We start from the raw sequence: 57,671 nt of genomic DNA, 5'->3' as shown, positions 1-57,671 counted from the left end.
CAGGGCGGTCACCTGGTGTTCGTCGAGGATCTGGCGCGGCTGCGCGAGCAGGCGCGCCAGATCAAGCTGGCCGCACTCGGCCGGCTGACCGCCAGCATGGCGCACGAAATCCGCAATCCGCTGTCGGCCATCACGCAGGCGGCCGAACTGCTGCAGGAAGAGCGTCGCGCCGAAACGCAGGCCCGGCTCACCCGCATCATCTGCGACAACAGCCAGCGGCTCGACCGGCTGGTCAGTGACGTGCTCGAACTCGGCCGTCGCGACCGGGCCGAACCCGAGTTGCTCGATGTCGCCGTCTATGCGCGCAGCTTCGTCGACGAACTGGCGATGCGCGATGCCTCGGTACGCAGCCGCGTGCGCATCGATGCGCCGACATCGGGCGCGATCTGGTTCGACCGCGGCCACCTGCATCAGGTGTTGTGGAATCTGGTGGTCAATGCGCTGCGCTACGCCAGTCCGGGCCAGGAATCGGTCCGCATCATCGTGCGCGGCGAAGACGACGCTACGCTGATCGAAGTGCTCGACGACGGCCCGGGCATCGACATCGCGGTGCGCACCCATCTGTTCGAGCCCTTCTTCACTACGCACAGCAAGGGCACCGGCCTCGGGCTCTACATCGCGCGCGAACTGTGCGAAGCCAACGGGGCGCGGCTGGAGTTCGTGGATAATTCGCCGGGTGCGCACTTCCGCGTACGCGGCATGAACAGAAGCTGGGACGGTGCATGGAACGTCGGCGATCACAACTTGAGCTGAAAGTGCTGGTGGTCGACGACGAAGACGATCTGCGCGAGCTGATCGACATGTCGCTGGCCCGCATGGGCCTGCATGCGTCGCTCGCCGGCACCGTCGCACAGGCGCGCGACTTCCTCGCGCGCGAGCAGTTCGCGCTGTGCCTGACCGACATGCGCCTTCCGGACGGCGAAGGCATGGATCTGGTGCGCCACATCGCCGAACACCACCGCGACCTGCCGGTCGCCGTCATCACCGCCTACGGCAGCATGGACAACGCGGTCGCTGCGCTGAAGGCGGGTGCCTTCGATTATCTGGCCAAGCCGGTGTCGATCGAACAGCTGCGCGCGCTGGTGCGTTCCGCGCTCGACCTGCCGGGTCGCAACGCCGCGTCGCCGGCACAGGGCGCCGATGCGCTGGTCGGTGACGCGCCGGCGCTGGTGCATGTGCGCGACATGATCACCAAGCTGGCGCGCAGCAGTGCGCCGGTCAACATCCAGGGCGAATCGGGCAGCGGCAAGGAGCGCGCCGCAAGGCTCATCCACGAACTGGGCGCGCGCCGCGCCGGGCCGTTCATCGCCGTCAATTGCGGCGCCATTCCCGAAACCCTCGTCGAGTCGGAGTTCTTCGGCTACACCAAGGGCGCCTTCACCGGCGCGGACGCCGACCGCGAAGGCCATTTCCAGGCGGCGAAGGGCGGCACGCTGTTTCTCGACGAAGTGGGCGATCTGCCGCTGTCGATGCAGGTGAAGCTGCTGCGCGCCATCCAGGAAAAGTCGGTGCGCCGCGTTGGCGCGCGCAGCGAAGAGTCGACCGACATCCGGCTGATCAGCGCCACCCACCGCAATCTGAAGCAGATGGTCGATGACGGCCGCTTCCGGCAGGACCTGTTCTACCGCCTCAACGTGCTCGAACTGCGCATGCCCAGCCTGCGCGAATGCCGCGAATCCATTCCGCAGCTCGCGCAGACCCTGCTCGATCGCATCGCTGCGCCGGACCATGCGCATCCGGTGCTCACTCGCGCGGCGATCGACGCACTGTGCGCCTACCCCTTCCCGGGCAACGTGCGCGAGCTCGAAAACGTGCTCGAACGCGCCTACGCGCTGAGCGCCGAGGCACAGATCGACGCCGCCGACCTCGGCCTGATGCCGGCCGACGACGACGCACCCGCCGATCCGGCCGGCGAATTGCCGCTGCAGGACTACCTCGACCGCATGGAACGCGCAGCCATCGAAGACGCGCTGCGCAAGACCCGCTACAACCGGACCGCCGCCGCCCGTCTGCTCGGCGTCACCTTCCGTTCGCTGCGCTACCGCCTGCAGCGTCTGGGCATCAATGAGTGAAGGTCGGGCAGCGGATGCGGGAGCGGCACCACCTGTGGGCGCTGTGATCGGCACCGGCCCTTGTGGGAGCGACCTGTGTTTGAGCGACCTGTGGGAGCGGCGGCCCCGCCGCGATCGGTGCAGCGACCATCGTTGTGCAGAGTGCGTATCGCGGCGGCCCCGCCGCTCCCACAGGGCCGGCGCCCATCGCGGCGAGGCCGCCGCTCCCACAGGGGCAGCTGCGGAAGCCGCGCGTGATTGCGGTTTGGCATGATTGAGCACGCCATCGACGCCGACGGCTGGTGCGCGGCGGCGCGGCGCGTCGATTCGCCCAATCGCGATGCGCGGCCGGACGACACCGCGGTGTCGCTGATCGTGCTGCACAGCATCAGCCTGCCGCCAGGCGATTTCGGCGGGCCTTGGATCGAACACCTGTTCACCAACCGGCTCGACCCATCGGCTCATCCCTACTTCTTTGATATCTCGGTACTTCGGGTGTCGTCGCACTTCGTGGTGCGGCGCGACGGCGAACTGCTGCAGTTCGTGTCCACCCTTGAGCGCGCCTGGCATTCGGGCGTATCGAGCTGGCAGGGGCGCAGCCGCTGCAACGATTTTTCGGTCGGCATCGAGTTCGAAGGCTGCAACGTGCTGCCCTTCGAAGCCGCCCAGTACGCGCGCGCCCGCGCGCTGATCGGGGCGCTGCGCCAGCGCCATCCGATTGCCGATGTCGTAGGCCATTCGGATGTGGCACCCGGTCGAAAGACCGATCCGGGCGCCTGTTTCGACTGGTCGGCGGTCGGTATCCCGCGCCCCTGAAGCGTTTCCGGCGGATTCGCTGCGAGCGGAAAAAAGCGCTTGCGGTGTCCGGGTCGCATCACTACACTTAGTAGCTCAAACCGCTTGAACCACTATAGGTAGTGGTCGAAGAGCACACTTCCCCACCTCCAGACTCATTCCGCCGCAGCGTGGCTGCGGTTCTCCAGGGAGATGTACGCATGCAAATCACCGCCGAACACGGCAGCAACCGTTCACTGTCCGGCACGCCGGACCAGATCAGCCTCGAGTCTTCGGCGGCCGCGCACAGTGCGCACTCCGATTACAAGATCATCCGCAGGAACGGTGCCGTGGTGGCGTTCGAGCCGGCCAAGATTTCCATCGCCATGACCAAGGCCTTCCTGGCGGTCAATGGCGGGCAGGGCGCGGCGTCGGCGCGTGTGCGCGAACAGGTTGCGGCGCTGACCGACGCGGTTGTCGGTGCGCTGCTGCGCCGCCTGCCGCACGGCGGCACCTTCCATATCGAAGACATCCAGGACCAGGTCGAACTGGCGCTGATGCGTTCGGCCGAGCACGACGTGGCCCGCGCCTACGTGCTGTATCGCGAGAAGCGTTCGGCCGAACGTGCGCAGAAGCAGCAGGCCGTTGAAGCGTCGATCGAGCAGCCGGTGCTGCACGTGGTCGATGGCGACCGCCGCATGCCGCTTGACCGCGAAGCGCTGCGCACGCTGATCCAGGACAGTTGCGAAAACCTGGGCGACGTCGTGTCGGTCGCCACCATATTCGACGCCACGCTGACCAATCTGTACGACGGTGTGCCGGTGGATGAAGTGCGCAAGTCGGCCATCCTGGCCGCCCGCTCGCTGATCGAGAACGACCCGGCCTACGGCTACGTCACCGCCCGCCTGCTGCTGCACACCATCCGCGCCGAAGTGCTGGGCGAAGAAACATCGCAGGGCGCGATGGCCACCGCCTACGCCGACTATTTCCCGCGCTACATCAAGCTGGGCATCGAAGCCGAACTGCTCGACCCGAAGCTGGCGCAGTTCGACCTCGCCAAGCTCGGTGCTGCGCTCGACCACCGCAACGACCTGCGCTTCAACTACCTCGGTCTGCAGACGCTGTACGACCGTTACTTCCTGCACATCCGCGACCGCCGCATCGAACTGCCGCAGGTGTTCTTCATGCGCGTCGCCATGGGCCTCGCGATGAACGAAATCAACCGCGAAGCGCGCGCCATCGAGTTCTATCAGCTGCTGGCCAGCTTCGACTTCATGAGCTCGACGCCGACGCTGTTCAACAGCGCCACGCTGCGCCCGCAACTGTCGTCGTGCTACCTCACGACGGTGGCCGACGACCTCGACGGCATTTTCGAGGCGATCAAGGAAAACGCGCTGCTGGCCAAGTTCGCCGGCGGTCTGGGCAACGACTGGACGCCGGTGCGCGCGCTGGGCTCGCACATCAAGGGCACCAACGGCAAGAGCCAGGGCGTCGTGCCCTTCCTGAAGGTGGTCAACGACACCGCCGTCGCGGTCAATCAGGGCGGCAAGCGCAAGGGCGCGGTGTGCGCCTATCTGGAAAGCTGGCACCTCGACATCGAGGAATTCCTCGAACTGCGCAAGAACACCGGCGACGACCGCCGCCGCACGCACGACATGAACACCGCGAACTGGATTCCGGATCTGTTCATGCGCCGCGTGATGGAAAACGCTGAATGGACGCTGTTCTCGCCGTCCGACTGCCCCGACCTGCACGACCTGTTCGGCCGCGCCTTCGAAGCCGCCTATACCCGCTATGAAGAGAAGGCCGCGCGCGGCGAAATCCGCGTGTTCAAGAAAATGCCGGCGGTTGCGCTGTGGCGGAAGATGCTGTCGATGCTGTTCGAAACCGGCCACCCCTGGATCACCTTCAAGGACCCGTGCAACCTGCGCTCGCCGCAGCAGCATGTCGGCGTGGTGCACTCCAGCAATCTGTGTACCGAAATCACGCTGAACACGTCCGACACTGAAATCGCCGTGTGCAACCTCGGTTCGGTCAATCTGGTCGCCCACCTGAAGGACGACGGCCAGGGCAACAAGGTGCTCGACCACGACAAGCTGCGCAAGACCATCCGCACCGCGATGCGCATGCTCGACAACGTCATCGACATCAATTACTACTCGGTCGGCAAGGCGCGCAATTCCAACCTGAAGCACCGCCCGGTCGGCATGGGCCTGATGGGCTTCCAGGAAGCGCTGCACGAGCTGCGCACGCCGTACGCCTCCGACGACGCGGTCGAATTCGCCGACCGCTCGATGGAAGCCGTCGCCTACTACGCCTACTGGGCCTCGACCGAACTGGCCGAAGAGCGCGGCCGCTACGCCAGCTACAAGGGCAGCCTGTGGGACCGCGGCATCCTGCCGCACGACTCGCTCGACATCCTGGCCGAAGAGCGCGGCGGCTACCTCGAAGTCGACCGCTCGGTCACGATGGACTGGAGCGCACTGCGCAGCCGCATCGCCAATTACGGCATGCGCAATTCCAACTGCCTCGCCATCGCGCCGACCGCGACCATTTCGAACATCATCGGCGTCGATGCCAGCATCGAGCCGACCTACCAGAACCTGTTCGTCAAATCGAACCTGTCGGGCGAATTCACCGTGGTGAACGAGCACCTGGTGCGTGATCTGAAGAAGATGGGCCTGTGGGACGAAGTCATGGTCGCCGACCTGAAGTACTTCGACGGTTCGCTGTCGCGCATCGACCGCATTCCGGCCGAACTGCGCAGCCTGTACGCCACCGCCTTCGAAGTCGAGCCGAAGTGGCTGGTCGAAGCCGCGTCGCGCCGCCAGAAATGGATCGACCAGGCGCAGAGCCTGAACATCTACATGGCCGGCGCATCGGGCAAGAAGCTCGACGAAACCTACAAGCTGGCCTGGCTGCGCGGCCTCAAGACCACGTATTACCTGCGCGCCATGGGCGCCACGCACGCCGAGAAGTCGACCGGCCGCGGCGGTGAGCTCAACGCCGTGCCGAGCGAAGCCGAACCCAAGTTCTGCGCCATCGACGACCCGACCTGCGAAGCCTGCCAGTAAGCCGGCTGCACCGCCGCCCGGAACCCTGCATGCGCAGCAGGGCAGGGCGGCGTCAGGTCCGCACGCACGCCGACTGAACGCGAACCGAATACAACCGAATCAACCAGAACCCGGTCGCTCCACGCACCGCCCACGGAGAGAACACCCATGCTGAGTTTTGAAGACGACCTGCCCGTGAACACCCCGCAACCCGGCCTCGGCCTGCGCACCGCCACCGCCGAACCGGCGGCTACCGGGTTCGCCCCGCGCGCTGGCGCAGCCCCTGTGGGAGCGGCGGCCCGCCGCGATATGTACGCGGATCCCTTGCCGATCCACGCCCCCATCGCCGAACTGCCGATCGCGCCGCGCGCTCCCGCGCCGGCCGCGACCGAATCGACCCGCATGCGCCGCATCCGCGCCGAAGACAAGCGCGTCATCAACGGCGGCACCGACGTGAACCAGCTCGTGCCGTTCAAGTACAAGTGGGCGTGGGACAAATACCTGTCCGGCTGCGCCAACCACTGGATGCCGCAGGAAGTGAACATGCAGCGCGACATCGAGCTGTGGAAGACGCCCAACGGCCTGACCGACGACGAGCGCCGCCTCATCAAGCGCAACCTCGGCTTCTTCGTCACCGCTGATTCGCTGGCCGCCAACAACATCGTGCTCGGCACCTACCGCCACATCACGGCGCCCGAGTGCCGCCAGTACCTGCTGCGCCAGGCCTTCGAAGAGGCGATCCACACGCACGCCTACCAGTACATCGTCGAGTCGCTCGGTCTGGACGAAGGCGAAGTGTTCAACGCCTATCACGAAGTGCAGTCGATCCGCGACAAGGACGAATTCCTGATTCCGTTCATCGACGTGCTGACCAACCCGATGTTCAAGACCGGCACGCCCGAAACCGACCAGCAACTGCTGAAAAGCCTGATCGTGTTCGCCTGCCTGATGGAAGGCCTGTTCTTCTACGTCGGCTTCGTGCAGATCCTCGCCCTCGGCCGGCAGAACAAGATGACCGGTGCGGCCGAGCAGTACCAGTACATCCTGCGCGACGAGTCCATGCACTGCAATTTCGGCATCGACCTGATCAACCAGATCAAGCTCGAAAACCCGCACCTGTGGACCGTCGAATTCCGCGAAGAGCTCAAAACCCTGTTCCGCAAGGCCGTCGAGCTCGAATACCGCTACGCCGAAGACACCATGCCGCGCGGCGTGCTCGGCCTGAACTCAGCCATGTTCAAGGAATATCTGCGCTTCATCGCCAACCGCCGCGCCCAGCAGATCGGTCTCGATGTGCTTTACCCGGGTGCAGAGAACCCGTTCCCGTGGATGAGCGAAATGATCGATCTGAAGAAGGAAAGGAATTTCTTCGAGACCCGGGTGATCGAGTATCAGACGGGTGGGGCGTTGAGTTGGGATTGAGGTTTGAGATAAAAAAGCCGGCTGATGCCGGCTTTTTAACGTGCTCCGGTCGATGCCTCGAGTGCCCAAACTCCAAACGTTTTAAGTGGATATGGGCGCTGGTTGTCCACTCGTGCCGCTACATTACCTCGGCGCGAACTAAGGTGTTTGATTCTTCAAGGAAACAAATGTCGCCTGTTGATTTTTGCGTGCGTAATCATTATGTTCCAGAACACTATCTGAAAAGATGGGCTGCTGGTACCCCAAAAGTATGGACGTACAGATTGCTCGTGCCCCACGCTAATGTGCGCTCTTGGAAACAGCATTCAATTGAGACAATTGCAAAAAGAGAGCATCTATATACTCGGCTAAGAGATGGTAGAGATTCAGATGAGATGGAACGCTGGTTCTCCATCGATTTTGAGAGTCCCGCAAACGTCGTGATCGAAAAAATTTTAGTTGGAAGGGCTGTTTCGCCAACTGAATGGCGGCGATTGGCACGCTTCGTCGCGCTCCAGGACGTCCGTACGCCCGCGCGCATGACCGAAATAGTTAATCGCGCAGCCGAATACTTGCCTTCGATGCTCGAGGAGGTATTGGAAGGCGCAGTGAAGGACCTTGCGATGATGCCAGAGAATCGTCCGGCGTTGCGTATCGGCGAGGACTCAGAATCTGTTTCTATACCAATTTCAATGCGTACAGAATTTAAGCCTGGCGCACGAACAGGAAAGTTGATTCTCGAAACAATCGCTGGAAGAGCCTATTGGCTATATGCGATCGAGATGCTTCTAACCAAAACGGTTAAGTGTTTAGAGGAGCACCGTTGGACTGTTGTACGCCCCCCTGACGGAATGAAATGGCTAACCAGCGACAATCCGGTGGTTAAACTTAATTATTATGGAGACGAAACGTTTGATCTTGGAGGTGGTTGGGGTAGAGACGGGTCTGAAATCTTCTTGCCACTGTCGCCCGACTGCTTGCTATATACGCATGTTGGAAGAAAGCCAGCTTTTCGACGCGGTGAAAAACTGCCAAATAACATTGCAGTTAAGATTCAGTGTTTGATTATTAAAAATGCGCATCGGTATATCTTTTCGGAGGATATGGATCCTGATATGTGCATGCTTCGTCCTAGCGTCGTAGATCGCGAGATTGTTCGTTCGGAGCAAAAAAGTTGGGCCGAGTTTCATATCTCTCAGACTACAGCTGAGTTAGATCTATACGCCAAGGGGCTGAAAACTAAGAAAACAGGGGAAGTAGCGGGGTAGGCCACCATTTTGAACGTCAGCCATTGAAAACTTTTAGGCTCAAGCCGTTGCGCGGTTCGGCTTAACTTAGGTGTTATGCATAGCAAAGACCAATCAATGAGATTTATCGGGTTTCACGTACCCGAGGACCCGGAGTTGCTTGCCGCATTTGGCGAGGTTGCACTTCGGCATGAGCACATGATCCATATCCTAAAAATGACGATCAAGACTCTAACGGGTGTTACCCCTGCCGAAGCGCTTGTCGCTACGAAGTACGAAAGCGCTCGACAGCTTCGAGATCGTACCAAGACACTTGCCCGAAAGGCTCTCGGCGAAGGCACTGCCTTGATCAAACTGCAAGCGCTCGTGAACACATGCGAGAGCCTGACGGAAAAGAGAAATGACTTGGTACATGGACTGTGGGCAAAGGAATTGGACGGAGATGCTCACATAAGAGATGCCTATGGAAACGAACACCCAGTACCGACCATTGCCGAGCTTAAGGCACTAGCTAACGATATCGATGCTCACACTCAGCATCTGAATAGGGAGCGTCTCGAAGGCTTCCTGTTAGAAGCGCTTCGGAAGCGTAGCAACGCATGATCAATAAAAATTAAAGAAATAGCGAACAATAGCGTAATAGGAGACAGATCCCGATTATTCCAAGAGGATTGTTCCTCCGGCCCGATCACTCAGTGCGCTCCATTCGACGAGTCACGCCGAACCGCTCCGCCAGCATGTCCAGTTGCTTGTCCAGTGTCCACAATCTGGCGCCTTGCGTGATCAAGGTAGAGGCGAGCAGGTGCATGTCTACGATGCCGAAGCCGAGGCCGAACAGGTGTTCTCGGTTGATGAATGCCAGCACTTCGGCCGCACTGGCCTGACGGGCGGGCTGCAGGCTGGCGAGGTCGGTCAGTGTTTGCGCGCGGCTTGGTGGGGTGCCGCAGGCCAGTTCGCCGATGATCAGCGGGTGGATCAGTACGAGGTCGCTATCCAGAAGCTGGATGAGCGAGTCGTTACCGTGGCGGAAGTGATCCACCCACACCGAGGCATCGACAAGGATGCCGCTCACTGGGGGGCGTCAGCCCGCGCGCGCGGAATGTCCGGCATGTCGGGCTGGGTTGCGCCCAGCGCGGCGAGCCGTCTGGCCGACTGCACCCTGACATAGGTCTTGATTGCTTCGCGGAACAGGTCGGCCTTGTCCATGGACGGATCGGCCACTTCAAGCGCCCGCTCGTACAGGGCGTCATCTATCGTCACGGTCGTTCTCATGGGATGTCCTTGCGTGCATCGGATTTGATGTCATGGTGCGCCAATCCGGATGCGTTTCGCAAGGTGCATGAAGTCCGAAACAGGGGCGACGGCCGTTGTCCGGCGGTCTGTGGTGGAACACTGCCATGACTTAGCGGACGTGATCGAGGGGGCGCCGAAAGGCCCCTCGATCGCTGACGTCGTCGCGACGTCAGATCGGCATCCGCACCCGGCGCAACATGCCGGCAACGAGGGCCAGTCCGGCCACCATCAATGCCCAGGTTTCCGGCTCGGGCACCGGCAGAGCGAAGTTGCCCTGTACCGTCTTGCTGAGGACCTGGTCAAAGGGAGAGGGATAGGTTTCCCGGCCGATGAAGGTGCCGCCACCCGTGATGCCTTCGAACACGCCTGTTCCGCCGGTGTATTCGAACCAGCCGGCGTATTCGTACACGGTGTTGCTGCCGGCTATCTCCTTGAAATAGTCCACCCAGTACAGGCCGGTGTAGCTGCCGTGCGCGTTGCCGCCGGTCAGCGCGCAACCGCCTTCGTCATAACAGTAAGTTTGACCGGAAGCCGGCGCGTAGAAGGGCGTGAAGGTGTGTTGCGTCGCGCTCTGCAGCAGTGACGGCAGATCGCTGCCCTCCGGCGCGAGGACGAAGTCTTCGTAACGCTCCATGGGAAATGTGTTCCAGTCATAGGTCACATTGCCGACGAAGGACTCGGTGAATTCGTAGGCGACGGTCGGGGTCGCGGCTTGCGTCAGTCCGCAGCTGATAACCAACGCTGAGGTAAGGGCGAGCTTCTTGAAAAGGAGCATGACTGTTATCCGGATGTGGTGTGAGAAATGGTGATGCGCGTCGGCGCATGACGACGAATGCGCGGGACAGCGTCTAGCAAGTACTGCACCAAGGACGTTGTCCATACAAAAAAGTCGTTTATGCGAATCAGCTTTTCCAGGTGTAAGAAATTTCGACGCCTTTGCGTTTCCACAGGCAGTGATTTCGCATGGCCGGGCGGGTCACGGGGCCCTGCATGCGGGCCGCGACATGGCGATCGTGCTGGCGGTGAGACACCAGCGCGAGGGCGGTTACGCGGATTGAGCGCTGTGGCTTCGTCCCTGCGCGCGGGATGTGACCCCCACGACGGCAAGGCGGCGCAAGATCTGACAAGACTGCTTGCGCATCGCGGTAGGTTGGGGTGAGCGCAGCGATGCCCAACATCAGGCGCGTGGCGCGAGACACCGCTGGTGACCAGCGAAGCTGTTCCCTTCGAGCGCACCGGCAGGAGATGAGCGCGGCCCGTTGCGCGAAACATGTACCCTGCTTCGGAACCGCGCCGGCGCGCCCGCGTCGACCGTGTGTCTGCCTGCCCATCCGGAGAGTGCCGTGTCCCTGCTGCGTCTGAGTGTCCTGCTGTGTGCGGTGCTGCTGCCGCTCTGCCTTCCTGCGCGTGCGGCTGAAGACCGTGCGGCGGAAGACCTTTCGAAGCTGTCCTACGATGCCCGGCTGACCGGCTACGCATACGCGTTCGGGGTGAAGTTCTTCCCGATCGTGTCGCAGGGTCAGTCGCTGGAAATGGCTTACATCCATCTGCCGGGCGAGGCCGGCAAGCCGGTGGTCACGCTGTTGCACGGCAAGAACTTCAACGCCGATTACTGGGCGTCCACCGCCCGCCATCTGCAGAAGCAGGGCTATGGCGTGCTGATGCCCGACCAGATCGGGTTCGGCAAGTCGTCCAAGCCGATGCAGTACCAGTATTCGTTTCCCGCGCTGGCGAATCACACCCGCGCGCTGATGACGTCGCTCGGCATCGAAAAGGCTATCGTCGTCGGGCATTCGATGGGCGGCATGCTGGCCAGTCGCTTCGCGTTGATGTTTCCGCAGGCGGTGCAGCAACTGGTGCTGGTGAACCCGATCGGCCTGGAAAACTACCTGAAGTATGCCGAGTACAAGGACACCGATTTCTTCTACAAGGCGGAGCAGGCGCAGACCGCCGCGGGCATCGCCAAATATCAGCGCGAAAGTTACTACGCCGGCGAGTGGAACGACCGCTACGCGGCGCTGACCCATTTCCTCGTCGGTCAGCTCCAGGGACCGGACAAGGCGCAGGTGGCCTGGGTCAATGCGCTGACCTACGACATGATCTTCACCCAGCCGGTCGTGACCGAATTCGGCGACCTGTCGGTGCCGGTCAGCCTGATCATCGGAACGCGCGATCGCACCGGCCCCGGTCGCGGGTGGATGAGAGCCGGCGTCGATTACGAACCGGGGCGCTACGACCGGCTAGGCAAGACGGCCGCCGCGCTGATTCCCGGCGCCGTGCTGTACGAACTGCCGGATCTGGGCCACATGCCGCAGATCGAGAATTTCGACGTGTTCACCGGGGTGCTGGACAAGGCGCTGGCCGGCCGCAGGTAGTTCGCAGCGCAGAAGCCGGGGGCAGATCCCCGTGTCCTCGGGCCGGGCCGGTGCGTCGGGTAACCGTGATGGTCGCGCGTGACGGTGGCCGCTTGCAGTGGCGTCGGTCTTGCGATCCACTGTACGGCCGGGCTGATTGCAACGCCGGACCCGCTCAAAACATTGGAGGTACACGACAATGACCGAGAGCCATCTTCGCGTTTCCGCACTGGCCCTGCTTCTTGCGGCTTCATTCCCGGCGCATGCCGTCACGAGCACCTTCGACACGGATGCCGAGGGCTGGAGTGCCCAGGGCGACGTGGAACGACCCCTGACCTGGAGTGGCACCGACGGCAATCCGGGCGGCAATGTGTTCATCGACGATCTGACCACCGGGGGCGTGACCTATTTCGTGGCGCCCGCGCAGTTCCACGGCAATTTCGCTGGCGCCTTCGGAACGCAGCTGACGTTCGATCTCATGCAGCGCTACCCCGGTTCCCCCAACCAGTTCAATGCCGAAGATGTGATCCTGCAGGGCGGCGGGCTGACGGTCGTCTACAACACGGCAAGCAATCCGGCCAACAACGCATGGACCTCGTATTCGGTGCCCCTGTCGGCGACCGGATGGCGCTTGGGCAACCTGTCGGGCAGCGCGCCGACGGACGAGCAGTTCCTCGCCGTCCTGTCGAACCTGTCATCGTTGAAAATTCGTGCGGAATATCAGACGGGTTCCGACATCGGCCATCTGGACAACGTCTCCCTGGTGCCGGAACCGGGCACTGCCGTGATGCTGCTGTGCGGCCTCGGATTCATCGCATTCGCAGCAGGTCGGAAGGCGCGGCCGGCGGGCTGAGGCGGCGCGGCGTTGCCCCCTCGCCACACGCCCTGAAGGTGGCGCAGCCGGACAGCCGGCACCTGCCGGCTGTCTCCACGCGCCAGCCGTCAGAACTTGCCGTTTCCGTTCTTCCACTCGGCGCGCGGCGGAATGGTTTCCAGCGTATCCCAGTGTTCGGCAATCCTGCCGTTCTCCACCCGGAACAGGTCGTAGAACGCGGTCGGCTTGCCGGCAAACTCGCCTTCGCTGACCGTCAGCACGAAGTTGCCCTCGCCCAGCACCTTGTGCACCGTGTGGTACTTCATGGTGATGCCCGCCCTGGCCAGGCTTTCGAGCGCGGCACCCAGGCCGCTCAGGCCGTCGGCGATTTGCGGATTGTGCTGGCGGTAGTGGTCGCCGTCGAAGTACCCGGCGAGCCGGTCAAGGCGGCCGTTCACCAGGACGTCGTCGACGAAAGCCGCCACCAGCTTCTTGTTGGCGTCAGTCCTGTCCAGGTCGATGATCGCGGTCGGGCCGTCGATCATCGTGCGCCGGCTCGGGTTGGGCGCGACAGGCGTCGGCTGTAGATTGTCCCAGTGCTCGACGATGCGGCCATTCTCGAAGCGGAAAATGTCGAAGCCGATCTTCGGGCCGAAGAAGTCGTAGTCGGTGTGGGTGAACACGTAGTCGCCGTCCTGGAACACGCGCACCGTATTGACCCGCGCCGATCCCTTGGGCAGTGCGGCGAGTGCGGCGCCGAATCCGGCGAGCCCGTCGGACACGGCGAGGTTGTGCTGCACGTAACGGTCCGGGTTGATGACGGCGACCGGCGCTGATTCACCGGTTTCGATTGCCTTGAGCAGGGCGACAACTTGAGTCTTGCGGTCGGTGGTCATGGTGATTTTCTCCTTCGAAGTGTGTGAGCCTGCGCAGCCGGACAGGGCGAGTGCCGCGACGACCGCGACGGTGGCATGGGCAAGGCGGGGGCTTTTCATTGGCGTGAGAGCTGGGTTGTCATCGAACTCGCAGTCTGTCCGAGGGCACGCGATACGCCGAGGTTGCGATTCGGCAATTTATGGTCAAAATCGAGCACTCGACCAATTCTGGAAGCACGCATGAGCACGACGGCGCAGGTCCGCGATACCCATTTCGATAACGCCCGCCTGTCCGAAATCGGCGTCGAGGTGCTCAGCCTCGACGCACTTCGCAGCCGGGTGACGGCCGATCGGCTGGCCGAAGCGGAGCGCGTCGACTTCCTGATCGTTCTGCTGATCAGCGAGGGGGCCTGCGAACACCTGATCGACTTCCAGCCGGTGCGCCTGGCGCCGGGCGCCGTGGTGGTCGTGCGCCCCGGTCAGGTGCAGCAGTGGCGATTGCACCCGGGTGTGCACGGCCTGCTGTTGCTGGTGGATACCCGGCTGGCTCAACTGGCTGCCAGCGCGCTGGCCGACCCGGCCTTCCAGTTGCTGCAGATCGACGAGTGGCCGGCTGCGTTCGTGTTGTCCGCCGAGGATCAGCGCGACGGCGAAGCGCTCACCCGCGTGCTCGAACGCCAGCTCGACCGCGATCGTGTCGATGACGTCAGCGCGCGGCTGGCGCGCGAGCTGTTCCTGAGCCTGATGGTGTTGCTGAGCCGTGCCGCACGCATCGCCGCACCTGCGCGCACCGCGCAGGAACGCCTGTTCCAGCGCTTGCAGCGTGACCTGGATGCTTCGGCCACCACGCGGCCCACGGTGGACGCCATCGCCCGGCGCCTGCGGGTGTCGCCCAGCACGCTGTCGCGCGTCTGCCTCGACCGCGTCGGCATGTCTGCGAAGGCATTCATCGACCGCCGCACGGCACTCGAAGCGCAACGCCTGCTGGTGCATACCGGTGCGACGACGACGGCCATCGGCGAGGCGATGGGCTTTTCCGAACCCACCAATTTCCTCAAGTTCTTCAAGCGTGTCGTGGGCATGACACCGGATTCATTTCGACGACGCTACCGCCCGTCCGCCTGACCAGGGCCGCGCTGGCGGGCGGTTCATCGCCCTGCGCGCGCTGTGCACTTCGCATTTGCCGGCTGTCCTGTTCCGTCAGCCCTGTGCAGCGGGCCCGCGTGACTGCGGTCTGACCCGGCGTGGCGACAAGCCTCGTTCGCGGCGCAGCAGCTTGCGCAGCATCGACGCGTCTGCGTACCCCACTTGCGCGGCGACCGACTCGATCGATGCCAGCCCGGTTTCGAGCAGTTGTGTCGCGCGCTCGACGCGCAATTTCTGCACGTACCGGATCGGCGACATGCCGACCGCCGATGCGAAGTGCCGGCTCAGCGTGCGCGGTGTCATGTGCAGCGCCTCGGCCAGCAGGGCGAGCGTGACCGGTTCGCCGAGGCGCGCCTGCAGCCAGTGGTCGGCGCGCTGCAGCGTGGGGGTCTGACTGACCAGATGCGAGGCGATGGCGTACTGGCTCTGCGACACGCGGTGATCCAGCATCAGGAAGCGGGCGCAGCTGCGCGCCAGTTCCTCCGAACCGTGGCGGGCCACCAGCGAGAGCATCAGATCAGCCTGAGCCAGCGCGGCGCCGGCCGTGCTGATCGCGCCGTCACGCACCACCATGCGCGCCATGTCGAGGTCGACGCGCGGAAAGCGCTCGCGGAACCAGGGCGCCAGCCACCAGCTCGTCGTGGCGACGCGGCCGTCGAGCAGACCGGCCTGCGCGAGCGCGAAGGTGCTGACGCAGGACGCCGCCACCTGCGTGCCGGCGTCGAGCCAGTCGCCCGCCCGGTCCATGGCCTTCATGACCTCGCGGGTCGCCAGCCAGTCTTCGAGCTCGCTGCGCGAGGCGCGATTGGCACCCGGCAACAGCAGCAGTTCGGGCGGTGGCAGATCGGCCATGCGTTCGAGCGGCCCGACTTCGAGCCCGGAGCCGCTGCGCTCGCGCCGTCGTCCGCTGCCGGCCAGCGTGATGTCGAACAGGGCAGGCCGCTTCGCGAGCACGCACAGGCGATTGGCGGTGTTCATCACGTCGAGCGTGATGCCCAGACTGATGTCGAGCACGCCGGGCAGGATGAGTACGGCGGTTTTCATGTTGTCCATATTAGCCCGGTAGATGTCGATATGGACACTCGATGGCGAGCCCGTGCGGCCTCAGCATGGAGGCCTGATCTACCGGTTGCTGCATGTCTTCAAGGAGCCCGCATCGATGTCGCCCTCACTGCTTGCCATGCTGCTGTACGCCACCCTGACGCTGCTGCTGTTGGTGGCGATCGCGGCATTGCGCACCACCCTGGTCGTCACGCGCCAGCGTGCGGCCGACGCGTTCACCCCGGCCGGCGATGATGTGTCGCCCTTTTCCGGCCGGCTGTGCCGGGCTCACGCGAACTGCTGCGAGAACCTGCCGGTGTTTGCAGCGCTGGTCCTTGCCGCTGCGCTGAGCGGCCACGCCGGCATCACCGACTCGACGGCCCTGTGGGTGTTCGCCGCCCGTGTCGGCCAGACGGTGACCCACCTGAGTTCGGGTCGGCGCCGGGCGATCCGCCTGCGCTTCCTGTTCATGCTGGTCCAGATCGCGCTGCTGACGTCGTGGGTCGTGCGTCTGCTGTGGGTGTCCGTGCAATGACGACCAAGGAGCTGCAATTGATGACGCATGACGAAGGTGTTCTTCATCCCGACAGCGCGCAGCCGGCGCCGACTGTCGGCGGACTGGACTACCTGCAGGACAGCGCCGGCGCGCCGGTCAATTACATGTATCCGCCGCCCGACGGCGAACCGTGGGAAAACTGCAGCTACCGCACGCACCGGGTCGTCATCGTCGACGCGCGCCCGGCTGCGAAAGACTTCCTGCTCGAACGTCATGGCTTCGAACTGCGCGATGTCCCGACCGGCCTCGCGCGCTTCGATGACGACGAATGCATCCGCGCGCGCTACTACCCGGAAGTCGAAGCCATCGCCTGCGAGGCCACCGGCGCGAAGCGCGCGCTGTGCTTCGACCATCAGATCCGCCGGCGCAGCCGGGGCGAGCAGCACCTCACCTTCGGCCGGCAGAACGCCCAGGCGTCGGCCGTCGGACGCGTGCACAACGATTACTCGGAAGCGAGCGGTCTGGCGCGCCTCGGCCTCGTGCTGCGCGATGACGCGGCGCGATCGCGCGTCCGTCGCTACGCGGTGGTGAATGTGTGGCGCCCGCTGATCGAGCCGGTCGTCGATGCACCGCTGGCGATGTGCGACGCGCGCTCGGTGATGGCGCAGGATCTGGTGGCGGCGGAAATACGCTATCCGGGGCGCAGCGGTGAAATCTATCTGCTGAAGCATTCGCCGCAGCACCGCTGGCATTACTTTTCCGACATGGCGATGAGCGAGGTGCTGGTGTTCAAGCAATATGACTCGCAGGCGAGCGGCGTGTCACGATTCACCCCGCACGCCGCCTTCCTCGATCCGGCGGCACCTGTCGATGCGCCGCTGCGCGCCAGCATCGAGGCGCGCTGCCTTGTCCTTTTCGACTGAAAGGTCAGTCATGAACGATCCGCATCTCGAGTACTGGTTCGACTTTGCCAGTCCTTACAGCTATCTGAGCACGCTGCGCATCGAAGCGCTGGCGCGCGCGCGCGGCGTCAAAGTGCTGTGGCGCCCGCTGCTGCTCGGCCCGATCTTCCGCTCCGCCGGCTGGGAAAGTTCGCCCTTCCTGCAGCAGCCGGTCAAGTTCGCCTGGATGTGGACCGACCTCGCCCGGCAATGCGCGCGCCATGCCTTGCCCTGGCGCAAGCCGTCGCAGTTTCCGCGCAACGGCCTGCTGCCGGCGCGCATTGCGCTCGCGAACAGCAACGCGCCGTGGATCGCGACCTTCTGCGCCCGCGTGTTCGAACTGAATTTCGTGCACGACACGGACATCAACGACGTCGAAGCGATTCAGCGCGTGCTGAACGAACTTGGACTGCCGGCAGCGGACCTGATCGCGCAGTCGCAGTCGCCCGAGGTGAAGCAGGCGCTGCGCGAACAGACCGAGCAGGCGGCGCAGCGCGGGCTGTTCGGCGCGCCCAGCTTTTTCGTCGGCGACGCCCTGTACTGGGGTAACGATCAACTGGAGGACGCACTCGATGCCACCGCTCGTCGCGCCTGACGACGACAGCGCGCCAGCGGGTTTCACGCCGCGCGTGCTGCGCGGCCCGTTCTTCGGCGGCCGCACGGTATTCACCGGTAACGCAGGGCACACGGATCACTTCACGTTCCGCATAACCGGTGACGACTGCAACCGGCTGGGCATCACGCACGGCGGCGTCATCGCCACGCTGGCCGACATTTTCATCGTCGGCTTCATCGCCGCGCAGCTGCCGTCAGATACCCGGATGGTGACGGCCAGCCTGTCCGTCGACTACCTCGGCCCGAGCACGGCGGGCGACTGGCTGGTCGGCCGCATTCATGCGCACCGCATCGGCCGTCGGCAATGCGTCGCATCGGGCGAATTTCGCGTCGGCGACCGCACGATCGCACTGATCAAGGCGAGCTGCGCCATCCTGTCGGATGCGTGACGCCGGGACCCCTCCGCGCCTGGCACCCGGCACGTGCGCCGGTTTCGCCGCAGGTAACGGCACGCGCACTGCCTGATCAACGACACGGCCGGGGCAGTGGTGTATCTGGAAATCGGCGACCGCGGCAGCGGCGACGAAGCACGCTACCCGGACGATGACCTGCGGGTCGAGCTGATCGACGGTCATTAGACATTCAGCCGCAAGGACGGCAGCGCGAACTTACGCCACGTGGCCTTAGCCCTGGCCTGTGTCGGGCATCGCTGCGCTCACCCCAACCTACGAATGAGGCGACCTGGCAAAGCCAGCCCCGGCATGTAGGTTGGGGTGAGCGCAGCGATGCCCAACAACCCAGCTCCGCCAGTCATCGCGTCGTTGCGTCAGGCATGTAGGTTGGGGTGAGCGCAGCGATGCCCAACGTTTCCCCCAACCATCGGGCAAGTGATGGTCACCATCCTCAAGATCGTGAGCCCGGCGGTCGTTAGCCCTGGCTTCACGCCGTGTTCCGGCGCAAGGAGTTCATCGATGGACGTATCCGCCATTGCCAGTACCGCCACCGCGCTGTCGCAGGCGAGGGTGGTCGATGCCGCCGGCACGCTGGTGCTGAAGAAGGCGCTGGACATTCAGGCTGCCAGTGCGCTGCAACTGCTGCAGGCCCTCCCCGCACCGGTGCCGGCCAGACCGTCCGGCGCTCACCTGATCGACACCTACGCCTGAGCGTTGGGTCCGCGCCGCGCGCGGATCGAACGGTGGCGGTCGGATCCGACGCACACGCGTACTTCTTGGTACGCTTTTGGTTCGAGTCGGAGCGGGTTCGGGCGTCCGCCCTGAACGCGCCCACTTCCGGTCTGCGTTGGCACGACGAGGTGAGCCCATGAAGTCATGCTGGATATCTGTTGCCGCCATCGGCCTGCTTTCCGCTGCGCCGGCCCACGCAATCGACGCGAAGTACGCGCGACAGCTCGAACGTTCCGGCTGTACCCAGGTGTCGGAACTGCAAGGCTGTGACATCACGAAAACCCGTGCTGAAAACGCCGCGGCCGGCTTCGGCACCGCCGCACCCGCGCCGGCGGGCGCCGGTCCGGCCACGCCCTACGCCGGGCAATGGGTTGCCCGGGCGGCGGATGGCTCGACCTTCGCCACACTCCGCATCGACCTTCGCGAACGTGTATGGGTGAACGGCAAGCGGGTGAAGGCGAAGCGCAGCGATGGCGCACTCGTGTTCCGCGACGGCCCGGTCCTGTTCACCATTCAGGGCGATCGCCGCCTGGTTGGCGAAGACACGTGGGCCGATTTCGACGCCGGCACGAAGGGCGTCATCGTCGCCGAGTGAGGTGGCGCCGCACTGCGCGGTCCATTCGTGCGGTCCTTTCCAAGGCACGAACGACGTGCTTCGGTGCTCGGCGGTGTTGCTTCAGGTCACCGATCGAATCCAGCGCAGCAGATCCGCGGCGCTCATCGCACCTGATCTGCGTGCGATTTCATGGCCGCCCCGCATCAGAAGCAGCGTGGGAATGCTGCGGATCCGGAACTGAGCGGCGGTGTTCTGCGCCTGTTCGGTATCGACCTTGGCAAAGCGCACGCGGGGCAATTGCGCGGCCGCCGCGGCGTACTGCGGCGCCATGACCTTGCACGGGCCGCACCAGTCGGCCCAGAAGTCCACCACTACCGGCAATTCCGTGGTCTGCACATAGCGGGCGAAGGTCTGGTCGTCCAGCGCGAAGGGTTCGGCCGCAAGCAGCGGCTTCTTGCAGCGCGCGCACACCGGTTGATCGTCGAGGCGCTCGTCCGCGACGCGGTTGGTCGTGCTGCAGTGCTGACACACGATGAGCATGGTTCGATTCCTTCAAGGACAGCGGGGGCACGCGCCGGAGGGCATACCCGCTCCGGCCCGGACGGGCCGGTTGGCCGGAGCGCCTCATGCTGCGATAGATGAGGGGGAATCGAGAGAAAACAACCGGTGCCTGCGCGCAGCAGGCAGTGTGTGCGTCAGAAGCGGACTATCAGGTCCAGATTGATGTTGCCCAGCACCGCACCCTGACGGATTTCGCCGGCGAGACCCAGCTCCACGACGGTGTGGGTGGCGACCCGTGCGCTGGCGGAGACGCCGGCCTGCACGAAGGTCTTACCGACGTCGGGCGTACGCAGCGTCATTGCGACGCCCGCCAGCGTGGTGTTCAGGCGCGGCTGGATCAGACCCGACGTGTCGGCTCCGACGCCCAGGTGGGCGCGGTAGGTGAAGCGCTGAGCCGCCGGGTCAGAGCTGGCGAAGGTCGGCGCGGAGGCAAGCGATACGCCGAGCACGGCGCGTACGCCGTCATCGCTGAAGCGGCGTACGCCCAGTGCGGCAGCGCTGTCGCCCTCGTTGAACGCGGACTGGCGCACGTGCTGCCAGGTCAGGCGGGCATAGGGGGTGACGCGGCCAGGCGCGACATCGTGGGCGCGGCCGATGCCCAGGCTGACGAGCGCGTCGCCGCCGTGGATGTCGTTCGCGTCGAGCGCCGTGGCGCTGCCGAGAGGATCGTTGCGCGTGTTGTCGGTCGAACTGAGGCCGATGCTGGCCATGCCGTCGAGCACCCAGTCGCTGACCGGACGCTGGCCATACGCGAAGATCGTGCCCTGTTGAACCGTGCCCGACCCGGAGCGGGCGGAAACCCGGGTGGTCGACAGCGCGAAGCCGGCACCCAGCGTGTGGCCGTCGGCGGTGTGCATGTCGGCACCGAAAGCCAGTTGATACAGATGGCTGGAAAAGCCGCTGGCGTTTTCGTCGCCCGAGCGATTGCCGCCTTGGTAGGTGATGCCGCCCCACACCCTGTTGCCGGTGCGCGCGACGCTGTCCACTTGTGCGAGCACCGTTTGCTGCAGTCGCCGCGTGGCCTGCGGAACCATTGCCAGACTTGCGCCATGCGTTTCACCCGCCAGCGAACGCGCGAATGACGGCAGCGCTGTGGCGCCTTGCGTTGCGGCCGCCTGCAGCAGGGTGGTTTGCGCCACACCCGCCGTACCGGCCAGATTCAGTTCGACCAGCCGGTCCAGCGCGTCGCCGGCCGACCGGGCATTCGCGCTGCCGTCAGCCAGCACGCTGCGGTAGGACAGCGGGATCACCAGCAGGTCGATGCTCCGGCTGCCGGCCACATCGTAGAAAGCCGCGAACTGCGTGCCGGCGGCGAGGCCGGCCGGCTGGGTCAGTGTCGTGAAGCGGCCGGTGATGCCGCTATCTGCGCTGATGATGCGGAAGCGCTCGCCGAGCGCCGGCACATGCGGCGCGCTGCCGAATCCGGGCTCGCCCGGCGTGAACAGGTTCAGCAGTTGTGGCGTGAGCGTGGCGCCGGGCTGGATGACGAACTGCCCGCCGGTGATTTCGAGGAAGCTGTAGAAACCGGTCGCTCCGGCAGGCGTGGTGCTCGCCGCCTGCACGGTGCCTGCGATGTCCTGCTGATAGGTACTGCCGGTATTTTGCGCGACGGTGGCGTTCACGGCGATGAAACCGGGCGAGTTGCCGGGTTTGAAGGTGCCAGCGACGGTGACCGGGCCGGCGATCGTGCCGGTGCCCATCAGCACGGCGCCCGGCGCGACGAATACCGCGCCGCTCCCCAGGGCCGAATCGCCGTCGATCGCGACCGTGCCGGACGCGATGGTCGTGCCGCCGCCATAGCTGTTCAGGCCGGACAGCGTCAGCCGGCCTGTGCCGGCTATCGTCAGACCGCCGGCGCCAGACAACACGCCGGACAGCGTGGCGCTGCCGCCGGTCGGCGAGGTGAGGGTGCCGCCGCTGCCGCCCACGGCGAACGCCTGTGCCGACGCGTCGTCGGCCGCGAGCGTCAGCGTGCCGCCGTCGAATACCGGATTGGTCGTCACGCCGACGCTGTCCAGCGTGAAGGTGCCGCCGGTCGTGATGTCGGTGCTTGCCGGCGCGAAAATCAGATCCCACACGGTGCTGCTGCCGGAGGCGAGATTCAGCGCCCAGGCCAGTCCGCCGAAGCTGCCGCTGGTGGCGCCGCTCAGGTTCGCGGCAGCCATTCCGGTCAGCACGCCGGAATAGGTGCCGGTGGCGACGGTGGACGTGCCGTGGATGCCGAACATCGTGGCGCCGGATACGCCCGCTCCGGCCAGTACGCCATAGGTGCCGGGCGCGTTGATGATGATGTTGTAGCGGGTCGGCAGGTCGCCGGCATAGGTCAGCGCGCCACCCGCGTTGCCGGCACCCTGCAGGTTGTTGAGGGTGCCGATGCTACCGCCCGAGGCCGTGATGTCGGCGAACGGCCCGGACACGGTGCCGGTGTTGGTGATCGTGCCGATGGTGCCGCCGTTGTTCACGATGGCGCGCCGGACGCCGGAGGCGATCGTGCCGGTATTGATCAGCGTGTCGAGCGTGCCGTTGTTGGTGATCGCCCACTGCGCGGCGGTATAGATGTTGCCGTTGTTGGTCAGCGTGGCGGATGTGCTGGTTGACAGCACCGAAATCGGGTCGCCATTGCGGCCGCTGCCGGCATTGTTCGAGACCGTGACGCCGGAATTGATCGTCACGTTCGCGCCGGTGTTCATGCGCAGTGGCGTGGTGCTGCCACCGTCGCAGTTCGCACCGATCACGATGCTCGACGTGACCGTGACGCCGCCGTTGCAGGCGGCGATGGCGCGGCCCGCGGGCAGTGCCGTGCACAGGACGAAGGCCGCGGATACGGTCCATCGCCCGGCTCGGGCCTTGAAACTGTGGTGATGCACTCGACACCTGACTTTCATGAAACCCGGCGAATTGCGTCGAGGTTTGCAGCGTTGGAAGAAGCTTGTGGTGTGACCGGCACTGCCGGAGTGCCGTGATGCGCGATCGATCATGCGCCCATGTTCGATCGCCGTTTGACCGATCAGACGGCTGAAAGACGCGTTGTTCCGTGTCGACCCGAAGCCGCGCCGCGACGCGGAAGGTTCCGCCCCATGGTGCTCGAGTCGGCCCGGTCGCGCCGGCAAAGGTGTGAGCAGCTGAAATGTTCCGGCGTTTTTGCCCCGACATGCTGTAGAACCGACGGACATGGTCACGCCTGCATTTATATATGCGGATGTGGTGGCACCCCGGTTCAAGCCGGCACACGGACCCTCACGGATGGCGAAGCGCAGCTGGACCTCGATCTTCACCCGAAGCATGACGCGCAGTCTGGCGACCTTGCAGCGCTCGGCGCTGCGTTCGGCATTGCCGGCCACGCGGCGTGCGCTCAAGGCGGTCACGCCGACGGTCGCGCGTGTCAAGCCGGTCGCACGTGGACGAACCGCAGTCAAGGCGCCGGGCAAGGGCGCCACTGCAGCCGGGCAGTGGCTGCCGGGCGTGGCGATCGGTCCGTCCGGTGCGCGTCGCTACCGGCTGTACCGCCCGGCTGGCATTCGTCCCGGCGAGCGGGTGCCGCTGCTCGTGATGCTGCACGGCTGCGGGCAGGACGCGAAGGGGTTTGCCGACAGCACGCGGATGAATCGCATTGCGGCACGCGAGGGCTTTCTGGTGCTGTATCCGGAACAGGAGCGGCTGGCCAATGCCCAAGGCTGCTGGAACTGGTTCGATACCCGATCCGGCCGTGCCTGGGGCGAAGTCGCACTGATCATGGCCGCCATCGATCAGGTGTGCACGCTCTATCCGGCCGATCTCGAACGGGTCGCCGTGGCCGGTCTGTCGGCTGGCGCCAGCATGGCGGCGCTGCTGGTGACGCGGCATCCGACGCGATTCCGCGCGCTGGTGATGCATTCGGGCGTGCCGCCGGGCAGTGCCCATTCGACGCTGAGTGCGCTCGGCGCCATGCGCGGACGGCGTCCGGCGGCAGCGCTGCCGGCTGTGCCGATGGCGTTGACGGTCAACCTGCCACCGCTGCTCGTGATCCACGGCGGACGCGACGCGGTGGTCGCGCCGGGCAATGGCGACACGGCCGCGCAAGGGTGGGCCGATGCCGCTGGTGCGTCTGCGGGGGCGCCGCGCACCATGCAGCGTGGCAAACGGCACCCGATGACGGTGACCGATTTCCGGCTGCGTGGCCGCACAGTGGTGACGCAGATCGGCATCCCCGGCCTCGCGCATGCCTGGAGCGGTGGCGCTGCGAGCGAGCCCTATGGCGATGCGAAGGGCCCCGATGCGTCGCGCATGGTGTGGGCGTTTGCCGCCCGGCAGTTCAAGTCCTGAGGCGGGTCGGCGGCCCGGCGCGGGTCCGATCGCAGCGTAACCCGGTGCTGTGCGGACTTCCCGAACGCGCTCCGTCGGGCGGATGATCCTGTCAGGCGCAGCGATCGCTGTCGAAACCGGCAGCCTTCGTTCGTCGACCCTGCATCGGCGTCCCGCCCGTACGAGGAGCACACCATGTCATCCGATCACACCCGCGTTCGGCCGCCCGGCCCGACACGTCAGGTCACCCTGCTGGTCGCGACCCGCAAGGGCGCGTGGTTCTATCACGGCGACCCGGAGCGCGGCAGCTGGCGCACCGACGGGCCGCACTTTCTCGGCCACGTCATCAGCCATGTCGTGCTTGACCCGCGTGATGGCCGCACGCTGCTTGCAGCCGCGAAAACCGGTCACCTCGGGCCGACCATTTTCCGCTCGACCGATTTCGGTGCCAACTGGACCGAAGCGGCACGGCCGCCCGCGTTCGCCCGCGCCGAGGGCGGCGCCGGGCGCAGTGTTGATCACACCTTCTGGCTCGCGCCCGGCCCGGCGGTCGAACCGGGCGTGTGGTACGCCGGCACGTCGCCGCAGGGCCTGTTCCGGTCGGACGACGGCGGCGTCAGCTGGGCGCCATTCTCGTGCATCAACGACCATCCGGACTACCTGAAATGGATGGGTACGGTACAGGATGGCACGCCCGATGGCCCCAAGCTGCACTCCATCATCGTGGACCCGCGCGATCCGTCGCATCTGTACTTTGCGATGTCCGGCGGTGGCGTGCACGAATCGCTCGATGGCGGCCGCAGTTTCGCGCCGCTGATCGACGGCCTTGACGTGGTGGAAGGCTTCGATGCGTCACAGCCCACCTTCCACGACCCGCACTGCGTGCGACTGTGCCCGACCAACCCGGATCGGCTGTACCAGCAGAATCATTGCGGCATCTACCGGCTCGACCGGCCGGACACGCGCTGGCGCAAGATCGGCGACACGATGCCGTCCGAGGTGGGCGAGATCGGCTTCCCGATGGTGGTGCATCCGCGCGACGCCGACACCGCCTGGGTGTTTCCGATGGACGGCACATCGGTGTGGCCGCGCACCAGTCCGGACGGGCGGCCGGCGGTCTATGCGACGCGCAATGCGGGCGCCAGCTGGCAGCGTCTCGACGCCGGCCTGCCGAAGGCTCAGGCCTGGTGGACGGTGAAACGCCAGGCCATGACGGCCGACGGCCAGGACACGATCGGCCTGTATTTTGGCACCACCAGCGGCGAGCTGTGGGCCAGTCGCGACGAGGGTGCGCACTGGACCTGCATCGCGCAGCACCTGCCGGACATCTATGCGGTCGAGGTGGCGGAGCGGCCCGCGCCGTGACCGCTGCGCGGAAAGTCGTCCGATGAGGGTGCTGATCCCGAGCGCCCTGCGCGCCTACACCGAAAGCGCTCATGCCGAGGCATCCGGCGCCACGCTGGCTGACGTGCTCGACGCGCTCGACGGCCAGTACCCGGGCATCCGCTTTCGCATGATCGACGAGCAGGGTCGCATCCGCCGCCACATCCGCATCTTCTTCGACGGTGAACAGGTACGCGACCTCGCGCAGCCGCTGCGCGCGGACGGCGAACTGATCATCGTGCAGGCGCTCAGCGGCGGCTGACAGCGCCCCGACTGTCGCGGACTGCGTGAATACCGCAGGGCAGCGGCGTCGCCGGTCGCCCCGCAGATGCGTGACCCGCGCCCGGGGGCGTGCGAACGCCGTGTCGCCGCCGGGCGCTTCCATTAATATGCGGGACCGAAAATCCGGGGCGCTCGCAGTTGGCGAGCCTTCTGCTCCGCGCCACCATCCGGTCACACTCCGCTGAACACGCGGTAGCGGGCCGTCAGACGCTGTTGCGCATCGCAGGGCGCACAGGTGCGCGAAGGCCCCCTCACGAGACCGCCCGATGTCGTCTTCTGATCTTCACGATCGACTGTTTGTCCGGCTGCAGCATGTGTTGCCCAAGCAGGCGCTGACCCGGTTCGCCGAATTCGTCGCCAATTCCCGCGCGCCATGGACGCGCGGCATCATTCCGTGGTTCATCCGCAAGTACGGCGTGGACATGAGCGAGGCGGCCGATCCGGACCCGACGCACTACGCCTGCTTCAACGACTTCTTCACCCGGGCGCTGCGCGACGGCGTGCGTCCGCTGGCCGACGCGCCCTTCGTAAGCCCGGTCGATGGCTCGGTGATCGACTGCGTGACGCTGCGTGACGCCACCATCCTGCAGGTGAAGGGGCACGCCTATTGCGCCCAGGCGCTGGTGGGCGGCGATGCCGCGCTGGCTGCGCCCTTCGAAGGCGGTGAGGCGATTTCGATCTACCTCAGCCCGAAGGACTACCACCGTATCCACATGCCGTGCGACGGGCGGCTGCGGCGCATGATTCATGTGCCGGGTACGCTGTATTCGGTGAATCCTGCGACGGTGGCCGGTGTACCCGGACTGTTCGCGCGCAACGAGCGCGTGGTGTGCCTGTTCGATTCGGCATTTGGTCCCTTCGTGCTGACGCTGGTCGGCGCCATGGCGGTCGGCAGCATGCAGACCGTCTGGCACGGTCTGATCAACCCGCCGCGCCCCGGTACGCTGCGCGACTGGCGCTACGACGAGCAGGACATCCGGCTCGCACGCGGCGAGGAAATGGGGCGCTTCCTGCTCGGCTCGACCGTGGTGATGCTGTTCCCGAAGAACGTGCTGCGCGCACGCGCCGACTGGACGCCCGGGCGCAGCGTGCGCATGGGCGAGGAGATGGCGGAAGCGATGGCGGCAGCGCCGGGGCGCTGACCGGAGCCGCCAAGGCCGCCGGCGTCGGATGAAGTTCGTGGCGCCATCGGCAGAATCAACGATTTTCAGGTCATTCGTGTCCTCAGCCGCAGGGCGTCGGTGTGGCGGTACAGCGCGATTCGACCGCTTCACGGGCGAAGCCCCCGTAACTGCCCGACGACGGATCTTTGACCACAGAAAGCACCCCGGTGCCCAGGCCGGACCGGGCGCCGTCGCACCAGGCATGACATGACGGACGCGGCATTGGACGATCCTCCTGGAATGCAGCATTCTCGCGACTGTCGACTTGATCCGGAGACGTGCGTGATCGCCCGCCGTATTGCATTCCGCTGCCTGCGCCTGTTCTTTCTGATCTGTGCCGCGACCGGCTCGGCCGGCGCATTTTCCCAGGCGCCGGATGCGCCGCCTGCGCCGGTCATTGCGCCTGACCGACCAGTGTTCGAGTTGTCGCGCGGCGGCAGCGTCGACGTTGAAGAAGACACTCTGTTCGTGAATCGACGCCGCATCGTGACCTTTCGGGCCACGCTGCTGGACGATGCGCCTGCGGTTCGCGCCCAGCAGGCCGAGGCGACGCTGGAGCGCATGCTGGCGGGCGGAGGTCCGGCCGCCATCACGCTGATGCGTGAAGGCGCGACCGCCAGCCTGAAGTTCGATGGCGAACGGGTGTTCCATCTGGTGGCCGACGATGTCGGGCCGTCTTCCGGCCTGTCGTTCAATGCGGCGGCCGAAGAAGTGCAGCGTCGCCTGCAGGCCGCCGTACTCGAAGTGCGTGAAAAGGGCGATGCGCGACGCATCGGTCAGGGGCTCGCCTGGTCCGCCGGTGCAACGCTGCTCGCCCTGCTGCTGCTGAAGGGCGTGTTCTGGCTGCGTCGCAAACTGGCGGAGCGGCTCGATCGGCGTCTCGCGGCATGGCAGCAGGACCGATCCGCCGGCGATCTGCTTGCCGCCTATGCCGAGCACGCCCGCCGCGTGCTGAACGCCGTGTCGCGCGGACTGAGCTGGCTGGCGGCGGTGCTGCTGATCGACGCGTGGCTCACCTTCGTGCTGCATCAGTTCGCCTGGTCCCGTCCGTGGGGCGAGCGCTCTACAGCCTGGCTGCTCGACGTGCTTGCGCAGTTTGCGTGGGCCATTGCGGGTGCGATCCCCGGACTGGTGATCGCAGTGCTCATTTTCCTGCTGGCACGCGTCAGTTCAAGGGCGCTCGGCGCGCTGCTCGAACGGGTCGAAAGCGGCGAGGCCAGGGTAGCCGGGCTGGACGTCGATACCGCGGGGCCGACGCGCCGCCTCGGCAATCTGATCATCTGGCTGTTTGCGTTGGCGATGGCGTATCCCTACCTGCCCGGTTCGCACAGCGAGGCGTTCAAGGGCGTGTCGGTGCTGGCCGGCCTGATGCTGTCGCTCGGTGCTTCCAGCATCGTCGGTCAGGTGCTGTCGGGTTTCAGCCTGATGTACTCCCGCTCGCTGCGTCCGGGTGAATATGTGAAGGCCGGCGAAACCGAAGGCACGGTGATGAACATCGGTTTGTTCGCGACCCGGATCCATACCGGCATGGGCGAGGAGGTGAGCATTCCGAACGCGGTCATGTTCAGCCACCCGGTGCGCAACTTTTCCCGCCTGGTGACCGATGGCCATTTCGTCGTACACACGACGGTCACCATCGGCTACGCCACACCCTGGCGACAGGTGCATGCCATGCTGCTCGAAGCCGCACGGCGCACGCCGGGTGTCGCGCAGACGCCGCTGCCCTATGTGCTGCAGACTGCGCTGTCCGACTTCTATGTCGAATACAGGATGTGCGCGCAGATCGACAAGAGCGCGCCGGCACGGCGCGCCGAAGCGCTGAACCAGCTGCACGGCAACATCCAGGACGTGTTCAACGAGTACGGCGTCCAGATCATGTCGCCGCATTACATGGCCGATACGCCGACGCCGCAGGTGGTACCGCCGTCCGGATGGTGGCCCAGTCCGGCACAGCCGCCGCACGAACCGGAACGCGTCTGACCGGTTGTCGTCTGCGTTCTGCCGCTCGCGGTCGACAATCAGGAGGCGGATTTCTCCCACCGCGACCGGCGCGCGGCAATCGTCCATCTGCAACGCGTGAGCGCACTCGAAAGCACGGTGATCATCGTCACGTGCGGCTGTCGGTCGGTGGCGTGCCGGACTGCTGGATCTGCGCAGTTCAACCCGTGCCCAATGTGGCGGGCACTCGCATGGCGGGGGGCGCTTGTGCAGTGGCCCTGTGCGCCGGCGCCGGCTGCGCCGCGGAGCGAAGTGCCGGCGTGGTCGAAGTCAGAAAATCGCTGGGCGCAAGACGCTGTATCTAGTTATCCGGACGCTGCAGCACACTACGGGTACCGTTCTGCGGCGCAGATCAATGGCAGCTTCGCAACACTTTCAAGTCAGCCGGAAATCCCTTGCAAGCGCTGCTTCGAGAAATAGCCGGTGTGCTGTGATCCTTTCCCGGCAACGGTTTCAGGACGCCGGTCCGGAGCGCTTTTGGCAATGCCGAGGGAATAATCGTCTGAAACGCAGGTCAAAAGTCGGAAAAAAATCTGGACTTTTGTGTGGATTGTTGCTTTAAAACCTGATGGTTATGTAATACTTTCGGCCCATGAATCAGTCCCTTGTGACGAAATCTTCAAGCCTCTTGTCAGTTATCGCGCTGACCGGCGATTCGGGTCGCCTGTCCCCGATGAAGTCGATTGCATCTCCCCCGGTCCAAACCCCGAACAGCCGATCGCGATCGGCCATTTCATCCGCCCTCCCATCCTGTCGTCACCGTGTGCGTGGGTCCGTTCCGCACGAGGTCGGTCAATGCAGGTCTGCATGCGTCGTGCACGCGAAGGCGGCGCAATGCATGACCGCCATTGCGCGTTCCCGGGCGATGGCCAGGGTCGATACACGCGAAGGAATTCACGGTATGGAGCGATCCCGCCTTCATTAGTACTTTTGAATGTCGTAAGCAGCGTCGGGCTGCATACGAAGATGAACCGGACATCCGGACGACATGTGTTGTCCGGGCGTCCTGCGGATAGGTGATCCGCTGGCAGATGCGGAGCGATCTGCATGGGCCGAAAAGTGTTCCTGGCGATGCGCAGGGTGCGCACCGTCGTGAACGGACCTTCCGCCACCGGAGGGGCTGAGGTGCTGTCAATTCCTGTTATCCAGAGGAGAGTAGTCATGGCTGAAGCTGACGCAAAGAAGGGGGCGAAGAAGGCGAGTGCCCCGAGTAAAGCTGCTGCGAAACCTGCAGCGAAGAAGGCCGCACCGGTGAAGGCTGCGGCCAAGCCGGCGGCAAAGCCCGCTGCGAAGAAGGCTGCACCGGCGAAGGCTGCGGCCAAGCCGGCGGCAAAGCCCGCTGCGAAGAAGGCTGCACCGGCGAAGGCTGCGGCCAAGCCGGCAGCGAAGCCCGCTGCGAAGAAGGCTGCACCGGCGAAGGCTGCGGCCAAGCCGGCGGCAAAGCCCGCTGCGAAGAAGGCTGCACCGGCGAAGGCTGCGGCCAAGCCGGCGGCGAAGCCCGCTGCGAAGAAGGCTGCACCGGCAAAGGCTGCGGCCAAGCCGGCGGCGAAGCCCGCTGCGAAGAAGGCTGCACCGGCGAAGGCTGCGGCCAAGCCGGCGGCGAAGCCCGCTGCGAAGAAGGCTGCACCGGCGAAGGTTGCGGCCAAGCCAGCGGCAAAGCCCGCAGCGAAGAAGGCTGCACCGGCAAAGGCTGCGGCCAAGCCGGCGGCGAAGCCCGCTGCGAAGAAGGCTGCACCGGCGAAGGCTGCGGCCAAGCCGGCGGCAAAGCCCGCTGCGAAGAAGGCTGCACCGGCGAAGGCTGCGGCCAAGCCGGCGGCAAAGCCCGCTGCGAAGAAGGCTGCACCGGCGAAGGCCACAGCCAAGCCGGCAGCGAAGCCCGCTGCGAAGAAGGTGGCTGCACCGGCTGCGACGAAAGTGGTTTCGAAGTCGTCCGATCCGGCGCCGGCGCCCGCTGCTCCCGCGCCTGCAACGCCGTCGACGGCTGCCACACCGGGCATCAAGTCATCGTTGAATCCGGCTGCTGCATGGCCGTTCCCGACAGGCTCACGCCCGTCCTGAGCGTTTTCTGCTCGCGTGGAGGCCTTCGTGCCTCCACGGTTTTTTCTTTCCGCTTCGCTGTCGTCCCTTCCTGATTTTCAGTCAAGCGCCGGCGCCTGCCGACACTTCGCTTTACGAAGCTTTACTTGACGAAACTCCGCTGAATCAGCACTATCGCGGCCGGGTTGCTTGGTCGCCCCTCCGGATGAGTGTCCATCACGACAACGTCATCCGCTGTTTCAACGTGGTCCGACAGCGCCCAGCGCTGATCAGACTGTCCAGATGTTCCGGCATATCCCCATGCCGCGAATCATGCGATCGAAAAGCCCCTGTACGCGTGTTTGACGCGCGTCACGGCAACGATCCCTGACAAGGATCCCTCAGACATCCGTCGTACCTCGTTGCGAGGCGACGCGCGGACGTTCGAAAGGAGTGCTGCATGAACAAGCTGTATTCGGTTTTCAAGGGCGTCTTCGCCATCGTCGTTCATTTCGCCCATGGCGGTTTGCTCGCCGTCGGTGTGATGGTGAGCGTATTCATCGGAATGCGGGTATCGGAAGCAGGACTGACACCGCAGATCATGCCGTCGCTGCCCGAGTTTTCGCTGATCAATGCGATCGAGCCGGCCAGTGGAAATGCGCCGTCATCGCTCGACTTCATCATGACGCGTGACGAGGCGCCGGCGTCCGGGCAGAAGCTGTCTGCACAGCAGAAGGCCCTGATCGACCAGGTGTCGCGCCGTCATCGCGTGGCCCGTGCTGCGGTCGAGCAATACATTCCGCACATCTATTCCGCAGCCACACAGTACCGGATCGATCCTCTGCTTCTGGTGGCGCTGATCTCCGTCGAGTCGGCATTCAACCCGACTGCCGAAAGCGTGTGGGGAGCGCAGGGCCTGACCCAGGTCATTCCGCGTTTCCACCCGGAGAAGCTTGCGCTGCACGGGCCGGACGCGACGCTGCTCGAACCGCGCATCAGCATCCATGTCGGCGCGCAGGTGCTGCGCGAGTACATCCGCTCGGCGGGATCGGTCGAAGGCGGCCTGCAGCGCTATGTCGGATCGATCGAGGATCCGGATCTGGTGTACTCGAACAAGGTACTGAACGAGTACCGCCGTCTGCAGGGCCTGTTCGCGCCGCCGATGCAGACGGCACAGGCTGCCATCTGAGGCATGCAGCCGCCCGGGCGCTCGCCCGGTGTTCGATAAGCGACAGCCAACGGTAAACCACAGCCCGCGCTGCTCGCCGAACAGCTAAAATCCTGAGTTTTCGCACTGCACCATGCCCACCCACCAGGTGGGTCGTGGTCGCAGTGTCGTATCACTCGATCGGAGGATTTGCTGTTCATCATGGACGAACATATTCGCGCTGCCGCGCTGGACTACCACCGCAAGCCCGGTCCGGGCAAGATTTCCGTCGTACCGACCAAGGCACTGACCAACCAGCAGGACCTTTCGCTCGCCTACTCGCCCGGCGTTGCCGCCGCGTGCGAGGAAATCGTCGCCAACCCGCTTGAAGTGAGTTCGCTCACGGCGCGCGGCAATCTGATCGGCGTCATCACCAACGGTACGGCGGTTCTGGGCCTCGGCCCGATCGGTCCGCTGGCCGCCAAGCCGGTAATGGAAGGCAAGGCGGTGCTGTTCAAGAAGTTCGCCAACATCGATGTGTTCGATATCGAGCTTGACGAGCGCGACCCGGACAAGCTGGTCGACATCATCGCCAGCATGGAACCGACCTTCGGCGGCATCAACCTTGAAGACATCAAGGCGCCGGAGTGCTTCTACATCGAGCGCAAGCTGCGCGAACGGATGAAGATTCCGGTCTTCCATGACGACCAGCACGGCACGGCGATCGTCGTCGGCGCCGCAATACTCAATGGCCTGAAGGCGGTCGGCAAGGACATCCGCGAAGTCAAACTGGTGACCTCCGGTGCCGGCGCGGCCGCACTGGCCTGCCTCGATCTGCTGGTGCTGCTCGGCATGCCGGTCGAGAACATCTGGGTGACCGACATCAAGGGCGTGGTGTACGAAGGTCGCAAGGAAGACATGGAGCCGCTGAAGGCGCGTTACGCCAAGGTGACTGACGCGCGCACACTGGGTGACGTGATCGGCGACGCCGACGTGTTTCTGGGCCTGTCGGCCGGTGGCGTGCTGAAGGCCGACATGGTGATGCGCATGGGACCGCGCCCGCTGATCTTCGCGCTGGCCAACCCGACGCCGGAAATCCTGCCGGAAGAGGTGAAGTCGGTGCGCAGCGATGCAGTGATCGCGACCGGACGTTCGGACTACCCGAACCAGGTCAACAACGTGCTGTGCTTCCCGTTCATCTTCCGCGGTGCGCTAGATGTCGGCGCGACCACGATCACCGAAGAAATGAAGCTGGCCGCGGTGCTGGCGATCGCCGAACTGGCGCAGGTCGAGCAGAGCGAAATCGTGCGTGCCGCCTACGGCGAGCAACCCCTGTCATTCGGGCCGGAGTACCTCATTCCGAAGCCGTTCGACCCGCGTCTCATCGTGAAGATCGCACCGGCCGTGGCACAAGCCGCGATGGATTCCGGCGTGGCGACGCGCCCGATCGAAGACTTCGAAGCCTATCGCCAGCAACTGAACAATCTGGTGTGGATATCCGGCCTCGTCATGAAACCGGTGTTCGCCGAAGCCAAGCGCAATCCGAAACGCATCATCTACGCCGAAGGCGAAGATGAGCGCGTGCTGAGCGCGGTGCGCAACGTGGTGGACGAAGGCATGGCACGACCGATACTGATCGGTCGCCGCGACGTCGTGCTGTCACGCATCCAGAAACTGGGCCTGCGGCTGCGGCCCGAGGTCGATTTCGAACTGGTCACGCCGGACAACGACCCGCGCTACAAGGAGCTGTGGACGCTCTATCACAGCCTGACCGAGCGCAAGGGCATTTCGGTCGATTACGCCAAGCTCGAAGCGCGCCGCCGCACCACGCTGATCGGCGCACTGCTGACCCGGCTGGGTTACGCCGACGGCCTGATCTGCGGCACATTCGGCCACTTTACGCGCCACCTTCAATTCGTGCGCAATGTGCTGGGCCTCAAGGATGGCCTGAGCAACTTCTATGCAATGAATCTGCTGAACCTGCCGGGTCGTACCGTCATGCTGTGCGACACCTATGTCAATTACGACCCGACGGCTGCGCAGGTGGTCGAGATGACCGTACTGGCTGCTGAGGAAGCGCGTCGCTTCGGCATCGAACCGAGGATTGCGCTGTTGTCGCATTCCAACTTCGGTTCCGACAACACGCCGACCGCCGACAAGATGCGCCGCGCGCTGGAAATGCTGCACGCCGACCACCCGCATCTCGAAGTCGAAGGTGAAATGCATGGCGACGCGGCGCTCGACATCGACATCCGTACCCGCATCTTCCCCAATTCCAGATTGCGGGACGAAGCGAATCTGCTTATCTTCCCGACGCTGGATGCGGCGAACATTTCGTACAACCTGCTGAAGACCGCAGCCGGCGAGGGCATGACGATCGGCCCGATATTGCTCGGTGCCAAGCGTCCGGTGCACATCCTCACGCCGACCGCCACCGTGCGGCGCATCGTGAACATGACAGCACTGACCGTGGTCGAGGCGGGGCAGATACGCTGAAGACCCGCGCAGTGCACTGACGCACGCATGCCGGCTGGAACCGGCATGCGCGGCCAGAAGGGGAGGCTTGGTGCAGCAAGCGAGGACGGCGCTGGTGTTGTCCGGGGGTGGCGCGCGCGCCGCCTATCAGGTCGGCGTCCTGTCGGCGGTGCGCGATCTGCTGCCCGACACGCGCATCAACCCCTTTCCCATCCTGTGCGGCACGTCGGCCGGCGCCATCAATGCCGTGTCGCTGGGTGTCTACAGCGAGGACTTCGGCGACGCCGTCGACAACCTGCTGTACATCTGGCGAAACTTCCATGCCGGACAGGTCTATCGCGCCGACAACCTCGGGCTTGCTCGCACCGGTGCCCGATGGCTGATGGCGCTGATGTTCGGCTGGGCGGTCGATCGTTACCCGAAGTCGCTGCTCGACAACACGCCCCTGCGCGAACTGCTGACCGAAAGACTCGATTTCAGCCGCATCCAGCGCGCCATAGATAGGGGTGCGCTGTACGCACTGTCGGTCACCGCTTCGGGCTACACCTCGGGCGACAGCGTCGCCTTTTTCGAAGGTGGCGAACACATCGAGCCGTGGAAGCGCATGCAGCGCGCCGCCTCGCGCACACCGCTGAAGGTCGAGCATCTGCTCGCCTCGAGCGCCCTGCCTTTCATATTTCCCGCCACCAAGATCAATCGCGAATATTTCGGCGACGGTTCGATGCGCCAGCTCGCACCGATCAGTCCGGCCGTGCACCTCGGGGCCGAACGCATCTTCATCATCGGCGTCAGCCGGATGAACGAAAAGGACCAGCGTCGTCGGGGCGACATCTACCCCTCGCTGGCCCAGGTGGCGGGCCATGCGCTGGCGAGCATCTTCCTCGATCAGCTGATGATAGATATCGAACAGCTGCAGCGCGTGAACGACATTCTCGGTCGCGTACCGGATCATGTGATGGCCGAAATGGGCTTGCCGCTGCGACCGATCGAAACGCTGGTGATTGCACCGTCGGAGCGGCTGGACGATATCGCGGCGCGTCACGTCGATGCGCTGCCGTTCGGCATCCGCACGCTGCTGGGCGGCATTGGCGGCACCAAGCGAGCAGGGGGTGGCCTGGCCAGCTATCTGCTGTTCGAAAAGCCCTATACCCGGGCGCTGATCGACCTCGGCTATCGCGATACGATGGCGCGCGCAGACGATGTGGTGAACTTCCTCGGCCTCAAGCCAGCCGTGATTGCGCCGTGAATACCTTCGTCACAATCGCGAAACCGCCATAAGAATGCTTTCCATGGCCTTATTTTCGTTTGAAAAATTGCCTTCGACGGGTAGACTCTTTACTCAATCAAATCGCCACCAGGGGTCCCACGCATGCTTCTGAAATACCTGATGGTCAGCTGCACCGCAGTCGTGCTTGGTCTGGGCGTCGCACCGCCCTCCGAAGCCGCTGGCAACACCTCCGCCGCACAGTCCTCCTCGAAGAAAAAGGTCGCCAAGGCCGCCCAGTCGAAGCGCATCAAGCAGGCCAGCGTCAAAAAGACTTCCCGCAAATCGGTCGCTGTCGCGCCACGCGTGCCTCATGAGCCCGATTTCGACGCGCTCGGCCTTCCGAACGTCAAATCCGCATCCGTGCTGGTACAGGACCAGATTTCGGGTGAAGTGCTGTTCGAACGCAATTCGGACGCGGTGGTGCCGATCGCTTCGATCACCAAGCTGATGACGGCCATGGTCGCGCTGGACGCGCGCCCGGCGCTCGACGAAGTGCTCGTCGTGTCGGAAGAGGACATCGACCAGCTCAAGGGCACGCGCTCGCGTCTGGCCATCGGCACCCGCCTGACGCGTGAGGAAATGCTGCATCTGGCGCTGATGTCGTCGGAAAATCGCGCCTCGTCCGCGTTGTCGCGCCACTATCCGGGCGGTCAGCGCGCATTCATCGCCGCCATGAACCAGAAGGCGATCGAGCTGGGGCTGGCCGATACGCGCTTCTTCGACAGTACCGGCCTCGACCCGCACAATGTGTCGTCGGCGCGCGATCTGGCCAAGATGGTCGCGGCATCATCCACCTATCCGCTGATCCGCGAGTTCTCGACCACACGCGATGGTTCCTTCGCGGTCAAGGGCAAGACGCTGCATTTCAACAACACCAATGCGCTGGTATCGAGTTCCGACTGGGAAATCGCGCTGCAGAAGACCGGTTTCACCAACGAAGCCGGCAAATGCCTGGTCATGCAGGCATGGCTGAACCAGAAGCCGGTGGTCATCGTGCTGCTCGACTCGTGGGGACGTCTGACCCGCATCGGTGACGCCAACCGCATCCGCCGCTGGGTTGAACACCTGGCGCTTCAGGGTGCCGGAGCGGGCTGAAAGCCATGAGCACGCGGCCTCCCGGCAGCCGTGGCGAAGTCGGCCTGTTCGTCACCTGCCTGGTGGATCTGATGCGCCCGTCGATCGGGTTCGCGGCGTTGAAGCTGATCGAAGCGGCCGGCTACACGCCGGTCGTGCCGGACACCCAGACCTGCTGCGGTCAGCCCGGCCATAACTCGGGCGACGTGCGCAGCGCGCGTGCGCTGGCGCAGAAGCTCATCGCCGAATTCGAACGTTTCTCCTGCATCGTCGCGCCGTCCGGCTCCTGTGCCGGCATGATCCGCACGCACTATCCCCACCTGTTCGATGACGACGAGGCATGGCGCACGCGTGCCGAAGCGCTGGCTGCCAAGACCTTCGAACTGACGCAGTTCCTGGCTGACGTGGCGGGTGTCACCGAAGTGCCGGGCGACTTCGCCGGTACGGTCACCTATCACGACAGCTGCGCCGGCCTGCGCGAACTGGGCGTCAAACGCCAGCCGCGCGCGCTGCTCGACCGCATGCCTGGCGTCGAGCAGAAGCCGCTGAGCGAATGCGAGGAGTGCTGCGGCTTCGGTGGCCTGTTCTCGGTCAAGTACCCGGATATTTCCGGCGCCATCGCGCAGCGCAAGTGCGACAACATCCGCGCTTCCGGCGCCGGCACCGTGGCGCTGGGCGATCTGGGCTGCATGATGAATATCGAAGGACGGTTGCGCCGCATCGGTGACGAGGACACACAGGTGATCCACATCGCCGAGCTGCTGGCCGGCCGGCTCGACCCGGACTGACGCGCGATGGAAATCCGCTCCATGCATTTCGTGTCGCGCGTGCGCCAGCGACTCGACGACACCGAACTGCAGCGCAACCTGCAGCGCACGCGAGGCCGCAATGCCGCGGCGCGGCTGGCATCGCTGTCGAGTTTGGACGACTTCGATGCGGTGCGTGCCCGCGCCACGGACATCCGGGCGTCGGTGCTGCGCGATCTCGACCTCTGGCTGGAACGCTTCGAGGCGGAAGCCACCCGCCGCGGCGCCACCGTGCTGTGGGCGCGCGACGGCGACGAGGCCTGCCGGCTGGTGATCGACATTGCGCGCCGGCACGACGTGAAAACCGTCGTCAAGGCAAAGTCCATGGTGTCGGAGGAAGCCGGACTGAACGCGGCGCTCGAAGCCGCCGGCATCCGTCCGGTCGAGACCGATCTGGGCGAATACATCCTGCAGATCAACGACAACGAGCCACCGTCGCACATCATCATGCCGGTGATCCACAAGTCGAAGGAGCAGGTGTCCGAACTGTTCGCGCGCGTGCATGGCACGGCGGCCAAGACCGACATCGTCGAACTGACGCGCGAGGCGCGCGAAAAGCTGCGGCCGGAATTTCTGGGTGCCGAAATGGGCATTTCGGGCGGCAACTTCCTGATTGCCGAAACCGGATCGGTCGCCATCGTCACCAACGAAGGAAATGGCCGCATGTGCACCACGATGCCGCGCGTGCACGTCGCGCTGACCGGCATCGAAAAGGTGATTCCGACGCTGGACGATCTGGCGACGCTGCTGCGCATCCTGCCGCGCTCGGCGACCGGACAGGCCATCTCGAACTATGTGTCGCTGCTGACCGGTCCGAAGCACGAGGGCGATGCCGACGGGCCGGAGCACATGTATTTCGTGCTGGTCGACGGTGGCCGCGCCGATCTGATCGGCGGCGACTTCGAAGCCATGCTGCGCTGCATACGCTGCGGCGCCTGCATGAATCACTGTCCGGTGTATCAGACCATCGGGGGTCATTCCTACGGCTGGGTCTATCCCGGGCCGATGGGGTCGGTGCTGACGCCGCTTTATCAGGGGCTCGAGAAGGCGAAGGATCTGCCGCAGGCGGCCACGCTGTGCAATCAGTGCGGCGTGGTGTGTCCGGTATCGATCCCGCTGCCCGACCTGATGCGCAAGCTGCGCGAAAAGCAGGTCGATGCCGGCCTGCGACCGTGGAGCGAGCGGCTGTCGATGCGCCTGTGGGCCTGGGTGGCACAGCGTCCGGCGCTGTATGCGCGCGGCGTGCGCTTTGCCGTGCGCTATCTGCGCTGGCTGGCCGATGGTCGTGACCGCATCCAGGCCATGGGCGTCGCCCCGGGCTGGACCGCCGAGCGCGACTTTCCGGCGCCGGCCGCACAGAGCTTCCGCGATCAGTACGCGGCGCGCCAGCGCAGGGTCGGGCGATGAGCAGCGCGCGCGACGACATTCTCGGCCGGCTGCGCCAGCGCATCGGGCGCGAACCGGTCGGCACCCCGGCGGCGCGCGAGCATGTCGAGCAGGTGATCACCGCATCCCGGACCGGGCCACGACCGTCGTACGGTGGCGATCTGGCGGCGCGTTTCATCGACCGGGCGGAGGCGTTGATTTCCACCGTGGATGAATGTCCCGCGCTTTCCGATGTGCCGACGCGCTGCGCCAGCTGGCTGGCGTCGCAGGGGCTCGGGCACCGGGTCGTGGTGTCCCCGGCGCTGGCCGGGCTGGACTGGTCGGCCAGCGGTCTGGATGTGCGCATCGGCGCGGCAACCGGTGATGATCCGGTCGGCGTCACCGGCTGTTTTCGCGCCATCGCCGAAACCGGCACGCTGATGCTGTGTTCCGGCGCCCAGTCGCCGGCAGTCAACAGCCTGTTGCCGGAGACGCATATAGCCGTGGTGCCGCGCGAACACATCGTGGCCGACATGGAAGCTGCATTCGCGGTCGCGCGCGACGCACTCGACCCCTGGCCGCGTGCCGTCAACTTCGTGTCAGGGCCGTCGCGCACGGCCGACATCGAACAGACCATCGTGCTCGGCGCGCACGGACCGTACCGGGTGCATCTGCTTATCGTGGGGTAGGCGGCGGAGCTGGGCATGCGCCGAACGGGCGCTTTGACGGATAATCGCTGCTTTTTGCCACTTGGTGAGGTCGTCGTGGCCAACCGGAGTAATCCCGAATTGAGTCTTCCGAATCGCACCCGATGCCAGTGCACGCCGCGTCCGGCGCAGCGGAGCGCGCGCAGTTGAGGCGTTTTCGCATGCGCTGGCCGGTCGCTTCGCTGGTGAGCGGCGCCGTCCTGTTCGGACAGCCTGCCGTGGCCGCCGAGCAACCCGAAGCGCCGCACCTCGATGACCTGCCGGTCGTGCTGTCGATGACCCGCATGCCGCAGCGCATCGACGATGCACCGGGTGCGGTCACGCTGATCACGCGCGAGGACATCGAACGTCTCGGCTATCGCCGTCTGACCCAGGTGCTGCGCCTGGTGCCCGGCATGAACGTGATGAGCGACACCGGGCACTCGCCAGCGGTTTTCTATCACGGCCTGGGTTCGCTGAATCCGAACCGCATGCAGGTGCTGATCGACGGTCGTTCGGTCTATTCGCCCTATCTGTTCGGTTACGTGGACTGGGACGCGCTGCCGCTGACGATGGAAGAGATCGAGCGCATCGAGGTGGTCCGTGGCTCGAATGCCACGACCTATGGCTCGAACGCCGTGGCGGGCGTGGTCAACATCGTCACCCGCAGCAGCCAGGACGGTCCGCGTTCAAGCATTTCGGTCAGCCGCGGCAATCGCGATGTGGCCGATGCGTCGATGCGTCTGCGGCACAGTTTCGGTCCACTGAGCATCGCGCTGAATGCGCGGACCATGGGCGATGCCGGTTTCGATGATCGCCATGACGACGCACGACTGAATTCGACTACCTTTCGCGCCGACCTGACGCTGAACAGCTCGGACGAAATCAGCCTGACGGCCGGGCAGAACAAGGGGCGCCGCGAATTGGGCTATCCCTATGGCGTGACCGGCAACAGCGCGAACGAGAACGGCTTCCGCGAATCGCTCACCGACAACCGCTTCATGCATCTGCGCTTCCGGCGGCTGGTGGCGACCGACAACGAATGGTCGGTGAGCTATTACCGCAATGAGGACCGGGGGCGCGAGGAGTGGTTCGGCGAAGCGGCCGACGTGGTCAATCAGGGTCTGATCGATGCCGGCTTTCCGTTTTTCTCCATCGGTTCGCTGCCGCTGCCTATCGACTACAACCGCTCGGCCACCCGGCAGAACATCGACTTCCAGCACAGCTTCGTTCCGGCGCAGGACTGGCGGGTGGCGTGGGGCGCTGAACTGCGCCACGAGGAATTGAAGTCGAAACGCATGTTCTTCCTGACCGGCCAGGAATCCGACGGTTTCGTGCGCGTGTCGGCGAATGTCGAATGGCGGCCGAACGACCGCTGGACCCTGAATGCCGGCAACATGATCGAGCGTTTCCGCGATCGCAGCCCGCAGGCCTCGCCGCGCCTGTTCGCGACCTGGCATGCGACACCCAACCATGCTCTGAAGGCCGGCGTCAGTCGTGCTTACCGTCATCCGGCGCTCATCGAAACCCGGGGTGATTCCCGCTTCATCTTTCCGGAAGTGGCGGCTGCACTGACCGCGCTCGACCCGGTGGCAGGGCCGCTGCTGGCGGACGGATTCAAGCAGGGTCGTTCGCGGCGCACTTACGTCGGCACCCCTTCGCTGCAGCCGGAACGCCTCGATTCGGTCGAGTTCGGTTATGTCGGGCAGTTCGGCGCATCCACACTTGATGTACGACTGTTTCACGAGCGTTTCAACCACTTGATCACCGAAACGCGCTATCGCGACAATGACTATCTCGAGACCGGCGTGACTTTCATCGACGGCGATGCGGTGACGATACAGGGCATCGAGTATCAATACCGCTATCGCGGTGACGGGCGCGAAATCTGGTTTTCGCAGGCCATTCCGCGCATCCGCTCCGACGCCAACTGCGATCCGCGGCGCGTCTGCTATGGCGACACGGTTCCGTCGTCGACCTGGTCGCTGACCTGGTTCGAGTCGCTGCCGCGCGACTGGTCGATTTCGGCCACGCTGCATGGCGTCAATTCCGCCCGCTGGTTCAGCGGCAGCGAGCGGGTCGACAGCTATCAGACGCTGGATGCGCGCATCGCGAAGAAATTCCGCAGCGGTGACTCCTTGTGGGAAGCCGCATTTGCGGTGACCGACATCGGTCCGCGCTACGAAACCTTCAACGATGACCAGGGCAGCCGCACCCCATTCAACGCAGTCGGTCGCCAGGCTCGGCTGACGCTGCGCACCAGCTGGTACTGAGCACTGGCCCGCCACGGGCTTCGCGTATCATGAGTGCGGTGAATTTTCGCGCTCGTCGCGTGTGGGGGACACAGGGTGCGGAGTCGTTTCGGACTCGATCGCCTCGGCTTTCGCAGTCGGGTACTGGTCGCCGCGCTTCTGCCCTCGGTGGCCATTGCGCTCGCACTGGCCATCCATTTCACGAGTACGCGCATCGACGACATCGAACAGTCGTTGATCGACCGCGCCGCGCTGCTGACTGGCAGCCTCGCGCCAGCCTCCGAATACGGCCTGTTCGTCGGCAATCTCGATATCCTGCAGTCGCTGGCCGATTCGATGATGCGGGAGCGCGGCGTGGACGGCGTACTCATCGTTGATCGTGACCAGCTCGTTCTGGCGCGCGCCGGGCAGGTCAGTGATCCGCCTGTAGACACCACGCGCGGTCTCGCCCGCACCGCGCTGCTGCAGAGCAGCGAACGTTTCCACCAGTTCGCCGCGCCGGTGTTTTCGGCCCAGGGGCCGTCGGATCTGCCGTTCGACGATCAACTGGAGCCGTCAGGGCCATTGCGTCTCGGTACCGTGGTGGTGCAGGTGTCGCGTTTCGGCAGCGCGCAGGCGCGGCGCGAACTGATCACCAGCGCCGTCCTGATCACCGCCGGCGGTCTGCTGCTGGCCGGCCTGTTCGCCCGCTTCCTGTCCGACGGCGTCACCGCACCGGTGCGTGCGCTGGCCGAAACCGTCCAGCGCATCGAGAAGGGCGATTTTTCGGTGCGTGCGCGCACCGGTGCGCGCGGCATCCTGCAGGTGCTCGAAGACGGCATCAACCGCATGGCAGTCTCCTTGCAGACGGCGCGCGCCGGGTTGGAGGAGCGGGTACATGACGCCACCGCCCAGCTGCAGCAGCAGAAAGAGGTGGCCGAGCAGGCCAGTCGCGCCAAGACGCAGTTCGTCGATGCGCTGCTGCACGATCTCAGCCAGCCACTGATGGCCATGGGGCTGGATATCCGCACGTTGAAGCTGCGGCTGCGCGACGACGAAAGTGCAGGTTTGCTGTCGCGGCTCGAACGTTCGTCGCTGAAGCTGGAAAACATGCGCGACGTGCTGCTCGATGTCGCGCGGCTGGAATCGGGGGCCACCCAGCCGCGGCTGACCGATTTTCCGCTTATCCGGGTATTCGACAGTCTGCGCGTCACCTTCGAAGCGCAGGCCGCTGAAAAGGGTCTGCGCTTCGAGCTGCATCCGACGCGTGCGTGGTGCCGCTCCGATCCGCTGCTGCTCGAACGGGTACTGGCCAATCTGGTGTCGAATGCGCTGCGCTACACCACGCGCGGCACGGTGTTCGCCGGCGTGCGCATGCTCGACGACGGACGCCTGCGCATCGAGGTGCGCGACAGTGGTCAGGGCATTCCGGCTGACCGCATCGACGATGTGTTCGAGGAATTCGTGCGCCTTCCCGGCGCAGACCCGGGGGCGGGCGGGCGCGGCATGGGACTGGGGCTGACCATCGTGAAGCGGCTGTGTGCCTTGCTCGGGCATGAAGTAAAGGTGCGCTCGCGCCCCGGCCGCGGTTCAACCTTCAGCGTCGTGTTGCCGCGGGTGCGCGCCTTCGTGCAGGCACCGGTGGCCGAGTCATTGCACGGGTTGGCGAGGCTGGCCGGATGTCGGGTGGCGCTGATCGATGACGATGCGGCGGTGCTGCAGTCGCTGCAGTCGCTGCTCAGTTCGGTCGGCATCGATGTGATTGCCGGTACCTCGCCCGACTTCGTATTGCGTCAGCTCAGGCAGGCCGGTGCGCCGGCCTTCATCATCAGCGATTACCAGCTGGGCGACGGACTGGATGGACTGAACGCGGTGCTGACGCTGCGGCGCGAACTGGGCGACGCCATTCCGGCGCTGGTGATGACCGGGCTGGCCGCCACGCGTGAGCTTGAAATCGAACTGGAGGGGCATGGCATCCCGCTGGTCGCGAAACCGGTGCGCCCGGTCGTGCTCGACGCGGTGATTGGCGGCATGCTGGACGCAGCCGATGATCTGGACGCATGACCGGGGCTGCGTTCAGGGCGACGCCGGGTTCAGTCCCTGGCAGGGCGTCGCGGCAACTTCACACCCATTTTCGACAGTGCAAATACCGCCTGCGTGCGGTTGCGTACGTCAAGCAGGCGCAGGATGGCTGAAATATGCGTCTTGCAGGTGCCGTCGGAAATGCCCAGTTCGCGGCAGATGAGCTTGTTCGGCAGACCTTCGATCATCAGTGTCAGCACTTCGATCTGACGCGGCGTCATGCCGATGTCGGCCAGGTCCTGGATATGCGCCTGCGGCGGATGGTCGACGCCGTGGCTGTCGAGCACCTGATGCGGCACATAGATGCCGCCCTTCATCACAAGCTGCAGTGCGCTGACCAGTATTGCCGTGTTCGAGCTTTTGGAAATGAAACCCATGGCACCCTGGTCGATGGCGCGCGTGATGGTGTCGCGATCGTCCTGGGCCGAAATCACCACCACCGGCACATCCGGAAACTCCTGACGCAGTTCGGTCAGCAGCGAGGTACCCCCGGCGTCCGGCAGATTTAGGTCGAGCAGCACCAGATCGGGCCGCAAACCGCTGCGCAGCATGGACAATGCGCGGGAAGCAAGCAAAGCGCACCGGATGTCCGGCTCGCTGTCCATGCCTGTCAGTACGCTGCGCAGCCCCTCCACAACCAGGGGCTGGTCTTCGATGATCATGACCTGCATGCACAGTCCCGTCGCGATGAGATGGCGCGAGTGTACCCGGGGCGCTTGACCGGCGCTTGATCGTAAGCACATAAATTGAAAGGGATTAAGCAGTGAAGCATGGTTTGATACTGTTCGGACATGGCTCGCGCGATCCGGAATGGGCGCGCCCATTGCGTGAGGTGGCGGCGCGCCTGACAGCCGCGCCGTCGGCGCCGTGCGTCGAACTCGCCTTTCTCGAGTTCCTCGAACCCACGCTCGATCAGGCCTGCGACCGGCTGGTCGCGGAGGGCGTGACGCACATTGCCGTGGTACCGATGTTCATCGCACAGAGCGGGCATGTCCGGCGCGACCTGCCGGCTCAGGTCGATGCGGCGCGTGCCCGTCATCCGTCGCTGCTCATCGATCTGGCGACGGCCGTGGGCGAGGACGCACGCGTGCAGCAGGTGATGGCCGAGGTGGCGCTGGCCGCCCTGAGTGGCTGAACTGGGTTCAAGACTCGGCGCAACAAGCCGTTAGCACTGCCAGAGGTCGGGTGCCATCAGGTTTGACGGGATTCCGGCCGCAGACTTCCGGAGCCTTGCATGCCGAATGTGTCAGCGAAAGTACGGGTGCTCGTCGTCGATGACGAACCCTTCAACCTCGAAATCATCCGGGAATATCTGGACGCACCCGGATTCGAGCTGACCATGGCTCACGACGGTGTCGAAGCATGGGCGCTGCTCGAAGATGCCGAGCGCGAATTCGACCTGCTGGTGCTGGACCGCATGATGCCGCGCCTCGACGGCATGGAAGTGTTGCGCCGCGTGCAGCGCACACCGCGCCTGCGCGGCATGCCGGTCATCATGCAGACGGCCGCCGCCACACCGGATCAGGTGCGTGAAGGGCTGGAAGCCGGTGCGCGCTACTACCTCACCAAGCCATACGAGCCGGATGCGCTGCTCGCCATCGTCAAGTCTGCGCTCGACGAAGTGCGTCGCACGCGTGAAATTCTGCTGCAGGTCGAAGACATACGCCGCGCAATGTGCATGCTCACGCATGCCGAGTTCGAATTCGCCACCCTGAAGCAGGCAACCGAACTGTCGACGCTGGCGTCGCTGGCCGCGCCGCAGCCGGAAAACATCGTGATGGGCCTGAGCGAGTTGCTGATCAACGCGGTCGAACACGGCAATCTGGGCATCACCTATGCTGAAAAATCACGCTTGCGCCTGGAAGACCGCTGGCAGGAAGAAGTCGAGCGCCGCCTGCAGATGCCTCAGAACGCGGGCAAGCGGGCGCGCCTGACGGTCGAACGCTCGGCTGCGGAAGTGCGCTTCACGGTGAGCGATCAAGGCCGGGGCTTCGACTACACGCGCTATCTCGATTTCGATCCGGAGCGCGCCTTCGATCCGAATGGCCGCGGCATCGCCATGGCGCGCCAGCTCTCCTTCAAGCGGCTCGAGTACATTGGATCCGGTAACGTGGTCAGCGCAGCGGTGGACGTGCAATGAGCCACACGCAAGTCAGTGCGGAAGACCTGACGCTGCCGGTCGATCAGCCGCCCGTGAGACCGATGACGGTACTGGTGGTCGACGACACCCTGATCGGCCGCGCGACTGTCAGCGCGCTCGTGCGTCGGCTGGGCTATCGCTGCATCGAAGCGTCTGACGGAGCGGCTGCGCTGCAGGCTTTTCGCAGCGTGCGTCCCGACATCGTGCTGATGGATGTCGTCATGCCCGGCATGGACGGCCTGCAGGCCACACGCGAACTGCGCCGCCTGTGCGCCGGCATCTGGCTGCCCATCCTGCTGCTGTCCGCGCGGTCAGACGATGAAGACATGATTGCCGGTCTGGAGGCCGGGGCCGACGACTACCTCACCAAGCCGATCCGGCGCGCCATCCTGGCGGCCAAGTTGTCTGCCTGTGCGCGTCAGCTGGCATTGCAGGCAGACATGAACAATTACCGCGCCGAGCAGGAAGCGGAAATCGAGTTCGCGCGTGCCGTCATCGAGCGCCAGGTGAAGGGCAAGGCCGTCGCCGACTCGCGGGTGCGCTATTCGGTGACGCCGACGACCCAGTTCTCCGGCGACATCGTTGCGGTGTCGCGCTCCCCGTCCGGTGCGCTGTACGCGCTGCTGGCCGATGCCACGGGTCATGGGCTGGCTGCAGCGATCAGCGTGCTGCCGGTGCTGCAGGTGTTTTTCGGCATGGCGGCCAAGAACCTCTCGCTCGGCCTGATGGCCGGCGAAATCAACCGCCACCTGATGTCCTCCCTGCCGGTCGGCCGCTTTGTCGCGGCGAGCATGGTCCGACTGGGAAATGGCTTCGGCGAGCTTTGGGTCGGCGGCACGCCGGACATCCTGTGGCTGAACAAGCAAGGCGTGGTGTTCGAGCGATTCGCGTCCGCCAATCTGCCGCTGGGCATCGACGCCGACGATCCGGTCAACGTCCCGCCGCGCCATTTCCGGTGGAGCCCGGGCGACCAGCTCGTTCTGTGTTCGGACGGTCTGCTCGAAGCGCAGTCACCAGCCAGTGAAGCGTTCGGCAGCCACCGTCTCGAAGCGGTGTTGCGCGACACCCTGCCCACGCAACGCCACGATGCGGTGCGCAAGGCGCTCGCCATGCATCTGGACGGGGCATCGGCGCATGACGACGTGTCCCTGTTGGTGATCAATCTCGACTGAAACCCGCGCCGCAGGGCGCGGTTGCATCGACCGAGCTGACCGTGCCGGCATATCCGGCGCGTTGGCACAGCGATTGCATGCCATGAACACCCGAACTTCGAATGATGCTCCATGGCTGTTCTCAATGTTCTGGTGGTCGATGAATCGCGCAAGCGCGCGGCGGAAATCTGCGCCGGGCTCGCCTGCGCCGGCTATCAGGTGGCTGCCGTGCTGTCGAGCGCCTACGACCTGCATCTCAGGGTCGAGGAGCTCAAACCCGACGTCATCTTGATCCAGACCGATTCGCCATCTCGCGACACCCTGGAACACATGGCTGCGATGGACCGGGAAAAGCCGCGTCCGGTCATCGTGTTCGCCAACGAATCCGATAGCAAGACCATCCGCCGCGCCATGAAGGCCGGCGTGTCGGCCTATGTGGTCGACGGGCTGGAAGCCAAGCGCATCAAGCCCATCATCGATGTGGCCCTGGCGCAGTTCGAGGAACATCAGGAACTGCGGCGCGCGCGCGATGAGGCGCGGCAGAAGCTGTCGGACCGCATCACCATCGATCGCGCCAAGGGTGTGCTGATGAAGCTGCGCGGCATCGAGGAGGATGCTGCGTACCACACGCTGCGCAAGCTGGCGATGGAACGCGGCAAGACAATAGCCGCCGTCAGCGAAGACCTGCTCGCGACCGCCCGACTGCTCGGCTGACCTCACGCCGGTTGCATCCGCCGCCGGCGTTTCCTTTTCCGTCTGTTCCTTCGCCTGAGCCGATCGCCGCGGTTCGTCATGGTGCGCGGCGTTGAGCTGTTGCACCGCACAAGTGCAGTCCGATGATTCAGCGTGCGGGCAGTTCTCGGATCGAGCAGTCAAAACCCTTGAAAAACAGCTGGATGGATGCGGTGCTGTCCTCTGGCACGCCGCATGCTACTGGCAGTACAAGGCGCAACAACGACGTTGCGGCCAGCGAGGCTCGAAAGCCTCCGACAGGGACAGGGGCGTCCATCCGGCTCGGCTTTCACCGCTGCGGATGCACGCCCCTTTTTCATTCTGGAACCGAAACATGAACCGACGGAGAACACGATGGCTGACCATCCGAAACAGGCAGACAGCGCGCAGGCCCCAGGCATCATTGAAACCCCAGACAAGCGCCGCAGCTTCCTCAGACAGGGCGTCGCACTGGGCGCAGGAGCCGCGCTCATGAGCATGGTGCCGCCCGGCGTGCGTTCGGGAGCGTGGGCCGCCGGCTCGGACGCACCCGAGAAGAAGGAAGTCCGCATCGGCTTCATTCCGCTGACCGACTGTTCCAGCGTCGTGATGGCGGCGGTGGAGAAGTTCGACGAAAAGTACGGCATCAAGATCATCCCGTCCAAGGAAGCCTCGTGGGCCGCGGTGCGCGACAAGCTGGTCAACGGCGAGCTCGATGCAGCGCACGTGCTTTACGGCCTGGTGTACGGCGTGCATCTGGGCATCGGAGGCCCGAAGAAGGACATGGCCGTGCTGATGAACCTGAACAACAACGGGCAGGCCATCACGCTCGCCAACAAGCTGAAGGATCAGGGCGTCACCGACGGTACCAGCCTGAAGAAGCTGCTGACCAGCAAGCCGGGCGACTACACTTTCGCGCAGACCTTCCCCACCGGCACCCATGCCATGTGGCTGTATTACTGGCTTGCAGCGCACGACATCAACCCGATGAAGGATGTCAAGGTCATCACCGTGCCGCCGCCGCAGATGGTTGCGAACATGCGCGTTGGCAACATGGATGGCTTCTGCGTCGGCGAGCCATGGAACAACCGCGCCATCATCGACAAGATCGGCTTCACTTCGGTGACCACGCAGGACATCTGGACCGATCACCCGGAAAAGGTGCTCGGCACCACCGCTGATTGGGTCAGCAAGAACCCCAATACTGCGCGTGCCATGACGGCCGCCATTCTGGAAGCCGGCAAATGGATCGACGCCTCGCTGGTGAACCGGCGCAAGACGGCCGAGGTCGTGGCGACCAAGTCCTACATCAACACCGACATGGACGTCATCCTGGAACGCATGCTGGGCCGCTATTCGAACGGCCTCGGCAAGAGCTGGGACGACAAGAACGCGATGAAATTCTTCAACGATGGTGCGGTGAACTTCCCCTACCTGTCTGATGGCATGTGGTTCCTGACCCAGCACAAGCGCTGGGGGTTGCTCAAGTCCGACCCGGACTACCTGGCTGTCGCCAAGGCCATCAACCGCATCGACATCTACAAGCAGGCCGCGACGGCCGCGGGCGCTCCGCTGCCCAAGAGCGACATGCGTTCGCACAAGCTGATCGACGGCGTCACCTGGGATGGCAAGGAACCGCAGAAGTATGCCGGCAGCTTCAAGATCAACGCCGCCTGATGGGTCGGGCGCGGGGTTCGCCCCGCGTCCTCCGGTACCGAAAGGAGTCAATCATGAGTGCAGCAATCATCACCAGTGACAAGGTCGTTCCGATGACGACGAGCTCCGCCGCCACGCCGGTGCGCGCCGCGAATGAAGCCGTGCCGATCGCCCCACCTGTCGTGGCCGTTGCGCCGCGCGAACCGCGCACGCCGGTGTCCGAAATCCTGCTGAACATTTTCAAGGCAGTGTTCCCGCCGATCGCCGGCATGGTGCTGCTGATCGCCGTGTGGGCGCTGCTGGCGGGCACCGGTGGCAGCATCCCCGGACCGCTGCCGGTGTGGGAAGCCGCCAAGGTGCTGTTTGCCGATCCGTTCTACAACAACGGGCCGAACGATCTGGGCATCGGCTGGAACGTGCTGTCATCGCTGCAGCGTGTCGGCATCGGCTTCGGTTTCGCTGCTCTGGTCGGCATTCCGCTCGGCTTCATCATCGGCCGCTTCGCGTTCATGAATGCGATGCTCGATCCGATCATTTCGCTGCTGCGTCCGGTCAGTCCGCTGGCCTGGCTGCCGATCGGTCTGCTGGTGTTCAAGCAGGCCGACCCGGCCGCCACCTGGACCATCTTCATCTGTTCGATCTGGCCTATGATCATCAATACCGCGGTCGGTGTGCAGCGCGTGCCGCAGGACTACATGAACGTGGCCCGCGTGCTCGATCTGAGCGAATGGAAGATCGTCACCAAGATCCTGTTCCCGTCGGTACTGCCGTACATGCTGACCGGCATCCGGCTGTCCATCGGCACCGCCTGGCTGGTCATCGTCGCCGCCGAAATGCTGACCGGCGGAGTCGGTATCGGATTCTGGGTGTGGGACGAGTGGAACAACCTGAAGGTCGAGCACATCATCATCGCCATCTTCGTCATCGGCATCGTCGGTCTGCTGCTCGAACAGTTCCTGCTGCTGCTCGCCCGCCGCTTCTCGTACGGCAACAGCTGATCACGGACCCGGGAGATTTCCATGAGCAAAGTCATCGTCAAGGTCGAAAACGCCGGCATGTCCTTCGACACCAAGAAGGGCAAGTTCGTCGCGCTGCGCGACATCGACCTCACCATCGCCGAGGGCGAATTCGTCACGCTGATCGGCCACTCGGGCTGCGGCAAGTCGACGCTGCTGAACCTGATCGCCGGGCTCACGCTGCCGACCAGCGGCAACCTGTTCTGCGACGGCCGCGAAATCGCCGGCCCGGGACCGGAACGCGCCGTGGTGTTCCAGAATCACTCGTTGCTGCCCTGGCTCACCTGCCGCGAAAACGTTCTGCTGGCGGTCGAACGCGTATTCGGCAAGAAGGAAGGCAAGGGCAAGCTGAAGGCGCGCGCGGAAGCGGCGCTCGAAATGGTGCATATGGACCACGCGCTGGACAAGCTGCCGCATGAAATTTCCGGCGGCATGAAGCAGCGCGTCGGCATCGCGCGCGCCTTCGCCATGGAGCCGAAGATCCTGCTGATGGATGAGCCGTTCGGCGCGCTCGACGCACTGACGCGCGCCAGCCTGCAGGACGAACTGAATGGCGTCATGGAAAAGACCGGCGCCACCGTGGTGATGGTGACGCACGACGTCGACGAGGCGGTGCTGCTGTCCGACCGCATCGTCATGATGACCAACGGCCCGGCGGCCACCATAGGTGAAATCCTCGAAGTGAAGCTGGCTCGCCCGCGTGACCGGCTGAAGCTGGCGCACGACCACGACTTCGTGGAATACCGTGCCGCGCTGCTGGAGTTCCTGTACCAGAAGCAGGTGAAGAAGGCAGCCTGACCCGGAGTCTGTTGGGCATCGCTGTGCTCACCCCAACCTGCAACGGCGCGCGGAGTCCGTAGGTTGGGGTGAGCGCAGCGATGCCCAACATTCCTGCTCCACCCCCGCGAAGCTGCGCGACATCGTCGACAACGGAAGCGTCGAAGCTGTCCTTGCCTGCAAGGGCGAAGTGTCGGGTCAATCTGTGCCACTTGCGGCAAACCATGTTGGGCGAGGGGACTACTGCGCGCGCTCGTGCGCCCTTGGGCGATAATCACGCTTTGTCTGCATGCCCGCCCCCATGAAAGTTTTCGGATTTGCCGGCTACAGCGGCTCCGGCAAGACCACGCTGATCGAACAGCTCATCCCGCATTTCGTGCTGGAAGGACTGACCGTGTCGCTGATCAAGCATGCGCATGCGGGCTTCGACATCGACCGCCCGGGCAAGGATTCCTTCCGCCTGCGCGAAGCCGGCTGCACCGAAGTACTGCTCACGTCAAACAACCGCTGGGTGCTGATGCACGAATTGCGTGGCCGTGAAGAACCGTCTCTCGACCAGCAGATTGCCGCACTGAGCCCGTGCGACCTGGTGCTGGTGGAAGGTTTCAAGGCCTCGCCGATTCCGAAGCTGGAAGTTCATCGCCCGTCGCACGACCGGCCGCTGATGTATCCGGACAACCCGCATGTGGTCGCCGTCGCAACCGATGTGCCGATGGAACTTCCGCTGCCCAGGCTCGACCTGAATGATGTGGAAGCCATCGCGGGCTTCATCCTCCGTCACCAGGGGTTCCGATGAACGAAATGCTCACGCTCGACGCGGCACTCGCCCGCTTGCTCGCGAGTGCGCGCCCGATAGGCGACACCGAAACGGTCAGCACCTTCCACGCGGCCGGCCGCGTGCTGGCGCGCGATCAGCGTTCCGCAATCACCGTGCCGCCGCACGACAACAGCAGCATGGACGGTTACGCGGTGCGCGTGGCCGACCTCGAATCGGTCGGCGACTGCCTGCCGGTCAGCCAGCGCATTCCGGCCGGACACGTCGGTGCGCCGCTTGCGCCGCGCACCTGTGCGCGCATCTTCACCGGCGCGCCGGTGCCGGCGGGTGCCGACGCCATCGTGATGCAGGAGGCCACGCGCATCGTCGATGCCGGCGTGTGCTTCGACGAAATACCGAAGACGGGCGCCTGGATACGCCGCGCCGGAGAGGACATCCGCGCGGGCGATACGGTGCTGGCAGCCGGCAGCCGGCTGCGGGCGCAGGAAGTCGGGCTGGCGGCATCGGTCGGACTGGCCGACCTGCCGGTGGTGCGCCGGCCGCGCGTGGCGCTGTTTTCCACCGGCGACGAACTGGTCATGCCGGGCCAGCCGCTGCCGCCGGGTGCCATCTACAACTCGAACCGCTACCTGCTGCGTGCACTGTGCGAGGCGCTGGGCTGCGAGGTGCTCGATCTGGGCATCGTGCCGGACCGGCTCGACGCCACGCGCGCGGCGCTGCGCGAAGCGGCTGCGACCTGCGATGTCATCCTGACCAGCGGCGGCGTCGGCGTCGGCGAAGAAGACCACATCAAGCCGGCGCTCGAAGCGGAAGGCGCGCTCGACAGCTGGAAGATCGCGATGAAGCCGGGCAAGCCGCTGGCGCACGGCCATGTGAAGCGCTCCGACGGCAGCACGGCTGACTTCCTGGGTCTGCCCGGCAATCCGGTGTCCAGCTTCGTCACCTTCCTGCTGCTGGTGCGCCCGTTCATCCTGCGCCGCATGGGTGTGCAAGACGTGACGCCGCTGCCCTTCACGGTGCGTGCGGACTTCGACTGGCCGAAGCCGGACCGCCGGCGCGAATTCCTGCGCGTGCGCCGCACTGCCACCGGCGGGCTCGAACTGTTCGACAACCAGAGTTCCGGCGTGCTGACCTCGACCGTGTGGGGCGACGGTCTGGCCGACATCGCGGCCGGGCTGACGATCGCCCGGGGCGATGCCGTGCCTTTCCTGTCCTTCGAATCGCTGCTGTACTGAGTCATGAGCCAGAAGACCATCAAAGTGCTGTACTTCGCCGCGCTGCGCGAAGCGCTCGGCACGCCGGGCGAAACGCTTGAACTGCCGGATGACTGCACGACGCTGGCCGACGTGCGGGCGTTGATTGCCGGCCGCGGCGGCGACTGGGGCGCGCTGGCGCAGATGAAGAACCTGCGCGCGGCGATCAATCAGCGCATGACCGATCCGGCGTCGCCGGTGGCCGACGGCGACGAGGTCGCCTTCTTTCCGCCGGTCACCGGCGGCTGAGCGGGAGACAGGCATGAGCGTAAGTGTCCGCGAAGCCGATTTCGACATCGGCGCCGAAATCGACGCACTGCTGGCCGGTCGCACCGACGTCGGCGCGGTGGCCACCTTCACCGGTCTGGTGCGCGACATGAACGACGGCGCCGGCGTGCGCGCAATGACGCTCGAACACTATCCGGGCATGACCGAAGCGGCGCTGGAAGACATCGTCGTCGAGGCGAAATCGCGCTGGGACATTCTCGCGGCGCGCGTGATCCATCGCGTCGGGCCACTGATGCCGGCCGACCGCATCGTGCTGGTCATCGTCGCCGGCAGTCACCGCGGCGAAGCCTTCGCCGCCTGCGAATTCATCATGGACTACCTGAAGACGCGCGCCCCGTTCTGGAAGCGCGAGGACACGCCCGATGGCAGCCGCTGGGTGGACGCGCGCGACAGCGACGACAGCGCCGCCCGGCGCTGGGACTGATCAGGCGCCGCCTTCGACCCTGACCGGCAGCGGAAACGGCTTCACTGTGCGGCCCTTTTTCGCGTACAGCAGCACAGGCGCGCAGCGTTTTTCGTCGGCGTGGATGCCGACGCAGTCGAGGCACTGGAAGCAGTCGTCGTAGCGGATGGCGCCGCTGCGCTCGATCGCGTCGTACTGGCAGCGGTGGCGGCAGGTCTGGCACGGCTTGCCGCACTCGACGCGGCGCGCCAGCCAGTCGAAGCGGCGCAGCTTGCCGCCGAGCGCCATCGCGGCGCCGAGCGGGCACACGTAGCGGCAGAAGAACTTGTAGCTGAACGCGCCGGCCAGCAGCAGACCGACCGCCCATGCGACATAGGGCCAGGTGCGGTCGAATCCCACCGTGATGGCGGTCTTGAACGGTTCGACCTCGACCAGCCCGGTCGCGAGATCGGGCGTGACGCCTGCCGCCACCACCAGCACGAGCAGGATGACGTAGCGGCCACGGTCGAGCACACGGGCGAGCAGGGCAGGCAGGCGGATCTGCGGCACGCGCAGCTTCTGCGCCGCCATAGCGACGAATTCCTGCAGCGCGCCGAACGGGCACAGCCAGCCACAGAAGGTGCCGCGGCCCCAGATGAAGAAACTCACCAGCGTGAAGCCGATGATCAGCAATGACACCGGGTCGTAAAGGAAACTTTTCAGGCTCTGTCCGGCGACCAGCGTCTTGATTGCGCCGGTGATCTGCACGATGGACAACTGTCCCTGCGCGTACCAGCCGATGAATACCAGCGTGAACAGCAGGAAGCTGCTGCGGAACCACACCAGCCGGCGCGCGTCCTTCGCCATCCACTGCGGCTTGGCCAGCACCACCGACAGCAGCACCAGGGCGGCGCCGATCAGCGCCAGATCCGGCCAGCGGCCCTGCCAGGCGATCAGCCATTCCGGCAACGGCTTCGGCGGATAGACGAACAGCCGCTCGGGCAGCGCGTAGTCGAGCGCCACCGTCTGGTTGGTGATGCGCGGCAGCATGATGCCCTTGGCCCGGGTCAGCGTCAGCGTGACCTGCAGCGCCTGCGCCGGATCGAGATTGGACGCGGCATAGACGCGGAACACGCCCGATGCATTGAAGGCGGGCGCGCCGGCCGGGGCCGGGTGCTCGAACACCAGGTCGCGCATTTCCGCCGGGTATCCGCCCTGGGTCAGCTGCAGCTTCGGGGGTGCGGTGCCGGGCACGAAGCTGTCGTCGAGCACCGCATCGTGGCCGGTGCTGGCGAACCACAGCGCGTGCTGGCCCGGTTCGAGCTTTTTCATCAGATCGGCGTAGCGCGCCTCGCCGAGCACGGTCCGGCCCACGGTCGGCAGATTCAGATAGGCGACGTAAAGCTCGATCAGCGTGTCGCCCGGGCTGCGCAGGGCGTCTTCGTCGGCGCCTTCGCCTTCGGTGCCGGCAAACAGCTTTTCGGCCTCGGCATGCGTTACGCGCAGCCGGCCGATCAGGCCGCGCTCGACCAGCGCCGCGAAGTCCAGCGCTTCATAGGTGTCGCTGCGTACCTCGGCCGGCGGGCCGCGGGTGCCGGGGTCGGCGAAACCCAGCCTGGCGCGCGCCACCGCCAGCCCGGCAGCCAGCGCGGTCTGGTTCACGATGCGCACCGATGCGGTGGCCTTGGTGACGCCGTCCAGCACCACGCGATTGTCGGCCGCACCGGCTTTCGTGTTGCCGTAGGCCGACGACACGGTGAAGTCCTGGCGCAGATTCTTGCCGGCGTACTGGCGCACGAACTCATTCAGCGGCGCCTCGCCCAGGCCGCTCAGGAATACCGGTTCGTGCTGGCGCAGCACCGACACGTCGATGAAGTTGCCCTTGCGGTCGATCGCCACCAGCAGATTCATCGGCGTGCCTTCGAAGCCCGGGATGGGCGCGAGATCGATCGACTCGAACACATAGCCGATCGGCCCGCCTTCCGGCTCCAGTTCGCTGGTGATCGGCCAGGCGGGAATGTCGGCCAGCTTCGGCTGCACGTGCAGCGGCGGTGGAAAGCGCGCCGACAGCGCTTCCAGCGTCATGTCGCCGGCAAAGGCCGGCACACAGGACAACACCAGAGAAAGCGCGCAGGCAAATGCCGCGGCCAGCACGAAGCGGATCGGATCGAACAGGGAAGACGTCATCGTGCGGCCGGGGGCGGGTCATGAAGCGATGGATCGCGACGCTAGCACACGTCGGCCGGATCGAAATCCGCAGCTGAAGGGAAACTCCTTCGTGCCTCAAGCTGTCAAGCAGATGTGACATGTCCGAAAACCGCTACCGCATCCTGCCGGTACGGCCGGGCTGCCTACCGCGGAGAACCTGCATCATGACCAGCCAACGCTTTCGACCGCGCTTCCTGCTTCACGCCGCCGTGGCATTGGGTCTGCTTCCGATATCAGCGTTCGCGCTGACCGAAGCGGACATCGACGAAGCCATCCGCAAGCCATCGTGGGGCCTGTACAAGGGCTATGCCGAATTCAAGATGGCGCACTACGACGACGCCAAACGCATCTGGACCGTACTGGCCGAGCGCGGCAGCGGCGAAGCCTGGTTCAATCTGGGCATTCTGGCCGAGGACGGCCTGGGCGAGCCGCGCGACCCGCAGCAGGCGCGCCACCGTTACGAACAGGGGGCGCTGGCCGGCAGCCGCAACGCGGCATTGCGCCTGGGCCTGCTGCTGCAGACCAGCAAGCTCGGCGCGGCCGACCCCGATGGCGCGCGGCGCTGGCTGAAGGTCGCCGCCGACGGCGGCGATCAGGAAGCGGTGACCCAGCTTGCAGCGCTTTCGGGCGATGCGCCGGGCGGCAGTGCGGCCGATCGTGCGCTGGCCGACGCGCGCAAGCTCGAAGCCGATGGCCGGCATGGCGATGCCGTGTCG

The 57,671-nt window shown here is 65.0% G+C and carries 52 protein-coding genes (2 of these 52 running past the window's edge); 43 read left to right on the top strand and 9 right to left on the bottom strand.

Going from position 1 to position 57,671, the window contains the following annotated elements; translation table 11 throughout:
* From BSY238_RS04335 to BSY238_RS04310, 7 genes are all read left to right on the top strand, one after another.
* On the top strand, positions 1-753 hold the end of the coding sequence (locus BSY238_RS04335) for a sensor histidine kinase (protein WP_223300264.1). It extends 879 nt beyond the left edge of the window; 753 of the gene's 1,632 nt are visible here — the last part of the coding sequence; its start codon lies off the left edge, out of view; its stop codon occupies positions 751-753.
* Entirely contained in the window at positions 723-2,072 is a 1,350-nt protein-coding gene (locus BSY238_RS04330) for a sigma-54-dependent transcriptional regulator (protein WP_069038058.1), read from the top strand. Before BSY238_RS04335 ends, BSY238_RS04330 begins: the two co-directional genes overlap by 31 nt.
* 249 nt (positions 2,073-2,321) lie before the next feature.
* On the top strand, positions 2,322-2,867 hold the full coding sequence (ampD, locus tag BSY238_RS04325; protein WP_069038057.1) for a 1,6-anhydro-N-acetylmuramyl-L-alanine amidase AmpD: 546 nt from the start codon (positions 2,322-2,324) through the stop codon (positions 2,865-2,867).
* A 179-nt stretch (positions 2,868-3,046) separates the two neighbouring features.
* On the top strand, positions 3,047-5,899 hold the full coding sequence (locus tag BSY238_RS04320; RefSeq protein WP_069038056.1) for a ribonucleoside-diphosphate reductase subunit alpha: 2,853 nt from the start codon (positions 3,047-3,049) through the stop codon (positions 5,897-5,899).
* Between the two features lie 147 nt (positions 5,900-6,046).
* Positions 6,047-7,300: a ribonucleotide-diphosphate reductase subunit beta gene (locus BSY238_RS04315; RefSeq protein ID WP_069038055.1), complete on the top strand. Its 1,254-nt coding sequence runs from the start codon at positions 6,047-6,049 to the stop codon at positions 7,298-7,300.
* 167 nt (positions 7,301-7,467) lie between these two features.
* The gene (locus BSY238_RS17950; protein ID WP_083223919.1) at positions 7,468-8,547 is read left to right on the top strand and encodes a DUF4238 domain-containing protein; all 1,080 of its coding nucleotides are present in this window, start codon (positions 7,468-7,470) and stop codon (positions 8,545-8,547) included.
* 177 nt (positions 8,548-8,724) lie between these two features.
* Positions 8,725-9,129 (top strand): hypothetical protein, encoded by a 405-nt coding sequence (locus BSY238_RS04310; protein ID WP_150123879.1) that lies wholly within the window; start codon positions 8,725-8,727, stop codon positions 9,127-9,129.
* A gap of 85 nt (positions 9,130-9,214) precedes the next feature.
* Here BSY238_RS04310 and BSY238_RS04305 read toward each other — a convergent pair whose 3' ends face one another.
* The 3 genes from BSY238_RS04305 to BSY238_RS04295 form a co-directional block, all read right to left on the bottom strand.
* Positions 9,215-9,598, bottom strand: a complete 384-nt coding sequence (locus BSY238_RS04305; RefSeq protein WP_069038053.1) for a type II toxin-antitoxin system VapC family toxin — start codon at positions 9,596-9,598, stop codon at positions 9,215-9,217.
* Positions 9,595-9,798 (bottom strand): type II toxin-antitoxin system VapB family antitoxin, encoded by a 204-nt coding sequence (locus BSY238_RS04300; protein WP_069038052.1) that lies wholly within the window; start codon positions 9,796-9,798, stop codon positions 9,595-9,597. Before BSY238_RS04300 ends, BSY238_RS04305 begins: the two co-directional genes overlap by 4 nt.
* A gap of 190 nt (positions 9,799-9,988) precedes the next feature.
* Positions 9,989-10,699 (bottom strand): PEP-CTERM sorting domain-containing protein, encoded by a 711-nt coding sequence (locus BSY238_RS04295; protein ID WP_083223918.1) that lies wholly within the window; start codon positions 10,697-10,699, stop codon positions 9,989-9,991.
* Positions 10,700-11,162: 463 nt separating this feature from the next.
* Between BSY238_RS04295 and BSY238_RS04290 the strand changes: the two genes are divergently transcribed.
* Both BSY238_RS04290 and BSY238_RS04285 read left to right on the top strand, forming a co-directional pair.
* A complete protein-coding gene (locus BSY238_RS04290) occupies positions 11,163-12,194 on the top strand; it encodes an alpha/beta fold hydrolase (RefSeq protein ID WP_223300263.1) in 1,032 nt (343 codons plus the stop codon).
* A gap of 178 nt (positions 12,195-12,372) precedes the next feature.
* A complete protein-coding gene (locus tag BSY238_RS04285) occupies positions 12,373-13,026 on the top strand; it encodes a laminin B domain-containing protein (protein ID WP_069038050.1) in 654 nt (217 codons plus the stop codon).
* Between the two features lie 89 nt (positions 13,027-13,115).
* Here BSY238_RS04285 and BSY238_RS04280 read toward each other — a convergent pair whose 3' ends face one another.
* Complete coding sequence (locus tag BSY238_RS04280; RefSeq protein ID WP_069040446.1) at positions 13,116-13,883, bottom strand: nuclear transport factor 2 family protein; 768 nt, start codon at positions 13,881-13,883, stop codon at positions 13,116-13,118.
* A gap of 219 nt (positions 13,884-14,102) precedes the next feature.
* Between BSY238_RS04280 and BSY238_RS04275 the strand changes: the two genes are divergently transcribed.
* Positions 14,103-14,987, top strand: coding sequence for a helix-turn-helix domain-containing protein (locus tag BSY238_RS04275; RefSeq protein WP_069038049.1), 885 nt, complete (start codon positions 14,103-14,105; stop codon positions 14,985-14,987).
* Between the two features lie 75 nt (positions 14,988-15,062).
* Here the strand turns inward: BSY238_RS04275 and BSY238_RS04270 are convergent, their stop codons facing one another.
* Complete coding sequence (locus BSY238_RS04270) at positions 15,063-16,052, bottom strand: GlxA family transcriptional regulator (protein ID WP_069040445.1); 990 nt, start codon at positions 16,050-16,052, stop codon at positions 15,063-15,065.
* Between the two features lie 115 nt (positions 16,053-16,167).
* Here BSY238_RS04270 and BSY238_RS04265 point away from each other — a divergent pair, with 115 nt between their 5' ends.
* The 6 genes from BSY238_RS04265 to BSY238_RS04235 all read left to right on the top strand — a co-directional run bounded on the left by BSY238_RS04265 (position 16,168) and on the right by BSY238_RS04235 (position 19,820).
* Complete coding sequence (locus tag BSY238_RS04265; RefSeq protein WP_069040444.1) at positions 16,168-16,584, top strand: MAPEG family protein; 417 nt, start codon at positions 16,168-16,170, stop codon at positions 16,582-16,584.
* Between the two features lie 20 nt (positions 16,585-16,604).
* The gene (locus tag BSY238_RS04260) at positions 16,605-17,468 is read left to right on the top strand and encodes a CmcJ/NvfI family oxidoreductase (protein WP_083224116.1); all 864 of its coding nucleotides are present in this window, start codon (positions 16,605-16,607) and stop codon (positions 17,466-17,468) included.
* Positions 17,469-17,478: 10 nt separating this feature from the next.
* Positions 17,479-18,081: a 2-hydroxychromene-2-carboxylate isomerase gene (locus BSY238_RS04255; protein ID WP_083223915.1), complete on the top strand. Its 603-nt coding sequence runs from the start codon at positions 17,479-17,481 to the stop codon at positions 18,079-18,081.
* Entirely contained in the window at positions 18,059-18,490 is a 432-nt protein-coding gene (locus BSY238_RS04250) for a PaaI family thioesterase (protein ID WP_069038047.1), read from the top strand. Before BSY238_RS04255 ends, BSY238_RS04250 begins: the two co-directional genes overlap by 23 nt.
* A gap of 522 nt (positions 18,491-19,012) precedes the next feature.
* Complete coding sequence (locus tag BSY238_RS04240; protein WP_069038046.1) at positions 19,013-19,204, top strand: YjfB family protein; 192 nt, start codon at positions 19,013-19,015, stop codon at positions 19,202-19,204.
* Between the two features lie 157 nt (positions 19,205-19,361).
* Positions 19,362-19,820 carry a hypothetical protein gene (locus BSY238_RS04235; RefSeq protein ID WP_069038045.1) on the top strand — a complete coding sequence of 153 codons (459 nt, stop codon included), beginning with the start codon at positions 19,362-19,364 and terminating at the stop codon, positions 19,818-19,820.
* Between the two features lie 81 nt (positions 19,821-19,901).
* Here BSY238_RS04235 and trxC read toward each other — a convergent pair whose 3' ends face one another.
* Positions 19,902-20,321 carry a thioredoxin TrxC gene (gene trxC / locus BSY238_RS04230; protein WP_069038044.1) on the bottom strand — a complete coding sequence of 140 codons (420 nt, stop codon included), beginning with the start codon at positions 20,319-20,321 and terminating at the stop codon, positions 19,902-19,904.
* 155 nt (positions 20,322-20,476) lie between these two features.
* Positions 20,477-23,209, bottom strand: a complete 2,733-nt coding sequence (locus BSY238_RS04225; protein WP_069038043.1) for an autotransporter outer membrane beta-barrel domain-containing protein — start codon at positions 23,207-23,209, stop codon at positions 20,477-20,479.
* Between the two features lie 376 nt (positions 23,210-23,585).
* Here BSY238_RS04225 and BSY238_RS04220 point away from each other — a divergent pair, with 376 nt between their 5' ends.
* From BSY238_RS04220 to BSY238_RS04150, 15 genes are all read left to right on the top strand, one after another.
* Positions 23,586-24,644 carry an extracellular catalytic domain type 1 short-chain-length polyhydroxyalkanoate depolymerase gene (locus BSY238_RS04220; protein WP_069038042.1) on the top strand — a complete coding sequence of 353 codons (1,059 nt, stop codon included), beginning with the start codon at positions 23,586-23,588 and terminating at the stop codon, positions 24,642-24,644.
* Positions 24,645-24,818: 174 nt separating this feature from the next.
* Complete coding sequence (locus tag BSY238_RS04215) at positions 24,819-25,988, top strand: WD40/YVTN/BNR-like repeat-containing protein (RefSeq protein ID WP_069038041.1); 1,170 nt, start codon at positions 24,819-24,821, stop codon at positions 25,986-25,988.
* Between the two features lie 22 nt (positions 25,989-26,010).
* Entirely contained in the window at positions 26,011-26,268 is a 258-nt protein-coding gene (locus BSY238_RS04210; RefSeq protein ID WP_069038040.1) for a MoaD/ThiS family protein, read from the top strand.
* A 286-nt stretch (positions 26,269-26,554) separates the two neighbouring features.
* On the top strand, positions 26,555-27,430 hold the full coding sequence (asd, locus tag BSY238_RS04205) for an archaetidylserine decarboxylase (RefSeq protein ID WP_069038039.1): 876 nt from the start codon (positions 26,555-26,557) through the stop codon (positions 27,428-27,430).
* A 303-nt stretch (positions 27,431-27,733) separates the two neighbouring features.
* Positions 27,734-29,431 carry a mechanosensitive ion channel family protein gene (locus BSY238_RS04200; RefSeq protein ID WP_190295052.1) on the top strand — a complete coding sequence of 566 codons (1,698 nt, stop codon included), beginning with the start codon at positions 27,734-27,736 and terminating at the stop codon, positions 29,429-29,431.
* 1,179 nt (positions 29,432-30,610) lie between these two features.
* On the top strand, positions 30,611-31,507 hold the full coding sequence (locus BSY238_RS17945; RefSeq protein ID WP_083223912.1) for a hypothetical protein: 897 nt from the start codon (positions 30,611-30,613) through the stop codon (positions 31,505-31,507).
* 418 nt (positions 31,508-31,925) lie between these two features.
* Complete coding sequence (locus tag BSY238_RS04190; RefSeq protein WP_069038037.1) at positions 31,926-32,654, top strand: transglycosylase SLT domain-containing protein; 729 nt, start codon at positions 31,926-31,928, stop codon at positions 32,652-32,654.
* 180 nt (positions 32,655-32,834) lie between these two features.
* A complete protein-coding gene (locus BSY238_RS04185; protein ID WP_069040441.1) occupies positions 32,835-35,108 on the top strand; it encodes an NADP-dependent malic enzyme in 2,274 nt (757 codons plus the stop codon).
* 97 nt (positions 35,109-35,205) lie between these two features.
* Positions 35,206-36,333 carry a patatin-like phospholipase family protein gene (locus BSY238_RS04180; RefSeq protein ID WP_069040440.1) on the top strand — a complete coding sequence of 376 codons (1,128 nt, stop codon included), beginning with the start codon at positions 35,206-35,208 and terminating at the stop codon, positions 36,331-36,333.
* A gap of 123 nt (positions 36,334-36,456) precedes the next feature.
* Entirely contained in the window at positions 36,457-37,449 is a 993-nt protein-coding gene (pbpG, locus tag BSY238_RS04175; protein WP_069038036.1) for a D-alanyl-D-alanine endopeptidase, read from the top strand.
* A 5-nt stretch (positions 37,450-37,454) separates the two neighbouring features.
* Positions 37,455-38,216, top strand: a complete 762-nt coding sequence (locus tag BSY238_RS04170) for a (Fe-S)-binding protein (RefSeq protein ID WP_069038035.1) — start codon at positions 37,455-37,457, stop codon at positions 38,214-38,216.
* Between the two features lie 6 nt (positions 38,217-38,222).
* Positions 38,223-39,641: a LutB/LldF family L-lactate oxidation iron-sulfur protein gene (locus BSY238_RS04165; protein WP_069038034.1), complete on the top strand. Its 1,419-nt coding sequence runs from the start codon at positions 38,223-38,225 to the stop codon at positions 39,639-39,641.
* Positions 39,638-40,288, top strand: a complete 651-nt coding sequence (locus tag BSY238_RS04160; protein WP_069038033.1) for a LutC/YkgG family protein — start codon at positions 39,638-39,640, stop codon at positions 40,286-40,288. The genes BSY238_RS04165 and BSY238_RS04160 overlap by 4 nt, the downstream gene beginning before the upstream one ends.
* A 179-nt stretch (positions 40,289-40,467) precedes the next feature.
* Positions 40,468-42,558, top strand: a complete 2,091-nt coding sequence (locus BSY238_RS04155) for a TonB-dependent receptor plug domain-containing protein (RefSeq protein ID WP_069038032.1) — start codon at positions 40,468-40,470, stop codon at positions 42,556-42,558.
* Positions 42,559-42,633: 75 nt separating this feature from the next.
* Positions 42,634-44,580 (top strand): ATP-binding protein, encoded by a 1,947-nt coding sequence (locus BSY238_RS04150; protein ID WP_069038031.1) that lies wholly within the window; start codon positions 42,634-42,636, stop codon positions 44,578-44,580.
* A 29-nt stretch (positions 44,581-44,609) separates the two neighbouring features.
* Here BSY238_RS04150 and BSY238_RS04145 read toward each other — a convergent pair whose 3' ends face one another.
* Positions 44,610-45,269 (bottom strand): response regulator, encoded by a 660-nt coding sequence (locus BSY238_RS04145; protein ID WP_069038030.1) that lies wholly within the window; start codon positions 45,267-45,269, stop codon positions 44,610-44,612.
* Between the two features lie 92 nt (positions 45,270-45,361).
* On the opposite strand from BSY238_RS04145, the gene BSY238_RS04140 reads away from it, so the two are divergent.
* The 11 genes from BSY238_RS04140 (at position 45,362) to moaE (ending at position 54,789) form a co-directional block, all read left to right on the top strand.
* The gene (locus tag BSY238_RS04140; RefSeq protein ID WP_069038029.1) at positions 45,362-45,733 is read left to right on the top strand and encodes a sirohydrochlorin chelatase; all 372 of its coding nucleotides are present in this window, start codon (positions 45,362-45,364) and stop codon (positions 45,731-45,733) included.
* 99 nt (positions 45,734-45,832) lie between these two features.
* Positions 45,833-46,738: a response regulator gene (locus tag BSY238_RS04135; RefSeq protein ID WP_069038028.1), complete on the top strand. Its 906-nt coding sequence runs from the start codon at positions 45,833-45,835 to the stop codon at positions 46,736-46,738.
* A complete protein-coding gene (locus BSY238_RS04130; protein ID WP_069038027.1) occupies positions 46,735-47,910 on the top strand; it encodes a SpoIIE family protein phosphatase in 1,176 nt (391 codons plus the stop codon). The genes BSY238_RS04135 and BSY238_RS04130 overlap by 4 nt, the downstream gene beginning before the upstream one ends.
* A gap of 111 nt (positions 47,911-48,021) precedes the next feature.
* Positions 48,022-48,603, top strand: a complete 582-nt coding sequence (locus tag BSY238_RS04125; protein ID WP_069038026.1) for an ANTAR domain-containing response regulator — start codon at positions 48,022-48,024, stop codon at positions 48,601-48,603.
* Positions 48,604-48,975: 372 nt separating this feature from the next.
* Positions 48,976-50,277 (top strand): CmpA/NrtA family ABC transporter substrate-binding protein, encoded by a 1,302-nt coding sequence (locus BSY238_RS04120; RefSeq protein WP_069038025.1) that lies wholly within the window; start codon positions 48,976-48,978, stop codon positions 50,275-50,277.
* A 53-nt stretch (positions 50,278-50,330) separates the two neighbouring features.
* Positions 50,331-51,254: a nitrate ABC transporter permease gene (gene ntrB / locus BSY238_RS04115; RefSeq protein WP_069038024.1), complete on the top strand. Its 924-nt coding sequence runs from the start codon at positions 50,331-50,333 to the stop codon at positions 51,252-51,254.
* 21 nt (positions 51,255-51,275) lie between these two features.
* The gene (locus BSY238_RS04110) at positions 51,276-52,070 is read left to right on the top strand and encodes an ABC transporter ATP-binding protein (RefSeq protein WP_069038023.1); all 795 of its coding nucleotides are present in this window, start codon (positions 51,276-51,278) and stop codon (positions 52,068-52,070) included.
* 280 nt (positions 52,071-52,350) lie between these two features.
* Complete coding sequence (gene mobB, locus BSY238_RS04105) at positions 52,351-52,845, top strand: molybdopterin-guanine dinucleotide biosynthesis protein B (protein ID WP_069038022.1); 495 nt, start codon at positions 52,351-52,353, stop codon at positions 52,843-52,845.
* On the top strand, positions 52,842-54,059 hold the full coding sequence (locus BSY238_RS04100; RefSeq protein ID WP_069038021.1) for a molybdopterin molybdotransferase MoeA: 1,218 nt from the start codon (positions 52,842-52,844) through the stop codon (positions 54,057-54,059). Before mobB ends, BSY238_RS04100 begins: the two co-directional genes overlap by 4 nt.
* A gap of 3 nt (positions 54,060-54,062) precedes the next feature.
* Complete coding sequence (gene moaD, locus BSY238_RS04095) at positions 54,063-54,326, top strand: molybdopterin converting factor subunit 1 (protein ID WP_069038020.1); 264 nt, start codon at positions 54,063-54,065, stop codon at positions 54,324-54,326.
* A 13-nt stretch (positions 54,327-54,339) separates the two neighbouring features.
* Positions 54,340-54,789, top strand: a complete 450-nt coding sequence (moaE, locus tag BSY238_RS04090) for a molybdopterin synthase catalytic subunit MoaE (protein ID WP_069038019.1) — start codon at positions 54,340-54,342, stop codon at positions 54,787-54,789.
* Here moaE and BSY238_RS04085 read toward each other — a convergent pair whose 3' ends face one another.
* Positions 54,790-56,934: a 4Fe-4S binding protein gene (locus BSY238_RS04085; protein WP_069038018.1), complete on the bottom strand. Its 2,145-nt coding sequence runs from the start codon at positions 56,932-56,934 to the stop codon at positions 54,790-54,792.
* A 185-nt stretch (positions 56,935-57,119) separates the two neighbouring features.
* Between BSY238_RS04085 and BSY238_RS04080 the strand changes: the two genes are divergently transcribed.
* A protein-coding gene (locus BSY238_RS04080; protein WP_069040439.1) for a tetratricopeptide repeat protein crosses the window boundary here: on the top strand, positions 57,120-57,671 show its 5' portion. Its footprint extends 282 nt past the window's final position; only the first 552 of its 834 coding nucleotides appear in the window; its start codon is at positions 57,120-57,122; its stop codon lies beyond the right edge, outside the window.

The sequence above is a fragment of the Methyloversatilis sp. RAC08 genome (assembly GCF_001713355.1).
Taxonomy (GTDB): domain Bacteria; phylum Pseudomonadota; class Gammaproteobacteria; order Burkholderiales; family Rhodocyclaceae; genus Methyloversatilis.
The sequence above is the reverse complement of the archived record's forward strand: the minus strand, read 5'-3'. Positions and strand labels throughout refer to the sequence as shown.

Coding starts and splice junctions, on each gene's coding strand:
- BSY238_RS04220 (WP_069038042.1), top strand. CDS start 23,586: ATGGCGAAGCGCAGCTGGACCTCGATCTTCACCCGAAGCATGACGCGC.
- BSY238_RS04295 (WP_083223918.1), bottom strand. CDS start 10,699: ATGGACAACGTCCTTGGTGCAGTACTTGCTAGACGCTGTCCCGCGCAT.
- BSY238_RS04285 (WP_069038050.1), top strand. CDS start 12,373: ATGACCGAGAGCCATCTTCGCGTTTCCGCACTGGCCCTGCTTCTTGCG.
- ntrB (WP_069038024.1), top strand. CDS start 50,331: ATGAGTGCAGCAATCATCACCAGTGACAAGGTCGTTCCGATGACGACG.
- BSY238_RS04155 (WP_069038032.1), top strand. CDS start 40,468: ATGCGCTGGCCGGTCGCTTCGCTGGTGAGCGGCGCCGTCCTGTTCGGA.
- BSY238_RS04250 (WP_069038047.1), top strand. CDS start 18,059: ATGCCACCGCTCGTCGCGCCTGACGACGACAGCGCGCCAGCGGGTTTC.
- BSY238_RS04210 (WP_069038040.1), top strand. CDS start 26,011: ATGAGGGTGCTGATCCCGAGCGCCCTGCGCGCCTACACCGAAAGCGCT.
- moaE (WP_069038019.1), top strand. CDS start 54,340: ATGAGCGTAAGTGTCCGCGAAGCCGATTTCGACATCGGCGCCGAAATC.
- moaD (WP_069038020.1), top strand. CDS start 54,063: ATGAGCCAGAAGACCATCAAAGTGCTGTACTTCGCCGCGCTGCGCGAA.
- BSY238_RS04135 (WP_069038028.1), top strand. CDS start 45,833: ATGCCGAATGTGTCAGCGAAAGTACGGGTGCTCGTCGTCGATGACGAA.
- BSY238_RS04260 (WP_083224116.1), top strand. CDS start 16,605: ATGACGCATGACGAAGGTGTTCTTCATCCCGACAGCGCGCAGCCGGCG.
- BSY238_RS04330 (WP_069038058.1), top strand. CDS start 723: ATGGAACGTCGGCGATCACAACTTGAGCTGAAAGTGCTGGTGGTCGAC.
- BSY238_RS17950 (WP_083223919.1), top strand. CDS start 7,468: ATGTCGCCTGTTGATTTTTGCGTGCGTAATCATTATGTTCCAGAACAC.
- BSY238_RS04235 (WP_069038045.1), top strand. CDS start 19,362: ATGAAGTCATGCTGGATATCTGTTGCCGCCATCGGCCTGCTTTCCGCT.
- BSY238_RS04300 (WP_069038052.1), bottom strand. CDS start 9,798: ATGAGAACGACCGTGACGATAGATGACGCCCTGTACGAGCGGGCGCTT.
- BSY238_RS04165 (WP_069038034.1), top strand. CDS start 38,223: ATGGAAATCCGCTCCATGCATTTCGTGTCGCGCGTGCGCCAGCGACTC.
- BSY238_RS04315 (WP_069038055.1), top strand. CDS start 6,047: ATGCTGAGTTTTGAAGACGACCTGCCCGTGAACACCCCGCAACCCGGC.
- BSY238_RS04085 (WP_069038018.1), bottom strand. CDS start 56,934: ATGACGTCTTCCCTGTTCGATCCGATCCGCTTCGTGCTGGCCGCGGCA.
- BSY238_RS04255 (WP_083223915.1), top strand. CDS start 17,479: ATGAACGATCCGCATCTCGAGTACTGGTTCGACTTTGCCAGTCCTTAC.
- ampD (WP_069038057.1), top strand. CDS start 2,322: ATGATTGAGCACGCCATCGACGCCGACGGCTGGTGCGCGGCGGCGCGG.
- BSY238_RS04310 (WP_150123879.1), top strand. CDS start 8,725: ATGATCCATATCCTAAAAATGACGATCAAGACTCTAACGGGTGTTACC.
- BSY238_RS04265 (WP_069040444.1), top strand. CDS start 16,168: ATGTCGCCCTCACTGCTTGCCATGCTGCTGTACGCCACCCTGACGCTG.
- mobB (WP_069038022.1), top strand. CDS start 52,351: ATGAAAGTTTTCGGATTTGCCGGCTACAGCGGCTCCGGCAAGACCACG.
- asd (WP_069038039.1), top strand. CDS start 26,555: ATGTCGTCTTCTGATCTTCACGATCGACTGTTTGTCCGGCTGCAGCAT.
- BSY238_RS04130 (WP_069038027.1), top strand. CDS start 46,735: ATGAGCCACACGCAAGTCAGTGCGGAAGACCTGACGCTGCCGGTCGAT.
- trxC (WP_069038044.1), bottom strand. CDS start 20,321: ATGCTCATCGTGTGTCAGCACTGCAGCACGACCAACCGCGTCGCGGAC.
- BSY238_RS04120 (WP_069038025.1), top strand. CDS start 48,976: ATGGCTGACCATCCGAAACAGGCAGACAGCGCGCAGGCCCCAGGCATC.
- BSY238_RS04100 (WP_069038021.1), top strand. CDS start 52,842: ATGAACGAAATGCTCACGCTCGACGCGGCACTCGCCCGCTTGCTCGCG.
- BSY238_RS04185 (WP_069040441.1), top strand. CDS start 32,835: ATGGACGAACATATTCGCGCTGCCGCGCTGGACTACCACCGCAAGCCC.
- BSY238_RS04275 (WP_069038049.1), top strand. CDS start 14,103: ATGAGCACGACGGCGCAGGTCCGCGATACCCATTTCGATAACGCCCGC.
- BSY238_RS04215 (WP_069038041.1), top strand. CDS start 24,819: ATGTCATCCGATCACACCCGCGTTCGGCCGCCCGGCCCGACACGTCAG.
- BSY238_RS04190 (WP_069038037.1), top strand. CDS start 31,926: ATGAACAAGCTGTATTCGGTTTTCAAGGGCGTCTTCGCCATCGTCGTT.
- BSY238_RS04270 (WP_069040445.1), bottom strand. CDS start 16,052: ATGAAAACCGCCGTACTCATCCTGCCCGGCGTGCTCGACATCAGTCTG.
- BSY238_RS04145 (WP_069038030.1), bottom strand. CDS start 45,269: ATGCAGGTCATGATCATCGAAGACCAGCCCCTGGTTGTGGAGGGGCTG.
- BSY238_RS04320 (WP_069038056.1), top strand. CDS start 3,047: ATGCAAATCACCGCCGAACACGGCAGCAACCGTTCACTGTCCGGCACG.
- BSY238_RS04160 (WP_069038033.1), top strand. CDS start 39,638: ATGAGCAGCGCGCGCGACGACATTCTCGGCCGGCTGCGCCAGCGCATC.
- BSY238_RS04125 (WP_069038026.1), top strand. CDS start 48,022: ATGGCTGTTCTCAATGTTCTGGTGGTCGATGAATCGCGCAAGCGCGCG.
- BSY238_RS04280 (WP_069040446.1), bottom strand. CDS start 13,883: ATGACCACCGACCGCAAGACTCAAGTTGTCGCCCTGCTCAAGGCAATC.
- BSY238_RS04240 (WP_069038046.1), top strand. CDS start 19,013: ATGGACGTATCCGCCATTGCCAGTACCGCCACCGCGCTGTCGCAGGCG.
- BSY238_RS04170 (WP_069038035.1), top strand. CDS start 37,455: ATGAGCACGCGGCCTCCCGGCAGCCGTGGCGAAGTCGGCCTGTTCGTC.
- BSY238_RS04110 (WP_069038023.1), top strand. CDS start 51,276: ATGAGCAAAGTCATCGTCAAGGTCGAAAACGCCGGCATGTCCTTCGAC.
- pbpG (WP_069038036.1), top strand. CDS start 36,457: ATGCTTCTGAAATACCTGATGGTCAGCTGCACCGCAGTCGTGCTTGGT.
- BSY238_RS17945 (WP_083223912.1), top strand. CDS start 30,611: ATGGCTGAAGCTGACGCAAAGAAGGGGGCGAAGAAGGCGAGTGCCCCG.